General features: G+C 60.0%; 52 protein-coding genes and 1 pseudogene (2 of these 53 running past the window's edge). 30 read left to right on the forward strand and 23 right to left on the reverse strand.

From position 1 onward, the window contains the following. Window positions 1-320: the end of a glutathione S-transferase family protein gene (locus tag AB6803_RS08380; RefSeq protein WP_371108444.1), read on the forward strand. 670 nt of this gene lie to the left of the window's left edge; the window shows 320 of its 990 coding nt (coding positions 671-990); its start codon lies beyond the left edge, outside the window; the stop codon is at window positions 318-320. Window positions 321-628: 308 nt separating this feature from the next. Here AB6803_RS08380 and AB6803_RS08385 read toward each other — a convergent pair whose 3' ends face one another. Then, window positions 629-1,120, reverse strand: a complete 492-nt coding sequence (locus AB6803_RS08385; protein ID WP_371108445.1) for an NUDIX domain-containing protein — start codon at window positions 1,118-1,120, stop codon at window positions 629-631. Between the two features lie 68 nt (window positions 1,121-1,188). Here AB6803_RS08385 and AB6803_RS08390 point away from each other — a divergent pair, with 68 nt between their 5' ends. The 5 genes from AB6803_RS08390 (at window position 1,189) to AB6803_RS08410 (ending at window position 4,650) form a co-directional block, all read left to right on the forward strand. Continuing rightward, on the forward strand, window positions 1,189-2,106 hold the full coding sequence (locus AB6803_RS08390) for a metallophosphoesterase (protein WP_371108446.1): 918 nt from the start codon (window positions 1,189-1,191) through the stop codon (window positions 2,104-2,106). Between the two features lie 95 nt (window positions 2,107-2,201). Further along, the gene (locus AB6803_RS08395) at window positions 2,202-2,768 is read left to right on the forward strand and encodes a tetratricopeptide repeat protein (protein ID WP_371108447.1); all 567 of its coding nucleotides are present in this window, start codon (window positions 2,202-2,204) and stop codon (window positions 2,766-2,768) included. A gap of 212 nt (window positions 2,769-2,980) precedes the next feature. Continuing rightward, complete coding sequence (locus AB6803_RS08400; protein ID WP_371108448.1) at window positions 2,981-3,496, forward strand: RNA polymerase sigma factor; 516 nt, start codon at window positions 2,981-2,983, stop codon at window positions 3,494-3,496. A gap of 20 nt (window positions 3,497-3,516) precedes the next feature. Continuing rightward, window positions 3,517-4,335 (forward strand): anti-sigma factor, encoded by an 819-nt coding sequence (locus AB6803_RS08405; RefSeq protein ID WP_371108449.1) that lies wholly within the window; start codon window positions 3,517-3,519, stop codon window positions 4,333-4,335. Window positions 4,336-4,446: 111 nt separating this feature from the next. Beyond that, window positions 4,447-4,650 carry a hypothetical protein gene (locus tag AB6803_RS08410; RefSeq protein WP_371108450.1) on the forward strand — a complete coding sequence of 68 codons (204 nt, stop codon included), beginning with the start codon at window positions 4,447-4,449 and terminating at the stop codon, window positions 4,648-4,650. 50 nt (window positions 4,651-4,700) lie between these two features. Here the strand turns inward: AB6803_RS08410 and AB6803_RS08415 are convergent, their stop codons facing one another. Further along, entirely contained in the window at window positions 4,701-5,105 is a 405-nt protein-coding gene (locus AB6803_RS08415) for a hypothetical protein (protein ID WP_371108451.1), read from the reverse strand. A gap of 363 nt (window positions 5,106-5,468) precedes the next feature. Here AB6803_RS08415 and AB6803_RS08420 point away from each other — a divergent pair, with 363 nt between their 5' ends. Then, on the forward strand, window positions 5,469-7,316 hold the full coding sequence (locus AB6803_RS08420; RefSeq protein WP_371108452.1) for an ABC transporter ATP-binding protein: 1,848 nt from the start codon (window positions 5,469-5,471) through the stop codon (window positions 7,314-7,316). 69 nt (window positions 7,317-7,385) lie between these two features. On the opposite strand, the gene leuA is transcribed toward AB6803_RS08420, so the two are convergent. Together leuA and AB6803_RS08430 are read right to left on the reverse strand one after the other, a co-directional pair. Further along, window positions 7,386-9,098, reverse strand: a complete 1,713-nt coding sequence (gene leuA / locus AB6803_RS08425) for a 2-isopropylmalate synthase (RefSeq protein WP_371108453.1) — start codon at window positions 9,096-9,098, stop codon at window positions 7,386-7,388. A 329-nt stretch (window positions 9,099-9,427) separates the two neighbouring features. Beyond that, a complete protein-coding gene (locus AB6803_RS08430) occupies window positions 9,428-10,612 on the reverse strand; it encodes a benzoate/H(+) symporter BenE family transporter (protein WP_371108999.1) in 1,185 nt (394 codons plus the stop codon). A gap of 258 nt (window positions 10,613-10,870) precedes the next feature. Here AB6803_RS08430 and AB6803_RS08435 point away from each other — a divergent pair, with 258 nt between their 5' ends. The 3 genes from AB6803_RS08435 to AB6803_RS08445 are packed head-to-tail and all read left to right on the forward strand — an operon-like array spanning window position 10,871 to window position 13,015. Beyond that, window positions 10,871-11,656 carry a DeoR/GlpR family DNA-binding transcription regulator gene (locus AB6803_RS08435; RefSeq protein ID WP_371108454.1) on the forward strand — a complete coding sequence of 262 codons (786 nt, stop codon included), beginning with the start codon at window positions 10,871-10,873 and terminating at the stop codon, window positions 11,654-11,656. A gap of 22 nt (window positions 11,657-11,678) precedes the next feature. Beyond that, window positions 11,679-12,863 carry an MFS transporter gene (locus tag AB6803_RS08440; protein WP_371108455.1) on the forward strand — a complete coding sequence of 395 codons (1,185 nt, stop codon included), beginning with the start codon at window positions 11,679-11,681 and terminating at the stop codon, window positions 12,861-12,863. Window positions 12,864-12,868: 5 nt separating this feature from the next. Continuing rightward, a complete protein-coding gene (locus tag AB6803_RS08445; RefSeq protein WP_371108456.1) occupies window positions 12,869-13,015 on the forward strand; it encodes a hypothetical protein in 147 nt (48 codons plus the stop codon). Window positions 13,016-13,235: 220 nt separating this feature from the next. On the opposite strand, the gene AB6803_RS08450 is transcribed toward AB6803_RS08445, so the two are convergent. Further along, window positions 13,236-13,823, reverse strand: coding sequence for an ATP-dependent Clp protease proteolytic subunit (locus AB6803_RS08450; protein WP_371108457.1), 588 nt, complete (start codon window positions 13,821-13,823; stop codon window positions 13,236-13,238). 234 nt (window positions 13,824-14,057) lie between these two features. Between AB6803_RS08450 and AB6803_RS08455 the strand changes: the two genes are divergently transcribed. Then, window positions 14,058-14,855 (forward strand): DUF2076 domain-containing protein, encoded by a 798-nt coding sequence (locus AB6803_RS08455; RefSeq protein ID WP_371108458.1) that lies wholly within the window; start codon window positions 14,058-14,060, stop codon window positions 14,853-14,855. Between the two features lie 62 nt (window positions 14,856-14,917). Here the strand turns inward: AB6803_RS08455 and queF are convergent, their stop codons facing one another. Beyond that, window positions 14,918-15,382, reverse strand: a complete 465-nt coding sequence (queF, locus tag AB6803_RS08460) for a preQ(1) synthase (protein ID WP_007692459.1) — start codon at window positions 15,380-15,382, stop codon at window positions 14,918-14,920. 1 nt (window position 15,383) lies between these two features. Beyond that, complete coding sequence (gene emfA / locus AB6803_RS08465; RefSeq protein WP_371108459.1) at window positions 15,384-16,298, reverse strand: CDF family cation efflux transporter EmfA; 915 nt, start codon at window positions 16,296-16,298, stop codon at window positions 15,384-15,386. 323 nt (window positions 16,299-16,621) lie between these two features. Between emfA and bluB the strand changes: the two genes are divergently transcribed. Further along, the gene (gene bluB / locus AB6803_RS08470; protein WP_371108460.1) at window positions 16,622-17,368 is read left to right on the forward strand and encodes a 5,6-dimethylbenzimidazole synthase; all 747 of its coding nucleotides are present in this window, start codon (window positions 16,622-16,624) and stop codon (window positions 17,366-17,368) included. A gap of 40 nt (window positions 17,369-17,408) precedes the next feature. Here the strand turns inward: bluB and AB6803_RS08475 are convergent, their stop codons facing one another. The 4 genes from AB6803_RS08475 to AB6803_RS08490 form a co-directional block, all read right to left on the reverse strand. Next, a complete protein-coding gene (locus AB6803_RS08475; protein ID WP_371108461.1) occupies window positions 17,409-18,044 on the reverse strand; it encodes a glyoxalase superfamily protein in 636 nt (211 codons plus the stop codon). A 277-nt stretch (window positions 18,045-18,321) separates the two neighbouring features. Continuing rightward, complete coding sequence (locus tag AB6803_RS08480; RefSeq protein WP_371108462.1) at window positions 18,322-20,511, reverse strand: anthranilate synthase; 2,190 nt, start codon at window positions 20,509-20,511, stop codon at window positions 18,322-18,324. A gap of 254 nt (window positions 20,512-20,765) precedes the next feature. Further along, complete coding sequence (locus AB6803_RS08485; RefSeq protein WP_371108463.1) at window positions 20,766-22,289, reverse strand: ABC-F family ATP-binding cassette domain-containing protein; 1,524 nt, start codon at window positions 22,287-22,289, stop codon at window positions 20,766-20,768. A 410-nt stretch (window positions 22,290-22,699) separates the two neighbouring features. Further along, window positions 22,700-24,922 (reverse strand): TonB-dependent hemoglobin/transferrin/lactoferrin family receptor, encoded by a 2,223-nt coding sequence (locus AB6803_RS08490; RefSeq protein WP_371108464.1) that lies wholly within the window; start codon window positions 24,920-24,922, stop codon window positions 22,700-22,702. A 279-nt stretch (window positions 24,923-25,201) separates the two neighbouring features. Here AB6803_RS08490 and AB6803_RS08495 point away from each other — a divergent pair, with 279 nt between their 5' ends. Continuing rightward, window positions 25,202-25,981, forward strand: a complete 780-nt coding sequence (locus AB6803_RS08495) for an extensin family protein (protein ID WP_371108465.1) — start codon at window positions 25,202-25,204, stop codon at window positions 25,979-25,981. Between the two features lie 44 nt (window positions 25,982-26,025). On the opposite strand, the gene AB6803_RS08500 is transcribed toward AB6803_RS08495, so the two are convergent. Continuing rightward, window positions 26,026-27,705 (reverse strand): formate--tetrahydrofolate ligase, encoded by a 1,680-nt coding sequence (locus tag AB6803_RS08500; RefSeq protein ID WP_371108466.1) that lies wholly within the window; start codon window positions 27,703-27,705, stop codon window positions 26,026-26,028. Between the two features lie 168 nt (window positions 27,706-27,873). Between AB6803_RS08500 and AB6803_RS08505 the strand changes: the two genes are divergently transcribed. Next, a complete protein-coding gene (locus tag AB6803_RS08505; RefSeq protein WP_371108467.1) occupies window positions 27,874-28,386 on the forward strand; it encodes a TIGR00645 family protein in 513 nt (170 codons plus the stop codon). A gap of 15 nt (window positions 28,387-28,401) precedes the next feature. On the opposite strand, the gene AB6803_RS08510 is transcribed toward AB6803_RS08505, so the two are convergent. After that, window positions 28,402-29,349 (reverse strand): hypothetical protein, encoded by a 948-nt coding sequence (locus AB6803_RS08510; RefSeq protein WP_371108468.1) that lies wholly within the window; start codon window positions 29,347-29,349, stop codon window positions 28,402-28,404. Between the two features lie 446 nt (window positions 29,350-29,795). Here AB6803_RS08510 and AB6803_RS08515 point away from each other — a divergent pair, with 446 nt between their 5' ends. Beyond that, on the forward strand, window positions 29,796-30,527 hold the full coding sequence (locus AB6803_RS08515; RefSeq protein WP_371108469.1) for a LuxR C-terminal-related transcriptional regulator: 732 nt from the start codon (window positions 29,796-29,798) through the stop codon (window positions 30,525-30,527). Window positions 30,528-30,622: 95 nt separating this feature from the next. On the opposite strand, the gene AB6803_RS08520 is transcribed toward AB6803_RS08515, so the two are convergent. From AB6803_RS08520 to AB6803_RS08540, 5 genes are all read right to left on the reverse strand, one after another. Continuing rightward, entirely contained in the window at window positions 30,623-31,762 is a 1,140-nt protein-coding gene (locus AB6803_RS08520) for a DUF2333 family protein (RefSeq protein WP_371108470.1), read from the reverse strand. Window positions 31,763-31,888: 126 nt separating this feature from the next. After that, complete coding sequence (locus tag AB6803_RS08525; protein ID WP_371108471.1) at window positions 31,889-32,935, reverse strand: hypothetical protein; 1,047 nt, start codon at window positions 32,933-32,935, stop codon at window positions 31,889-31,891. A gap of 117 nt (window positions 32,936-33,052) precedes the next feature. Then, complete coding sequence (locus tag AB6803_RS08530) at window positions 33,053-33,442, reverse strand: VOC family protein (RefSeq protein ID WP_371108472.1); 390 nt, start codon at window positions 33,440-33,442, stop codon at window positions 33,053-33,055. A 63-nt stretch (window positions 33,443-33,505) separates the two neighbouring features. After that, window positions 33,506-33,892 (reverse strand): cytochrome c family protein, encoded by a 387-nt coding sequence (locus AB6803_RS08535; RefSeq protein ID WP_371108473.1) that lies wholly within the window; start codon window positions 33,890-33,892, stop codon window positions 33,506-33,508. A gap of 96 nt (window positions 33,893-33,988) precedes the next feature. Further along, entirely contained in the window at window positions 33,989-34,570 is a 582-nt protein-coding gene (locus AB6803_RS08540) for a thymidine kinase (RefSeq protein WP_371108474.1), read from the reverse strand. 235 nt (window positions 34,571-34,805) lie between these two features. On the opposite strand from AB6803_RS08540, the gene AB6803_RS08545 reads away from it, so the two are divergent. The 7 genes and pseudogenes from AB6803_RS08545 to ade all read left to right on the forward strand — a co-directional run bounded on the left by AB6803_RS08545 (window position 34,806) and on the right by ade (window position 42,624). Beyond that, window positions 34,806-35,762, forward strand: coding sequence for a choline ABC transporter substrate-binding protein (locus tag AB6803_RS08545; protein WP_371108475.1), 957 nt, complete (start codon window positions 34,806-34,808; stop codon window positions 35,760-35,762). Between the two features lie 180 nt (window positions 35,763-35,942). Continuing rightward, complete coding sequence (gene choW / locus AB6803_RS08550) at window positions 35,943-36,788, forward strand: choline ABC transporter permease subunit (RefSeq protein WP_371108476.1); 846 nt, start codon at window positions 35,943-35,945, stop codon at window positions 36,786-36,788. Next, on the forward strand, window positions 36,785-37,834 hold the full coding sequence (gene choV / locus AB6803_RS08555) for a choline ABC transporter ATP-binding protein (RefSeq protein ID WP_371108477.1): 1,050 nt from the start codon (window positions 36,785-36,787) through the stop codon (window positions 37,832-37,834). Before choW ends, choV begins: the two co-directional genes overlap by 4 nt. Window positions 37,835-37,873: 39 nt before the next feature. Further along, window positions 37,874-38,431, forward strand: a pseudogene (locus AB6803_RS08560) (HugZ family protein); the annotation flags it as partial. A 306-nt stretch (window positions 38,432-38,737) separates the two neighbouring features. Then, window positions 38,738-39,055 carry an ArsR/SmtB family transcription factor gene (locus AB6803_RS08565; RefSeq protein ID WP_371108478.1) on the forward strand — a complete coding sequence of 106 codons (318 nt, stop codon included), beginning with the start codon at window positions 38,738-38,740 and terminating at the stop codon, window positions 39,053-39,055. 446 nt (window positions 39,056-39,501) lie between these two features. Beyond that, the gene (locus tag AB6803_RS08570; RefSeq protein ID WP_371108479.1) at window positions 39,502-40,830 is read left to right on the forward strand and encodes an aspartate aminotransferase family protein; all 1,329 of its coding nucleotides are present in this window, start codon (window positions 39,502-39,504) and stop codon (window positions 40,828-40,830) included. Between the two features lie 96 nt (window positions 40,831-40,926). Beyond that, a complete protein-coding gene (ade, locus tag AB6803_RS08575; protein ID WP_371108480.1) occupies window positions 40,927-42,624 on the forward strand; it encodes an adenine deaminase in 1,698 nt (565 codons plus the stop codon). Between the two features lie 28 nt (window positions 42,625-42,652). Here ade and AB6803_RS08580 read toward each other — a convergent pair whose 3' ends face one another. Continuing rightward, on the reverse strand, window positions 42,653-43,546 hold the full coding sequence (locus AB6803_RS08580; RefSeq protein ID WP_371108481.1) for a hypothetical protein: 894 nt from the start codon (window positions 43,544-43,546) through the stop codon (window positions 42,653-42,655). A 238-nt stretch (window positions 43,547-43,784) separates the two neighbouring features. Further along, window positions 43,785-45,431: an alpha-glucosidase family protein gene (locus tag AB6803_RS08585; protein ID WP_371108482.1), complete on the reverse strand. Its 1,647-nt coding sequence runs from the start codon at window positions 45,429-45,431 to the stop codon at window positions 43,785-43,787. Between the two features lie 297 nt (window positions 45,432-45,728). Between AB6803_RS08585 and AB6803_RS08590 the strand changes: the two genes are divergently transcribed. The 8 genes from AB6803_RS08590 to AB6803_RS08625 all read left to right on the forward strand — a co-directional run bounded on the left by AB6803_RS08590 (window position 45,729) and on the right by AB6803_RS08625 (window position 54,116). Beyond that, on the forward strand, window positions 45,729-47,309 hold the full coding sequence (locus AB6803_RS08590) for a peptide ABC transporter substrate-binding protein (protein WP_371108483.1): 1,581 nt from the start codon (window positions 45,729-45,731) through the stop codon (window positions 47,307-47,309). Between the two features lie 48 nt (window positions 47,310-47,357). Beyond that, complete coding sequence (locus AB6803_RS08595) at window positions 47,358-48,281, forward strand: ABC transporter permease subunit (protein ID WP_007692419.1); 924 nt, start codon at window positions 47,358-47,360, stop codon at window positions 48,279-48,281. Next, a complete protein-coding gene (locus AB6803_RS08600) occupies window positions 48,278-49,195 on the forward strand; it encodes an ABC transporter permease (protein WP_371108484.1) in 918 nt (305 codons plus the stop codon). Before AB6803_RS08595 ends, AB6803_RS08600 begins: the two co-directional genes overlap by 4 nt. A 1-nt stretch (window position 49,196) precedes the next feature. Further along, complete coding sequence (locus AB6803_RS08605; protein ID WP_371108485.1) at window positions 49,197-50,192, forward strand: ABC transporter ATP-binding protein; 996 nt, start codon at window positions 49,197-49,199, stop codon at window positions 50,190-50,192. Continuing rightward, window positions 50,185-51,171: an ABC transporter ATP-binding protein gene (locus AB6803_RS08610; RefSeq protein ID WP_371108486.1), complete on the forward strand. Its 987-nt coding sequence runs from the start codon at window positions 50,185-50,187 to the stop codon at window positions 51,169-51,171. Before AB6803_RS08605 ends, AB6803_RS08610 begins: the two co-directional genes overlap by 8 nt. A gap of 94 nt (window positions 51,172-51,265) precedes the next feature. Then, window positions 51,266-52,183 (forward strand): sugar kinase, encoded by a 918-nt coding sequence (locus tag AB6803_RS08615; RefSeq protein WP_371108487.1) that lies wholly within the window; start codon window positions 51,266-51,268, stop codon window positions 52,181-52,183. Window positions 52,184-52,306: 123 nt separating this feature from the next. Beyond that, on the forward strand, window positions 52,307-53,413 hold the full coding sequence (locus AB6803_RS08620; protein ID WP_371108488.1) for a glycosyltransferase family 4 protein: 1,107 nt from the start codon (window positions 52,307-52,309) through the stop codon (window positions 53,411-53,413). 262 nt (window positions 53,414-53,675) lie between these two features. Further along, complete coding sequence (locus AB6803_RS08625; RefSeq protein WP_371108489.1) at window positions 53,676-54,116, forward strand: MarR family winged helix-turn-helix transcriptional regulator; 441 nt, start codon at window positions 53,676-53,678, stop codon at window positions 54,114-54,116. 12 nt (window positions 54,117-54,128) lie between these two features. On the opposite strand, the gene der is transcribed toward AB6803_RS08625, so the two are convergent. The 3 genes from der to AB6803_RS08640 form a co-directional block, all read right to left on the reverse strand. Then, window positions 54,129-55,556 (reverse strand): ribosome biogenesis GTPase Der, encoded by a 1,428-nt coding sequence (gene der / locus AB6803_RS08630; protein WP_371108490.1) that lies wholly within the window; start codon window positions 55,554-55,556, stop codon window positions 54,129-54,131. Between the two features lie 15 nt (window positions 55,557-55,571). After that, on the reverse strand, window positions 55,572-56,255 hold the full coding sequence (locus AB6803_RS08635) for a tetratricopeptide repeat protein (RefSeq protein ID WP_371108491.1): 684 nt from the start codon (window positions 56,253-56,255) through the stop codon (window positions 55,572-55,574). A gap of 213 nt (window positions 56,256-56,468) precedes the next feature. Next, a protein-coding gene (locus tag AB6803_RS08640; RefSeq protein ID WP_371108492.1) for an NnrU family protein crosses the window boundary here: on the reverse strand, window positions 56,469-56,705 show its 3' portion. The gene runs 345 nt beyond the window's last position; the window shows 237 of its 582 coding nt (coding positions 346-582); its start codon lies beyond the right edge, outside the window — the gene reads right to left on this strand; it ends in the stop codon at window positions 56,469-56,471.

Raw genomic sequence — 56,705 nt, forward strand, 5'->3', positions numbered from 1 at the left:
AGGCAAACCGCTATCTCCTGGGCGACCGGCTGACCGAGGCCGACTGGCGGCTCTTCACCACGCTCGTCCGCTTCGACGCCGTCTATGTCGGCCATTTCAAATGCAACATCCGCCGCATCGAGGATTATCGCAACCTATCTGGATATCTGCGAGATCTCTATCAGGTCCCCGGTGTCGCCGAAACGACCAACCTTACGCATATCAAGGACCACTATTACCGCAGCCACCGAGCGATCAATCCGACTGGTATCGTCCCCGTCGGTCCCGATCTGGATTTTGACCGCCCGCATGGGCGCGATGGATTGGCGAAGGCGGCTTGATGCGGGGTCAATCTCGCCCCTTGCAGGCGAGAAAGCAAAATCAGCATTTAGCTTCAGCTAAGTGCTAGATTTTGCAAGAGAGGGGGTAGGCAGGGACGCACTGAATCCTGAACTGCTTCGCTCAAGAACGTGACCCCTGCTCTTGCAATTTCAATGGCTTAGAAATTGCGCTGAGCTTTGAGAATGTAGAGCCTCCGGTTTCGCAATTTCTAAACCAGTGAAATTGCTTTCTCGCCCGCCAAGGGCGAGATAGGGTCCGCATTTGCCGCCCATTTGGCTTCCCACGTCGAACTCCCGCACGAAAGCCGTCACCAATAATTCGACGGCGCCTCGCCACCTTCTAGCTCCTTCAGCCGCCGATACGTCGCCTTGGTCGTCCCCATCGGCAGGGCATCGAGCGGAAAGAAGCCGCTTTCGACGATCTCCATATCCGGCTTGCGCGGCGCGGTCTGTTCCACTTGCACGCGGAAGAAGACGACGTGGTCGCGCTTGCTGGTGCGGTTGTTGAGATAGACGTGGAAGAGTTGCGGCCGGCCCGATATCACCAGATTGCCCTCTTCCCGCAATTCCTTTGCCAGCGCCTGCTCCACCGTCTCATGACGCTCGACGCCGCCGCCGGGCATGTGCCAGCCTGCGATGTAGGAATGCCGCACCAGGAAGATCCGCCCTTCGTGATCGAAGCACGCCGCCCGCACGCCCATGGTCATGCTGCGGGTGAGCGCGAAATAGCTGTGGAGCATCCAGCCAAGCAACCGTGCTCGCCAGTTGCGGGATTCGTCGGGAGCAGCGCCGTCGCTCATGCCGCAACCCCGCCGATGCGATCGGCCAGCGGCAAATGGATGTATTTGTTTTGACAATGGACTGAGTTATGTCTCAACCCATGTTCAAACTCGCGCATATTTCCGACGTTCATCTGGGTCCCTTGCCCCGGCTTTCGATCAGAGAACTCGCCTCCAAACGCATTACCGGATTTGTGAACTGGCACCGAAACCGGCGCAAGCATCTTTTCGGCGGCACCCTCGATCTTCTTCTGGACGATATCAGGGCAAAGCAGGCCGACCATCTCGCCGTAACCGGCGATCTCGTCAATCTCGGCAGCGGCATCGAGATCCGCACCGCCGCCGAATGGCTGAAGACCGTTGGCGACCCCGCCTTCACCTCTGTCGTTCCTGGCAACCACGATGCCTATGTGCCCGGCGCCTACGAGAAGGCCATGCGTGCCTGGTATCCCTATGTTCAGGGAGATCTTGCCCCGCCGGAGTGGCCGGAAGACCGGCATATTTTCCCCTATCTTCGCATCCGCGACCGCGTCGCCCTGATCGGCTGCTCGACGGCGGTCGCTACGCCTCCCTTTGCCGCCAGCGGCTTCTATTCCGCCCGGCAGGCGCGCGAGACGGTGAACATGCTGCGCGCCGCCGGCGAGGCTGGCCTTTTTCGCGTGCTGATGATCCATCACCCGCCGATCCGTGGCGCCACCAGCTTCTACAAGCGCATGATCGGCATCCGCCGCTTTGCCGCCGTGATCTCCACCGGCGGCGCCGAGCTGGTCCTGCACGGCCATACCCATCTGAACACGCTGCATTGGTTGAATGGCCCGACCGGCCCGGTGCCCGTCGTCGGGATCGCGTCCGCTTCGCAAGGCCCCGGCGGGTTGAAGCCGGCCGCCGCCTATAATCTCTTCACCATCGCCGGCCATCCGGGCGCGTGGGAGCTCAAGGCCGAACGCTTCAGCCTCAATGCCCATGGCGATGGCGTGGAGACCCAGGGCGTCGACGTCCTGGCGTGATAAAGGTGGTATTTTATGAAAGCGAAGCTATCGTTTCGGTAGCGTTTTCGAATATCCGGAGCTACAATCCACCCAGGTGATTTCGGGAGGATGATATGGGCTTTCGCGTCGCGACGAAGAATTCCGCCATGACGGCGCTTGCCGCTGTGTTTCTGCTCGGCACCAGCCTGCAAACCTTCGCCGCCGGCTCGGAGAGCGACGAGACCGCGCCGCCGCCGAAGACCAAGACGACCACCCAATGCAAGGACGGCGAAGTCTGGGACAAGGACAAGAAGAAGTGCGTGAAACCGCAGAAAAGCGGCTTCAACGACGACAAGCTTTTCCAGGCCGCGCGCGAGTTCGCCTATGCCGGCCAATATGACAACGCCATCACCGTCCTGAAGCTCGCCAGGAACCAGGACGACCCCCGCATTCTCAACTATCTCGGTTATTCCAACCGCAAGGCCGGCCGCATGGAACTCGGCATGAGCTATTACCGCAAGGCCCTGCAGCGCGACGAAAACTACATCCTCGCGCGCTCCTACATGGGCCAGGCCTTGCTTGAGCAAGGAGACGTTCAGGCGGCCCGCGTGCAGCTTGTCGAAATCCGCGACCGCGGCGGCGAAAACAGCTGGGCCTATCGCTCGCTACGGCAGTCACTGAAGGGTCAGATCAGCTATTGAGGCGGGTGCGGGCATCGCCTGCCTCAAGATCCTGTGAAACCGTTAAGAGGAAGGACTCAACCGCTTTTTGAAGACTTGCGAAACGGCAGGAAAATGGTTCATACCAATACAGAACGATCCTTCAGCTCGCACAGCTTTTTGGCGGAGAAAAGCTGTCTCATGCCGCAAGGCGTTCGCAGCGCGATAAACGTCAACGTCTCCTTGGAAAGACAATGCCGACGCCGGTAGCAGCCATCGATATCAGACGCGATCTGGTCGGCCTTCTCCCGAAGCTCCGGCGTTTTGCCGTGACATTGACCGGCGACCTCAGTGAGGCGGATGAGCTCGTGCAAAGCATCTGTCAGCGCGGCATTGCCAAATTCCATCTCTGGAACAATGACGGCCGGCTGGAAAGCTGGCTCTACACCATGGCCCGCCACCAATGGGTCGACGAAGCACGGCGCCACCGGCTGCGCCCTGCCACCAAAGGCAGCGCGCTGGAGCAAGGCGAACTGGCAGCGCCCGGCATACATACCAATCCGGTCGAAGCAAGCGAAGCGCACCAGATGGTCACATCTTTGCCTGAAGGATTGGCTAGCGTCTTCCTGCTCGTCGATATCGAAGGGCATAGTTACAAGCAGACGGCCGATATTCTCGGCATCCCCCTGTCGACGGTGACCTCGCGGCTTTCCAGCGCCCGCCTTCATCTTGCCGCCCAGGGACACAGCCGCTCGCCGCGAAGGTTTTAGCATTGCAGGACATGAAGAAAATGCCGCTCGAAGCTCGTCTGTCCGCCTTTATGGACGGCGAGACGAGCCGTGAGGAAAAGGAAGAGCTGGAGCGGCTCATTGCCTCCGATCCGGAAGCGCGCAGGATCTTCAACGAACTGCGACACGGTTCCGATGTCGGCCGCAAGGCTTTCGAGGAAGTGCTGAAGGAACCCGTGCCGCTGGCGCTGGTGCGCTCCATCAAGAGCGCTCAAGCCCCGAAGGTGCGCGAGCCCGCTCCCAAGTTTTCCCGGCCATCTCTGAAATTTGCCCCGACCGGCCGTCAAGCGCTCGCCGCCGCCCTCATCCTGTTCGTCGTCGGCGGAGGCATCGGCTATCTCCTGGGCATCCTGCCGACAGGCGCGCCCGCCCCTACCCCGCCCGCGACCGCGCAGAACCGCACCTGGCTGGACGACATCGCCGCCTACCACCGCATATATTCGCGTCAGCCGCGCCATATGGTCGAAGTACAGGCAACCGAGGCCGACGAGATCACCAGATGGCTAACGGGCACCGTCGGCGTGAAATTCAATCTGCCGGATCTTGCCGCCGACGGGCTCGTCTTCCAGGGCGCGCGCATGTTCATCGCCGATGGCAAGCCGGCCGGCCAATTGATCTACAAGAACCTCGACGGCGACGTCATTGCCATCTGTTTCACGAAAGAGGACAGCGTCCCCGACAACGGCAATCTCGACGAGACGATCAAGGACGATGTGAGCATCGTATCCTGGCATCGCAACGGCACCGCCTATGCCGTCGTCGGCCCCTCCTCCGACGCGATGCTCGACGAGATCGCCAATCGGGTCGCGACGGAAATTTAAGCTCACCGCTGATCGAGGTCCTGCTTGCGGCTTCGGCCCGGCGGGAGGATACTGTTCTTCCATCAATCCTGCCCGGAGGCATCGCCCGACGGGCGCCCCTGGAGATCGATCATGTCCGACATCCTGCTGACTATCCCGGAGATTGACGAACGCATCGCCGCCATCAGGGAAAACCTGCGCGAGTTGATCGAGCAAGCCGCCGCCTATTCCGGCGCTGCGGACGAAGAGCGGGCATCGGAGCGTATAGCTGACCAGGAAGAAGAGCTCGAACGCCTGACCAAGCGTCGCGACGAGCTTTCCAAAACGCAATCCTGAGCACGGAGAGACGGGAGGAGCGGATGATCCTTCCCGTCTCTTTTGCTAGATCAGCGGGACGGCGCGGGCGAAACCGTCGTCGCGATTTCATCGCCTGAAAAGATGATGAAGGCGAACAGCAGCACACCGACGAATGTGACAATCGCCGCGGCCGCCACGACCGGCTCCAATGCCATATTCCCGAGCAGCATGAAATAGAGCGACGGCACCATCACCGCGACGCCCGCCGTGTAGATGTAATATTGGATCATCGCCAGCCGCCTTTCCGCCTTTCGCGGGTTCAGCGCATGATAACCGCCGAATATCGCCATGGTCACCCAGCCGAGAAGGTTCGCATGCGCATGGGCGCCAATGACGCTGTGATCCTCGGTGATCGCCATTTTGAGACCCATCCCGATTCCGACGATCAGGAATATAATCGCCGTCCTGAAGTATAAATTGGCAATGCGCGGCATGATTCCCCCCGTGAGTTTGTTGGATCCCAAAAATATCACATGAACGTATTTCCGAAAATACTGATTTTAAGATCACCATCAGGGTGTTTTCTTTAAAAATTTTGATCTTTACATACACTTCCGAGTTAACGAACAGTACTGACGTCAGCACGGGATGAGAGCGCCCGCGTCGATGGCACGAGCCAGAAAACCCTACTGACATCGCCGCCATCATGCGCTATACAACCACCAAGCGACTTTCAGAGGAGAGTACTTTGATGAGAACCCACGGCATAGGAAACCACCGCTGAAAAGCAGTGCCGTGAAAGGCTGCTTCTTCAGCCCATCCATCAAATTGCCATCTCTCGCCCCTGGAGGGCACTCATGTTTCGTCGCTTCGAAAAGCTCGTCGATCCATTCCAGTACTATGACGACCTGACCCCGCCGCCGGATGCCTGGCGGTATCTCAAAAGCAATCTGCATCCCTTCCGCTTCGTCATGACCATGAGCCTTGCGCTCACCGTCATCGGCGCGGCGATCGAGGTCTGGCTGATCGGCTATACCAGCCGGCTTGTGGATATTCTCGCCGGCGCCCGGCCGGATCAGCTCTGGGCGTCCCACGGCACCGGCCTGCTCGCCGCTGCCGCGCTCGTCCTCATCGGGCGGCCGATTGCCGGTTATCTCCGGGAAAGCCTCGACGACATCGCATTCCGGCCGAATGCCGAGACACTGGTCCGCTGGCGAGCCCATCGCCATGTACTCAGGCAATCCGTCGGCTGGTTCCGTCAGGACTTTTCGGGTCGCATCGCCGCCCAGGTGCGCGATATCGGCAACTCCGCCACCGGAGCGGCCTATGCCGTGCTGCATACGCTATCCTTCGTCATCATCTATGTCGCCGGCTCGCTTTGGCTGATGGCCTCGATCGATCTGCGTCTCATCTGGCCGCTGCTCATCTGGGTCGTCTGCTATCTGGGCTTGATGGCATTCGTCATCCCCAAGCTGCGCAAGGCATCCGAGAAATTCCAGGGCGCCTATGCTTCCCTGACCGGCATGCTCGTCGATACCTATGCCAATATCGACATCATCAAGCTCTTCGCCAACGCGGCCGAGGAAGACCGTGAAGGACGGGAGCGTTTCGCTGCCGCCCGCGAGACCTTCGTGCGGGTCCAGAAGCTCGAGGTCATGGTCAATTCCAGCATGCTGTTCCTCGGCAGCTTTCTGATCGTCGGGCTGGTCGGCTATGCCGTCATCCTGTGGCAGAGCGGCAGCGCACCGCTTGGCCTCATCGCCGCTTCCCTCGCCTTGAGCTTCCGCATCACCGGCATGGCCGAATGGATGCTCGACGCCGTATCGTCGCTATTCGCCCATCTCGGCGCGATGCGGCAATCGCTACTGACCGTGGCGCAACCGCTCACCATTGCGGATGAGCCCGATGCGGGCGAACTTGTCGTCAACAGCGGTGCGATCGCTTTCCGAGACGTGACGCACCACTACGGCAAGGGCAATGGCGGCCTGAACGGCATTTCGCTGCGAATAGCGTCAGGCGAAAAGGTCGGCCTCGTCGGCCGTTCCGGGACGGGTAAATCAACACTCGTCAATCTGCTGCTGCGGTTCTTCGATCCGGAAGCTGGCTCCATCGAAATCGACGGACAGGATATCCGTGATGTCACCCAGGAGAGCCTGCGCCGGCAGATCGCCATGGTGAGCCAGGATGCCGCCCTGCTCCACCGCTCCATTCGAGACAACATCGCCCATGGAGACCCGCGCTTTTCGGAGAGCGCGATTGCAGCGGCACTCGACAAGGCGGCCGCGAGCGGATTCGTCACCACCCTGCGAGACCACGAAGGCCGCACCGGCTACGATGCCCATGTCGGCGAGCGCGGCGTCCAGCTTTCGGGCGGCCAGAGGCAGCGCATCGCGCTTGCCCGCGCCATCCTGAAGGACGCACCGATCCTCGTGCTCGACGAGGCGACGTCCGCTCTGGATTCGGAGGTTGAGGCCGTGATCCAGGATACGCTCTATCGTGTCATGGAGGGCAAGACGGTGATCGCCATCGCTCATCGCCTGTCGACCATCGCCCGCATGGACCGCATCGTCGTTCTCGATGAAGGGCGGATCGTCGAAAATGGCACGCATGGCGAACTGCTTGCCCGAAACGGCATTTACGCCGCTCTCTGGGCACGCCAGTCCGGCGGCTTCATCGGCGACGACGATCCTGCTTTGGCTGAATAGGCGGAAACAAAAAATCCCCTCGATCATCTCGAGGGGATTTTGTCTTCATCAGACTTTAGAGGCTCAAATTCAGCCCTTCTTCGCCTTGATATCGAGCACGCGGTTCGCCGCCGAGACGATCGCCTCGAGGGAAGCGGCGACGATATTGGTGTTGATGCCGGCACCGAAGAGGTTGCCACCCGGATAGGAGGTCTCGACATAGGAGATCGCCGCAGCGTTCGAGCCGTGGTGCAGCGAATGCTCGGAATAGTCCTCGACCGTCATCTGAATGCCGAGATAGATCGAGAGAGCATTGATGAAGCCGTCAATCGGACCGTTGCCACGGCCTTCGATGCGCTTCACTTCGCCATTGTCGGTGATCTCGGCTGCAACGATGCGCAGGCCCTTATGTTCCGGGTCGGCAAAAGTGTGGTGATCGACGAAACGGATGCGGGCACCCGGCTGGTCCACATAGCGCTCGATGAAGTGCTCATAGATCCGCTTCGCCGGCAGTTCCTTGCCTTCTTCATCGGTGATGCGCTGGATCTCCTCGCGATATTCCACCTGCAGGTTGCGCGGCAGGTTGAGGCCGTAATCCTGCTGCATGATGTAGGCGATGCCGCCCTTGCCCGACTGCGAGTTGATGCGGATGATCGCCTCGTAGGAACGGCCGACGTCCTGCGGATCGATCGGCAGATAAGGCACTTCCCAGACCGGATGGTTGGCGACCTTCGCCGCCTTCATGCCCTTGTTGATCGCATCCTGGTGCGAGCCGGAAAAGGCGGTATAGACCAGTTCACCGACGTAAGGATGACGCTCGCCGATCGCCATTTGGTTGGAATATTCGAAGACGTCCTTCATGCGCTCGATGTTGGAGCAATCCAGCTCGGGATCGACGCCTTGCGTGAACATGTTCAGCGCCATGGTGACGACATCGACATTGCCGGTGCGCTCGCCATTGCCGAACAGCGTGCCTTCGACGCGGTCGGCGCCGGCCAGCAGAGCCAGCTCGGCGGCAGCGATGCCGGTGCCGCGGTCATTATGCGGATGCAGCGAAATCAGCAGGTTTTCGCGATTGTCGAGATTGCGGCACATCCATTCGATCTGGTCGGCATAGATGTTCGGCGTCGCCATTTCGACGGTGGACGGCAGGTTGATGATCAGCTTGTTGTCCGGCGTCGGCTTCACCACCTCGATGACGGCGTTGCAGATTTCCAGCGCCACATCCAGCTCGGTGCCGGTAAAGCTTTCCGGCGAATATTCGAACCGGTAGCCACCGCCGGCCTTGGCCGCCATGTCGGTGATCATCTTGGCCGCATCGACGGCGATCTGCTTGATACCTTGCACATCCTTGGCGAACACCACGCGGCGCTGCAATTCGCTGGTGGAATTGTAGAAATGCACGATCGGCTTGTTGGCGCCTTCCAGAGCCTCGAAAGTGCGGGTGATCAGCTCGGGCCGGCACTGCACCAGCACCTGCAACGACACATCGTCAGGCACATTGCCCTGCTCGATGCACCAGCGGGCGAAATCAAAATCGGTCTGCGAGGCCGAGGGGAAACCGATTTCGATTTCCTTGAAGCCCATGTCCAGCAACAGCTGGAACATGCGGGCCTTGCGGTCGTGACCCATCGGGTCGACCAGCGCCTGGTTGCCGTCGCGCAAATCCACGGAACACCAGATCGGCGCCTTGGTGATGACCTTGGAGGGCCAGGTTCGGTCGGGAATGTTGATCTGCGGATAGGCACGGTATTTTACCGCTGCTTCGGGCATGCCTTTGGGGGAATGGCTGTTCGCGTCCATGGTCTCGTCTCTTCCTTTCCCGTCATTTGCCCCGCGTATTAACCGATCACAGGCGGCTTGGCGATGACAAATGCGGACCCGCTAGGGGTATGCTGTCGATTTTGGGGATATGTCTCGAGGAGCGATGGCCTGGCGGGCTTTACGGCCGCCGAGCGCTCCTCAAAGGACCCGGCAACCGCGCGTAAGGCCGAGAAGAAGAAGCGAAGTGAGGGCGCGCGTATTGTCACGCAGGGCAATGCGCCCACGTACAATCTGCTCGGAAATCTTTGCGCCAGTCGTCTTCATGACCGCGCTTATAACCGCGCGGTGCAGAGGAAGCAACCCCCTGCTTATCTTTTCAGCATCTGCACCAAATGCGAGAGCGCTATCATCAACAAGCCGGCAATCAGGCCCCAGAAGGCCCCGGAAATCCCTGCGAAGGACACGCCGGATGCCGTAACGAGGAAGGTGACCGCCGCCGCCTCGCGCGATTCTACCCTTTGAAAAGCGTTCATGGCAGAGTTGGATAGAGCGCCGATCAGAGCCAGACCGGCGACCGCCTCGATCAGGACGGGCGGCGCCAAGGTCACGAAGGCGATGACGGCGCTCGCAAGCAATCCGAGGACGATATAGACGACGCCCGCAATGATCGCCGCCCAATAACGCCGCTTGGGATCGGCATGCGCGTCCTGCCCGGCGCACATGGCAGCGGTGACGGCGGCAAGATTGACGGCATTACCGCCGAAGGGCGCACTCAGCAGCGAAAACAGGCCGGTGATGGCAAAGAGCGGACCGGGCTTCGGATCATAGTGATGCACCTTCAGCACCGCGATCCCCGGAATATTCTGCGACGCCATGGTGACGATGAACAGCGGCAGCGCAATGGAGACAAGCCCGGCGAGCGTGAAGACCGGCTTAACCAGTTCGACGCTTGGCAGCAGCGAATGCTCCAGCGACATCAGCGCTCCATCCGGTATATTCACTCCGAACGTCAGCACCAGCGCAAAGGCGACCACGGCCGCCGGCACCGCCCAGAGCCGCTTGACCGCGCCGACCACGATCCAGGCAAGGACGATGGGCAGGCCGAGCAACGGATTGAAGGCGATCGCGTTGACCGGCGCAAAGCAGAGCCCGATCAGCACACCGGCCAGCATGGCATTCGCCAGCGGCGCCGGAATAGCCGCCACAGCACGCCCAAGCGGCCGGAACAGGCCGGCAATCACGATCAGCACCGCGCAGACCAAAAACGCGCCCACAGCCACCGGAAAACCACCCTCGATCGCCCCCGTACTGGCCAGCAACGCCGCCCCCGGCGTCGACCAGGCAATGCTGATCGGCATCTTCGTAACGCCACTGACCACAATGGCGCAAATACCCATCGAAACCGACAGCGCCATCAGCCCGGACGCCGCCTGCGCATCCGTCGCCCCGACCGCCTGCAGCCCATGCACGATGACGGCAAAGGAACTGGCAAAGCCGACAAAGGCGATGAGACAGCCCATGAACAGGCTTTGAAGGGAGAAATCTTTGAACATGGCGGCGGCAGGAGACTCGTGGATGCGGGGGAAACGCATGGAGCATTACAAGCCTGGGGCGTGCAAGCATTGTTTTGAGAAGAACGACCCGACAACGATAGCATCCTGCAGCCGTCACGACACTCCATCCCCATGGCAGGCATGGAGATGGAGCGCAATGCGGCTCTCAGCGCCTGACTATGCAAGTCGATATCCTTCACCAAAACATGCATAAACACGCAGATTGACTCTCTTTATTATACACGTTAATGCATGGTTATGAACATTTCACTCCCCATATCCCGCAGGGATGTCATAGAAGCGCGGCTCGCGGAGGGCCGGCAGATCATTGCGGCTTCGCTCGCCGCCGAGTTCAACGTCTCCGAGGACGCCGTGCGCCGGGATTTGCGGGCGCTTGCCGCCGAGGGCAAATGCCGGCGCGTTTATGGTGGCGCGCTCCCTCTCCTCACGCCCTCGCAGCCCATCTCCGCGCGGATCGGGCAAGCATCCGATCGAAAAAGAGCGTTGGCGCAAGCAGCCGCGAACATGATCGAGCCGGGCGAGTTCGTGTTTCTCGACAGCGGCAGCACGAACCTTGCGATGGCGGACTTGCTGCCGAAAAACAGCAAACTGACTGTCGCCACGAATTCCATCGACATAGCGTCTGTCCTCATGAACCGAGGCGACTTCGAGCTCATCATGATCGGAGGCGCGGTCAACGCCATCGTCGGAGGCAGCGTCGACGCGACAGCGGTGGCAGCCATCGAGAACATGAATATCGATCGCTGCTTCGTCGGTGCCTGCGCGATTTCGGCGACAAACGGCATCAGTGTGCATGAACATGCGGATGCCATTTTCAAACGGACGCTCATCAAACGCAGTGCGGCGCGGATCGCCATAGCAACGTCGGAAAAGTTTCACGAGCGCGCATCGCATCGCATCGGCGGTGCGGCCGATATCGATTGGCTGATTGTCGAAGACGATCTGCCAGATGACGATGAAGAAGCTGCTGTCCGCGCCGGTTTCGTTCTCGTCAAGCCGAACGACATCACCACATCATCCTGATCTCGAAAGACTGGGAATCATCATGCAATCCGCTGATCGGCCGGAAACTCGGCTGGCAACACGACTGGCCTTTTTAATCGCGGGATTTGGTCTCGCCTGCTGGGCTCCTCTCGTCCCCTTCGCCAAGGCCCGGCTCGGAGTCGATGACGGTGTGCTCGGCATATTGCTGCTTTGCCTGGGCCTCGGCTCGGTCGCCGCGATGCTTGCCACCGGCATGTTGAGCGCGCGCTACGGCAGTAAACCGATCATCATTGCCGGCGGCATGGGGCTCGCGTTCACCTTACCGATCCTCACGATCGCCAGCACACCGTTCACGCTGGGTCTCACCCTCGCCGTGTTTGGCGCATCGCTCGGATCGCTTGACGTTGCGATGAATATCCACGCGGTCGAGGTGGAAAAAGGCGCAAATCGGCCTCTGATGTCCGGCTTTCACGCGCTTTTCAGCATTGGTGGCTTTATCGGCTCGCTGCTGGTCACGCTATTGCTGTCTGTTCACGCAGGCCCTCTGGTCGCAACGCTGCTGTCTTCCGCCCTGATGGTCGTCGCCCTGGTCATCGCATGGCCCCGGTTGCTCAGGACGGTTCCGTCGGAAGATGCGCCGCTCTTTGCCATTCCCCGCAGCTTCGTTCTCCTGCTTGCCGTCCTCGCCGCGATCACCTTCCTCGTCGAAGGCGCCATTCTTGACTGGAGCGCCCTGCTCCTTACCACGCAGGGCCGGGTCGAGGCGAGCCATGGCGGCCTCGGCTATATGCTGTTTGCAATTGCCATGACGATAGGACGCCTGGCCGGCGATGCCATCACGGCCAAACTCGGAGACAGGGCGATCATGCTATGGGGCGGGCTCGTCGCGGTGGCCGGTTTCGTCGTTCTCCTGCTGAGCCCGATCGCGATCCTTGCCATGAGCGGCTTTCTGCTGATCGGGCTTGGCGCCTCCAACATCGTACCGGTGCTCTTCCGCAAGGGAGGGACGCAGACCGTCATGCCGGCAGGGCTGGCCGTCGCCGCAATCACCATGTGCGGATATGCGGGCGTGCTGATCGGGCCTGCCAGTGTGGGCTTTGTGGCAAACCATATCGGCTTGCCCGGCTCCTTCTGGATGCTCGCCATCCTGCTTTGCGCTGCACCTCTCTGCGCCGGCATCGTCACCCGCACCCAGGGTCAGGAGGAGGAAAATGCGCATCGCTCATACCGCTCTGTGGACACGTGATATCGATGCTGCTGCGGCGTTCTGGCGACGCACTGGCCGAGCGTTGCAAGGCGGATGGCTGCCTGAAATCCGGCCTCCGACTCACCGGCGACGGTTTCTATGAGGCGGTTATTGCCATGCCGGACGGAACCCCGATCGAGATCACCACGTAGAAAGCCTTGCAAGCTGCGACATTGGTCATCCGAATTTTTCGAATTCGCCGCCCTCGGAAACGTTGCACCCTCCAAAACGGCGAAAGCTGGCGACGGATCCTTCCGTCGCCAGCACGTTCCTCTGGCCGAAACGGCTTAATTCCATCCTCTCCCAAAACAAAAACGCCCCCGCCTGCTTTCCAGCAAACGAGGGCGCTTCGTCTAACCAAAACCCGCTAGATCAAATATCTGCCTGCGAGGTCACGATCCGCGAAACCAGGCCATAAGCCTTGGCTTCTTCGGCGGACAGCCAGTAATCGCGATCCGTGTCCTTGGCGATCTTTTCGATCGGCTGGCCGGTGGCTTCCGAGAAGATCCGGTTCAGACGCTCGTTCATCTTGATGATCTCGCGTGCCTGGATCTCGATATCGGAGGCCATGCCGCGCGTACCGCCGGACGGTTGATGCAGCAGGAAGCGCGTGTTCGGCAGGCAAATACGACGCTCCTTGGGAACCGAAACGTAAATCAGCGCGCCAGCGGAAGCGACCCAGCCGGTGCCGATGATCCAGACCTTCGGCTTGATGAATTTGATCATATCGTGAATGGAATCGCCGGATTCGACGTGGCCGCCGGGCGAGTTCACGTAGATGCGGATATCGTCATCGCTGGCGGAAGAAAGCGCGACGAGCTGCGAGCAGACCTTCTGAGCCAATTCCTGCGTGATGCCGCCGTAAATGAAGATCGAGCGCGACTTGAAAAGATTCGCCTCCGCGTCCTTGCCCAACGGCGCTTCGTTCTTCTTGTCTTCCTGTTCGTCTTCGTCGTTCATTCGCAAGTCTCCAGCATGATGCGTCGTTCACCGCACATAGTGCGACTCAATGCGTAAAACAATGCTGGAAAAAGACAAGGCGCGAATAGTCGGTGAAAGCATGGCGTTATGGTTGCGGGTTACCGAAATGTAACTTGCCGCGGCTTTGAAAAACCGAAATTGCATCCTACGTCAGGTCAGCGCGAAAGGAATCGCGCCCCGAATTTGCAGCAACAGATTGCCAAGGAGGCCATCATGTCGCCTGAAGAACGTCAATTGCTCGCGTCTCTCTTCGATCGCGTTCGCTCCGCCGCCGGCACCCAGCGCGATGCAGACGCTGAAACATTCATCAATCAGTCGGTTCACGACCAACCCTATGCCCCCTATTTCCTGGCGCAGGCCGTCATTATGCAGGAACAGGGCATGAAGGCTGCGGCCGACCGTATCCAGCAGCTTGAAGCCCGCGTGCACGAACTGGAGCAGCAGGGCGCCGACAACCATCAGCAAGGCCAAAGCGGCGGCTTCCTCGGCGGCCTCGGCTCGCTCTTCGGCGGTGGCCAGCAGCAACAGCGCGGTCCAGCCCCTCAGGCCGGCTATCCGCAACAGCAAGGTCGTCCCTATGACGATTACGCGCGGAATGCCCAGCCGCAGCCCGGCCCATGGAGCGGCCAGCCGCAACCGTCCGGCCCCTGGAGCCAACAGGCCGCACCAGCCTCGGCTGGCGGCGGCTTCCTGCGCGGAGCCCTTGGCACGGCAGCCGGCGTCGCCGGCGGCGTGATGCTGGCCGAATCGCTCTCAAGCCTCTTCAGCCCCCATCTCGGTGGTTCCGCTGCCGGCGGTCTTGGCGGCCTCTTTGGCGGCGCTGGCACTGGCACCGCTGCCGGCATTGCCGGACAGCCGGCCCAGGAAACGGTCATCAACAACTATTACGGCAACGACGATCAGAATGATCAGAGCGCGGCCGATTACGCCCAAGATGCTGCCCAGGACGCTCAGGACGACGCCAATGACGATTCGTTCGACAATAGCGGCGACGACAGCTCATTTGCTTGAGGCCAATCGTCTTTGACCCATAAGAAAAGGCCGCCTCCCTCGGGATAGCGGCCTTTTTCAATTCAACCGCGCCCGCGATAGGGCTGCACGCCCTGATCGGGCAGCCACACGCCCTCCGGCGGCTTACCCGTCTGCCAGAAAACGTCGATCGGAATGCCGCCGCGCGGATACCAATAAGCGCCGATACGCAGCCACTTCGGCTCCAGCAGTTCCACCAGTCGCTTGGCGATGTAGATCGAGCAGTCCTCGTGGAAAGCGCCGTGGTTGCGGAAGGAATGCAGGAAGAGCTTCAGCGACTTCGATTCCACCAGCCATTCGTTCGGCACGTAGTCGATGACGATATGGGCAAAATCGGGCTGGCCGGTCATCGGGCAGAGCGAGGTGAATTCCGGCGCGGTAAAGCGCACGACATAATCCGTGCCGGCGTGGCCGGCCGGCACCTTCTCGAGAACGGCCACCTCGGGGTTCGCGGCCGTTTCGGTCTGGTTGCCGAGCATCGACAGGCCGGAAACATCGGTCTTGGGCATATCAGGTCTCCTTGATCACTTTGACGCGGATGCCGTGGGCCTTTTCGCCCTCGGGTTCCACATGAATGGTTATTTCCGCGCCCGCATGGATTGCCCGTATGGCGTCTTCAAGGCGGTCGCAGATACGATGTGCGTCACGCACCGGCATGGCGGCGGGCACGACAAGGTGGAAATCGACGAAGGTGACGGCCCCTGCCCGGCGCGTCTTCAGATCGTGCACGCCGAGCGACCCATCCGCATGCGTCGCGATCGCCTCCTTGATCACAGTCTCCTCCTCCGGCAGAACGGCCTTGTCCATCAGTCCGTCGATGGACGTGGAGATGACCCTCCAGCCCTGATAGAGAATGTTGATCGCGACGAGAATGGCAAGTACGGGGTCGAAGATCGGATAGCCGGTGCCAAGCGCCAGCAGCAGGCCAATGAGCACGCCGACCGAGGTGTAGACATCCGACATGATGTGCTGCCCGTCCGCTGTCAGCGCCGGAGAGCGATGCTCCCGGCCGGCGCGGATCAGCGTCAGCGCCCAGAAGGCGTTGATGACGCCGGCAACGAGGTTGATGGCAAGGCCGAGGACAGGCGCCTGCATCGGCTGCGGATTGCCGAGATGTCCTACCGCCTCCTGCACGATCATCAGCGCCGCGACGACGATCATCACGCCCTCAGTGACGGCGGAAAGATATTCCGCCTTGTGGTGGCCGAAGGGATGGTCGTGATCGGCTGGCTTCTGCGCATAGCGGATGACGAAGAAGGCGATGAAGGCGGCAACGACATTGACGAGAGATTCAAGGCCGTCCGACAGCAGCGCGACGGAGCCCGTCACCCACCAGGCGGCCATCTTCAGCCCCATGACGCCGAGAGATAGCGGAATGCCCCAGAAGGCCAGTCGCCGTATCGTCTGGTTGCCCTGCTCGTTCATGCGTATCTCCAATGCGGATGCGGCCCATGCATATGCGAATGAATTGCAAAAACAGCGCCATTGAAATGCAAAACCGCCCGCGCGAAAATCGCGCAGGCGGCTCATTGGGGGCTCATATGGTGCAGAACGCGCCATTTGTCAAAGGATGACCTGTGCCTCGCACACCACAATTTATCCCCAATACACCGGTTAAACGGGGCCAAGGTGCCAAACCGCTCGCGGGCTCGCCAGTGAAAATCATGCTGGTAGTTTCCCGCGTGATCGCGCACTAAGCTATATATTAGCCCAACACATCGCCGCCCTCGGTAAAACCATGGTTGAACATGCCCGCTCTTGATGATCGCACCGATCCGAACACCCTTCCTCCGGCCACCGACGCGTTGCCAAAGGAGTTGGATCATCTGATTGCGGCATGCGCCTTTTCGGAAGCCGAACGCGCCGCAGTTTATCACGCCATCGAAACCCGCCGCGATGTGCGCGACCAGTTCCGCTCAGATCCCCTCCCCGAAGACCTCGTCCGCCGCCTGCTCGAGGCGGCCCATCATGCGCCTTCCGTGGGCTTCATGCAGCCGTGGAATTTCATCATGATCAGGCAGGCCGAGACGCGGGAACGCGTCTGGCAGGCGTTCAGCCAGGCGAATGAGGAAGCCTGCCTGATGTTCGAGGGGGATCGCCGCGCGCAATATCAGCGGCTGAAGCTCGAAGGCATCCGCAAGGCGCCGCTCAGCATCTGTATTACCTGCGATACCCAGCGCGGCGGTCCTGTCGTGCTCGGGCGCACGCATAATCCCGCAACGGACGTCTATTCGACAGTCTGCGCCGTTCAGAATCTATGGCTGGCGGCCCGCGCCGAAGGCGTTGGCGTCGGCTGGGTCAGCATCTTCCATGAGGACGCCATCAAGACGATCCTCAACATACCGGAGCATGTCAAAATCGTCGCCTGGCTCTGCGTCGGCTATGTCGACGAACTCTACGATATGCCCGAACTTGCCGTGAAGGGCTGGCGCGATCGCCTGCCGCTCGACAAGCTTGTCTTCGAGGAAGGCTGGCAGGACTGCGAGGACATGTAAGGGGCCGCCGCTCTCCGGCAACCCCAAACGGCTTCAAGCGTCACGATCTGAACGCGACAAACGAGATCACGTTGCCATCCGGATCGCGCACATGAAAGTCGGTGCCACCCCATGCCTGCTTGGTTAGCGGCTGTGCGAACTCCACGCCCCTGGCCTTGAACTCCTCAAACAATCCCTGGACATTCGAAACCTCGATCGAAGCCAGAATGAGCGACGTCTCCTTGGCCGCAGCCGCTGCAAAATAGGGCTCGTAGACGAGCCGCAAGTGAATCCAGATGCCGTCCCGCGACACTGCTCCATAGAACGGCGGTGCGCCATGCAGGAATTCTGCCACGAAACCCAGCCTGTCCCTGAAGAAGGCCGCGCTGGCCGTCACATCGCGAACGAAAAGGATCGGCACGACGCTCTTGAAAGCCGGCGGTTCGGCTGATGCGGCTGGCGTCTTCGGCGCATCCACTGCCGCGGCCTTCAGCTCGGCCCAATTTTTGTGGCCTGCTTCGACCGCAACAATCTCTTGGGCCAGCGCCAGCGGGAATTTCATCGCCAGGATCTCACGATCCGTCAACGCGCTGAAACGGTCGAGCACTCGAACTCTTCCACCAATCGAATAGTCACGATCACGGTGCCAGCGCATCAGCAGCTTGGCTTGTTTGCGATAGGTATCGAGGGTTGGCATGGACAGACTCCTGCTGAGGTTATCAGCGGGCGGGCCTAGCCCTTTCGGCCTCAATGCCGATGTGCCCCACAGGAACGCGAAAAGATTAATTTACAACCCAAGGCAAGTCAAACCGCCCTAAGGCATGGCTATGTGCGCAAGACTTACAGCAAGATACTCATCACTATCATCAATGAGGTGGCGAGTTGTTGGCTCTGCTAAGACAAAACAACCCCATGCACCTTTTCAGAATGCATGGGGGTGCGTGTCCAAATTTCGAGGCTGACGGCTCTTGGCGTCAAGCAGCCTTGGTTTTCGCCCGGCGCGCCAGATGTGCCACCACATTCTCGATCATCCGCATGCCGGCGTCGCCGCCGAGCGTCATGATCGATTCCGGGTGGAACTGCACCGCCGCAATCGGCTCCTTGACATGCTCGATGCCCATAATCGTGCCGTCCTCGCTTTCCGCCGTGATCATGAAATCACGCGGCAGGGTCGAGGGATCGGCGAAGATCGAGTGATAGCGGCCAACGGTGACTTCCCGGCCGAGGCCGGAGAAAACAAGACCCGGCTCCAACACGCGGATGCGCGACGGCTTGCCGTGCATCGGCAGCGCCAGATGGCGAAGCTCGCCGCCATAGGCTTCGGCCAGCGCCTGCAGTCCCAGGCAGACGCCGAAGATCGGCAGATTGCGCGCCCTCGCCTTCTTGATGGTCGCCTTGCAGTCGAAATCCCTAGGATTGCCAGGACCGGGCGACAGCACCACCAGATCCGGATCCAGCCGGTCGAAGACCTCTTCCGGCACCGGCGTACGCACAGTCGAAACCGTGGCGCCCGTCTGGCGGAAATAATTCGCCAGCGTGTGCACGAAGCTGTCTTCGTGGTCGATCAACAGGATCTTCACCCCCTTACCGACGGAAGCGACGTCGCGCTGCTGCTTGCCGGAATTGCCGGTCTTGGCATCACGGATGGCGGATAGCATGGCGGAGGCCTTCAGTTCGGTTTCAGCTTCTTCTTCCTCGGGGTTCGAGTCGTTGAGCAACGTCGCGCCGGCACGCACCTCGGCGATACCGTCCTTGATACGCACGGTGCGCAGCGTCAGGCCGGTATTCATGTCGCCGTTGAAGCCGACCATGCCGATAGCACCACCATACCACGCACGCGGGCTCTTCTCATGGCTCTCGATGAAGCGCATGGCCCAGAGCTTCGGTGCGCCGGTGACGGTGACGGCCCAGGCATGGCTGAGGAAGCCGTCGAAGGCGTCCATGTCGTCGCGCAGGCGGCCTTCGATATGGTCGACCGTGTGGATAAGGCGCGAATACATCTCGATCTGCCGGCGGCCGATGACCTTGACCGAGCCTGGCTCGCAGACGCGGCTCTTGTCGTTGCGGTCGACGTCGGAGCACATGGTCAGCTCGGACTCATCCTTCTTGGAATTCAGGAGCTTCAGAATCTGCTCGCTGTCGGCGATCGGATCGTCACCGCGCTTGATCGTGCCGGAGATCGGGCAGGTCTCGATGCGGCGGCCGGAGACGCGCACGAACATCTCAGGCGAAGCGCCGACCAGATATTCCTGATTGCCGAGATTGATGAAGAAGGAATAGGGCGACGGATTGATCGCCTTCAGCCGCTTGGAAATATCCGACGGCTTGCTGTCGCAGCGCTCCATGAACTTCTGGCCGGGCACGACTTCGAAAAGATCGCCCTTGCGGAAGCTTTCCTTCGCCTTCGTCACCAGTTCCGCATATTCGCCGGGACGATGATCGCTCTTCGGCGGAATGGCGTCTGTATGGTGGAACGGCTCTGGAGCGATATCGCCGGCCTTGCCCTCGGTCGAAACGCCGCCCTTGGCGAAATCGTAGCGATCGATCCACGCCTTGGCGGAATAGTTGTCGACCACCAGGATTTCATCCGGCAGGTAAAGCACCATGTCGCGCTGGTCATCCGGACGCTTGAGCTTCAGGTTGATGGCGTCGAACTGGAAGGCCAGATCGTAGCCGAAAGCACCGTAAAAGCCGATGCTGGCATCGGCCTGCGAATAGAAGAGATCAGTCACGGCGCGCAGCACGGTAAACACCGTCGGCATCTTCGAGCGTTCTTCCTCGGTAAAGACGCGGTCCGGCGTCTTCACCGTCAGGTCGAGGCGGCGCGGCGTCGAGGCGCCGAGCGTCACTTCGGAAACCGTCTTCAGCTTCTCGGCGATGAAACCGAGAATGACCTCGCCACGCTCGTTATAGGCTTCGATCCAGACTTCGCGCCCATTGCAGGACAGGCCGAGCGGCGGATCGACGACGGCGGTATCCCAACGGGTATAGCGGCCGGGATATTCGTAGTTCGATGAAAACACCGCGCCGCGGCGCTCGTCGAGCTTGTCGATATAGGACGAAACCGCATCCGCATAAGGCGTAGGCCTACGTTGCCGGGTGACGGTGATCCCGCCCTTGGTCTCGTAGATTTCCGCACCATCATCCCGAAGGATCGTTACCATTGTTCCTCACTCCGTTATCAGGCCCGGATGACAGACGGCCAATATAACAAAAAAGCCGCCTCGAAATCTCGGGCGGCTCACTCGTCGTCTTTGAACACGATTGGTCGAGGCCGCCTTAGCGAGCCCACCACCAAACTGCAATGTTGTTCAAGGACGTGTTCATGGTGCGAATTGTTAGCGTGAGATGACGTGATGCGCAAGCTGCAATCTCAGAGAACGGGCAGAAACGATATTCGCCTCTGCCCGCGCTCCTTTTAGTCCCGCCGTCCGGCTTCCGCAAAAAACGCCTCCGGCCCTTCCACCTCGATCAGCCGCTTCCGATCGATCAGCCAGAAACGGTTGCCGATGTTGCGGACGAAGCTGCGGTCGTGGGAGACGAGGAGGCAGCTCGCCTCCTGCGCCATCAGTTCTCCCTCCAGCGCCTCCTGCCCGTCGATGTCGAGATGGTTGGTCGGCTCGTCGAGCAGGTAGAAGTTAGGGTTGGTGAGCCGCAGCACCAGCATCGCCAGCCGGGCCTTCTGCCCGCCCGACAGCCTGCCGATGGCGCGGCCCTGCATGTCGATGCCCATGCCAGCACCAGCAAGCAGCGTACGAGCCCGTTGCTCACCAAGCTCGAACAGCCGCGTGATCACGCCAAGCGGCGTATCACCCTGACCGAGATTAGAGAGGGCCTGATCGCTATAGCCGAGCACCAGCGATGGTGTCGCCCTGACTGCCCCCAACGTGGCCTGATCGGCAATGGCCTTGTGGATCATCTCGACAAGCCGGGTCTTGCCGGCACCGTTGGCTCCAAGCAGGACGATACGGTCACCCTGGCAAATCCAGTGCTTGCCGGTCCTGAACAGCGGTGTGCCATCAGGCGTCTCGACCGAGGCGTCGTCAAGCGTCACCAGTATCTTCGCCTGAGTGCCGCGATTGCTAAGCTTGATCGCGCCCGCCGAACGCTCCAGATAGCCCGGTCGAGCCGCCTCTTCCAATCGTTCGGCCCGCGCCTTCAGCTGCTTCGTCTTCACCGTCAGCAGGTCGCTGCCGGAATTGATGCCGAGATTGTTGAGCTTTGCCGCCTGCTTGCGCAGTTGCTGCGCTACCTTCATGTCTTTCTGGAAACGCCGCTCATCCGAGGCATCCGCCTCATCCAGCGCCGCCCGCGCCCTACCGTAGGGCAAGGCATAGCTCTGCGATTGCTCCTGGCGCAAGAACAGGGTGCGGTTGGTCACGGCATCGAGAAAGGCACGGTCATGGCTGGCGATCAGCACCGGCACATCACGCGGCAGAGCGTTCAGCCAATCTTCCAGCAGGGCGATCTTGGCGAGATCGAGATGGTTGGTCGGCTCGTCCAAGAGCAGCACATCAGGCTCGGTCACCCAGACGCGGGCAAGCATCGCCAGCCGCTGCCAGCCACCGCTGAGCTGAGAGAGCGCCCTCTGCCGCAGCACCTCCGGCACGTCGAGTGAATCAAGCGTGACATCAACGCGCCAACCCTCGCTCTCGGCCTGCTCGGCCGGCAGAGCACGAAGAACCGCATCATAGAAGGATACATTCCCGAGATCGGCGGGCACATTCTGTTCGACATAACCGACCGTGAGGCCGCGCGAACGGGTGATATCCCCCACCGTCGGCTCCAGCCTGCCGGCAATGCAATTGAGCAGCGTCGACTTGCCCCGCCCGTTGGCTGCAACGATGCCGATGCGGTCGCCTGCCGTGACGGTGAAATTGAGATTGGAGATCAGCGGCACACCCAGGGTGATGCCGAAATTGCGGAGATTGATCAGAGTCATGGTCTTCTTCCGGTCTGACCCGAACAAGACATCGGCGTCGATCAGAGACGCCTTGTCGCCACGCAAGCGGATGTTGTTCGGTAAATCATCATGACGCAGCCGCACGAACGTAAAGCTCGGCACTGCGATACCCACAAGGGCAGACCAGAAGGAAATGAGTGAGTGACAGCCTCTGATCAGCCCTGCAAACGCATTTGCAGGGCCTGAGTCGGACCGAACTGGCGAATATGCCAGACTATCTTAGTCATACGGTCCTCCTCTCTCTTTCTCTCAAAGTGTTAAAAACTACGTGTTTCCAATAACACCGAACATTGCGATTTTCAATTACGCAGCCTTCCGATGCCGAGCTCAAAGAACAAAAAAGGCGATGCCGAAGCACCGCCCAAGTTTGCCGCGTGGATAAAGACCGCTTAGAATTTCTGCGTCAGCGTCAGCTTGAAGGTCCGGCCTGGCTCGGAATAATAGGCCGAGGGCTGCGTAAGACCCGTGGAAGCGACGTTGATCGCGTCGTAGTAGGTCTTGTTGAAGATGTTGTAGACACCGGCGCGCAGCGACAAGCCCTTCACCTGTTCCGGCTCCCACCAGCCTGTCAGATCGAAGATGCCGTAGCCTGGGGCGCGGAAGTTGTCGCTATCCTTCTTCGGCTCGCTGGTCGCCGTGATGAAGGTCAGGTCGGTTCCCCAGACATCCGCCGCATATCCCACAGTAAAGGCCGCCTTGGCGGGTGCGACGGAGTCGATCCATTCGCCGCTGTCGGAGTCCTTGCCGTTAACATAGGCAAGGGAGCCCTTGATGTGGATGCCGTTGTCGAACTTCTTGTGCGCATTGACCTCGATACCGAACATACGGACATTGGCGCGGTTGAAGTATTCGGTGATCCCCAGCGGATAGGTGCCGGTCGGATCGCGGGACACTTCCGTGTCGATGAAGTTCTTGTATTTGTTATAGAACGCTCCGATGTGGCCGCCGAAATCATCGTCACCGAGGTTGGTGCCGATTTCGATGCCGTTGCTGGTCTCCGGCTTCAGATCGGGATTGCCGTAATTTACATAACCGCCGGGCACGCCGTAGTTCACGTAAAGCTCGCTGACGTTCGGAGCGCGGAAGGCCATGGCCCATTGCGCATAAAACTCGACATTGTCCTGTGGCTGGTATGCCGCGCGCAGCTTCGGCGAGAACCGGCTGTCGGACTGGCCGGACGGCAGGCCGCTATAGTTGGCGCTGCCGCGATAGGCATCCGTGTTCTTCGGCGCATAATCATACCAGTCGAAGCGCAAGCCGGGTGTCAGCGAGAAGCCACTGGAACCGATCTCGATCTTGTCGTCGATAAAAGCGCCGACGCGCTTGCTGTCGACATTGGGCATATCAGACTGATTGGTGTGCAGAAACGAGCAAGAGAAAGCCCAGCGGGCGGGACCGCAAGCGTCCACACCTGCAGAGTACTGATGCACCTTGCCGAAAGCGGTGTCGAGACCGAAGGTGACCTTGTGATGCAGGCTGCCGGTATCGAAGGACTTCGAGGCGTTGCCGTTGAAGCCGATGGTGCGGTCTTCCATTTCGTTGCTGCGCGAGTAGTCGCCAATGACAGAGGTGTAGCGATAGCCGTTGAGGCCTTCTTCACGCAGCACATTTTGCCAATAGAAGACTGCATTGGCCGTATCGAGGAGGGAATCGGCGCTTTCAGCTTCGTACTTGTAGTCGAGAGAAACTCGGTTGCGTTCGGTATTGTCGCTCGTATCGTAATTACCAGGCCGAAGGTTCCCGGTCAGGCTCTGAGAGTGCATTGCATCGATGTCTTTATCTTTATTGTAGTGCTCCGCCGTGATGCCGAAGGTGCCGATGTCGGTATACTGGCGGATCTTGAAGAGACCGCTTCTCTGATTGTAATCGGCTGGATCTGCCTTGGTGCGCTTGGTCGAATAGCCGCCGACGTCGCCGTTGTTTTCAAGCTCATGACCATGGGTGTAACCACCCTCGAAAAGAACGGCAGTATTGTCGATGCGCTTGGCAACCGCCGCCGATCCACCGACACTCCGGTCATCGCCGTTATAGCCGAACTTGAAGACGCCGCCCCAAGTGGAACCGGGGGTTATCAAGTCTTCCGGCTCCAACGTGCGCAGTACGAAGGCGCCGCCGAGAGCGCCCGAACCGGCGCGGCTGGAGTCGGCGCCGCGTACGACATCGACACTCGAAAGCGAGTTGAAATCGAAGCTGTTGACGCCTCCGTCCGCTCCACGGGCGACATCGAGCATGTAGGGGATCTCGATGCCGTCGACCGTGGTCAATACACGGTCATCGCCAAGGCCGCGAATGTTGATGCCGCCGGTGGTACGGTTATAGCCGACGCCAACCTCGGTGCTACGGCCGAGATCCTCGATACGTGTGATCTGCTTGTCGTCGATCTCTTGCGCCGTCGTCTCGGTGGTCGTCGGTGAGTCGGCAAGCACATCCTTTGCCGCCTTGCCCTTGACGACGATCGGCTTCAGAGCCGTGACGCGGTCGCCTTTCGGTGCCGCATCGTCTGTGGCCGTATCATTCTGCGTTGCAGTCTGCGCATAAGACGCCGTGCAAAGCCCAAGGGCCAGAAGCGCGGTGCATGCCAAGAGAACCGAGCGGGATCGCCGGACAACCATAACCATTCCTTTCGAATTGCTTTTTACCGGGCTGGCTGGTTGCTGCTTCTAGGGCTTGCAAGGGGCTGGCTAGGCTCATTCTGCTAACAAAGCGGAAAAACTCCGCCTTCTTTCTGCCGCATTAAAAAACATGAGTATTATTGTCAATATATCCACTCAAGATAATTATGAATAAAATTCTCATGTTTAAAAGTGGATCGGTAGAGTTGCTGAATTGCAACGAAATCACCGCGTCGAGCGTTTCCACCATGCCATCGTTAGAAACAGGTGAAATACTTGATGCTATTCCGGATCATCTCCGCCACGACCGCCATCATCGTGCTGACCGCAGCATCCCTCCCCCAAACCGGCCCGCTGCCACAGCAAAAACCCGATCGCGAGCAAGTCCAACCTTCCGCCGAGCCACCCACGCCCATGGACAAACCGGCGGTTCCCGAGACCCAGCCAACCGCCGGGGAAATGCAAGGGCCTCCCAAGCCCCCGCTGACCATCGCGGCGGAATCGGAGGACGAGCATAAGGCCTGCCTAGCGCAACTGACCGCCATCGGTGCCACCTTCAAGGACATCCCTCGCATCGATGACGGCAATGGGTGCGGCATCGACAAACCGATCGCCCTCACCGAGCCCCTGCCCGGTATCCAGATGAAGCCGGAAGGCACGATGCGCTGCGAGACCGCCCTGGCGCTCGCCCATTGGATGAAGGAAAGCGTGATACCGTCCGCCGCCACGCTGAAGGACAATGGCCGGATCGTCACGGTCAACCAGGCCTCGACCTATATCTGCCGCCTGCGCAACAACGCCACCACCGGCAAGATCTCGGAACACGCGCGCGGCAATGCCGTCGATATCGCCGGCTTCACCTTCGAGAACGGCAAGACCATCGGCATCGAACCGCGCCGCGAGGACCCGACGCTGACCGGCGCGTTCCAGCGCACCGCCAGCGCCTCCGCCTGCCTCTATTTCTCAACCGTCCTCGACCCGGATAGCGATGCCGCTCACGAGACGCATTTTCATCTGGATGTATTGAAGAGGAAAGGCGAGTTCCGATACTGCCATTAAGAGCAGTCACCTCGGCGCATGCCCAGTTCCACCGGAATCAGAACTTAAAACAATCCCTCGATATAGCCCTGATCATTGAGGAAAATCCGTTCTGCCGCCGGCGCTTTCGGCAGGCCGGGCATTGTCATGATCTCGCCGGTGATGACGACGACGAAGCCGGCGCCGGCCGAGAGGCGCACTTCGCGGACCTGTACGATATGCCCCTCCGGGGCGCCACGAACATTCGGATCGGTCGAAAAGGAATATTGCGTCTTCGCCATACAGACCGGCAAATGGCCATAGCCCTGGTCTTCCCAGGAACGCAGCTGGTCGCGCACCGCCTTGTCGGCGGTCACCTCGCCGGCATGGTAGATCTTCGACGCGACGATCTCGATCTTTTCCAGCAGCGGCAGATTGTCGGGATAAAGCGGCTGGAATTTCGCCTGGCCAGATTCGGCAAGCTCCACCACCTTGTAGGCCAGCTCCTCGATCCCCGCCGAGCCCTCCGCCCAATGGCGGCAGAGGATGGCTTCGGCGCCGAGCCGCGCAACATAATTCTTCACCGCCTCGATCTCGGCATCGGTATCCGAGACGAAGTGATTGATGGCAACGACGACGGGTACGCCGAACTTGCGGACATTGGCGAGGTGTCGGCCGAGATTGGCGCAGCCTTTCACCAGTGCCTCTACATTCTCTTGGCCGAGATCGTCCTTCTTGACGCCGCCATTCATCTTCAGCGCCCGCACGGTGGCGACGATGACCGCCGCATCCGGCGCAAGTCCGGCCTTGCGGCACTTAATGTCAAAGAATTTCTCCGCGCCGAGATCGGCGCCGAATCCCGCTTCGGTGACGACATAGTCGGCAAGCTTCAGCGCCGTGCGCGTGGCGATAACCGAATTGCAGCCATGGGCGATGTTGGCGAAGGGGCCGCCATGGACCAGCGCCGGATTGTTCTCCAGCGTCTGCACCAGGTTCGGCTGCATTGCATCCTTCAGCAGCACCGCCATCGCGCCGTCAGCCTTGAGATCGCGGGCATAGACCGGCGTGCGGTCGCGGCGATAGCCGATGATGATGTCGCCGAGCCGTTTTTCGAGATCCTTCAGGTCCGAAGCCAAACAGAGGATCGCCATGACCTCGGAGGCGACGGTGATGTCAAAGCCGCCCTCGCGCGGATAGCCGTTGGCCACGCCCCCGAGCGAGGCGACGATATCGCGCAGTGCGCGGTCGTTCATGTCCATGGCGCGCCGCCAGGTGATGCGGCGGACATCGATGTTTTCTTCGTTGCCCCAATAGATGTGATTGTCGATCAGCGCCGCCAGCAGATTATGGGCCGAGGTGACGGCATGGAAATCGCCGGTGAAATGCAGGTTGATATCTTCCATCGGAATGACCTGCGCATAGCCGCCGCCGGCGGCCCCGCCCTTGACGCCGAAGCAGGGACCGAGGGACGCCTCGCGCACGCAGACGATCGCCTTCTTGCCAATACGGTTCAGCCCGTCGCCAAGGCCGACGGTCGTGGTCGTCTTGCCCTCGCCCGCCGGCGTCGGATTGATGGCGGTGACAAGGATCAGCTTGCCATCCGGCTTGCCTTTCAATGCGGCAATGAATTGGGCACCGATCTTCGCCTTGTCATGCCCGTAAGGCGCGAGATCTTCGGCCGGAATGCCGAGTTTCGCACCGATCTCGATGATCGGCAGCTTCTTCGCGGCGCGCGCGATTTCTATGTCGGATTTTACCGTTGCCATGATAACCGGTCCCGCCCTGGACATGAGGTATTCACACAATCGGGATAACCCAATAAATATCCACTGTGAATAGCTGCGAATTGTCGTCCGCCGTGAAACTACCCCGACTTGCCGCGAGGCGGTCGCCCACCTATTGTCCCGCGCTGGACGAGCGAAAAAGGAAAAGACATGAAGTCCCTGGAATTACTGGTCGAGCGCATCATTCTCTCCAGCCGCTGGATTCTGGTCGTCTTCTATCTCGGCCTCGCGGCCTCGCTGGCGGTCTATGCCGTTTCGTTCGGCTACAAATTCTACAAGGTGACCATCAACGTCTTCCAATACGAAGAGTCCGACATGATTCTCGCGATCCTCGGTCTCATTGACGCTGCCCTCGTGGCAAGCCTGATCGTCATGGTGATGATTTCCGGTTACGAGAATTTCGTCAGCCGCTTCGATGAAGGCGAAGGCGAGGTCTCCTTCCTCGGTAAGCTCGATTCAGGCAGCCTGAAGATCAAGGTCGCCTCCTCTATCGTAGCGATCTCCTCGATCCACCTGCTGCAGATTTTCCTCAATGCCACCCAGTACGACAATAGCAAGCTGATGTGGTTCACGATCATCCACCTGGCCTTTGTCGTCTCGGCAGTCCTGCTCGGCTATCTCGAAAAGATCATGGCGAAAGTTAAGGGCAGCAAGGACGTCTGAGGTCTGGGAGCGCGATTATTCGCCGATCGTTGCAGAGACAGCGCCGGCTGGCGGCGGTGTCGCGCAGTCCGCAATCGATTGCTTGTCCTTGCAGTCCCGTGCAACGACGAGCTGATCGGCGGCGGCAAGCTCCGTCGTCAACCGCAGCTTCAGCGCATCCATCTGCGTAATGAGATGGATCGAGATGGGCTGAGTGCCCAGCATCAGGTCGAAGAGCGATTCATCCACACCCATCTTCTTCAGGAAACCGGTGAGCCTTGCCCTCTGCTGCCTGCCGAGTTTGGTGGTGTCGTACTTGCCGACGAACTGACGTCCGATCTCCCGCTTGGAAAGGACCTTCCGCTTGCCATTCACCGTCTCGTATTCCGTGCGGTACTTGATGCGGACTTCGCTATAGGTCGTGGTGATCTGATGCACGCCGAGGAGTGCGAAGGGGCTCGACACCCGCTCGACGCCTCCGGCGAAAAACAGCGGGCAGGCCGAAAAACAGATGGCGCCGACCGAAAATGTCTCGCCCTTGATGGAACCATCCTTGGCGCGGGCCGCGGAACAGATAGGCTCGGCATAGGGGCAATCGCGCGAGCGCGTCCGGCCAACCGCAATCGCCAGCTTCTGCTTGCGGATCGCATAGGCCATCTCCATGGCCGCCCGGACATCGCCGCCAGGCGAACTGACGACGATCGGCAACTTCCTGCCGCCGAGGCGTTTCAGCAGCTTTTGCAGCTTACTGGGCGAATCCCCCATGATCTGCCCTTCGGCGGAAATCCAGTCCGGGCAACTATTGGCGGGCCGACAGCTGGCCATATCGCCATGAACCAGCAGGAATTCCATCGGCTGCCCTACACTGGAGCCGGCAGCCTCGGCCGAGATAAAGGAAGATACCAGAAGAAACGTGGCCGCCAGGAACCACAAGGCCTGCCGGCAACAGCATGCGACAAGCCGCGGTGAAAAACGAAAGATCATGAAATAAATGCCTGGAAGCGATTGTTATGGCAAAACCGATAGCAATCGCTTTGGGCCTTCGCAAGGCACGCTGGCATCAATGCCTGTCCATCTATGCCGACCATTTTCGCTCGGCATAGATGCCACCAGTACCGGCAAGGTTGAGATGTTACAGAAGCAACCCAAACACGCCACCGCCACAGAGGCTTACCGACAGTTTTACCCGACCATTTGCCTTTACCCGGTATTCGAGAGACGTACTTTGGCACCGGCACGAAAGAAGTAAAGAAACAACTTTTTCGTCCGTATCCGGGCCATTTTAAAAAAGTATTACAAATCAGCAATTTACAATATTAAGATATATGGAAATGAAATTATTTCTGGATATGTGGTATTTTTGCGTCTAGCATTCGCCTGAAAATCCAGTATTTGATAGCGACAACACGCTGTAGGCGCCCATTATTCACATGTCCTATTTCATCACTGCTGAGAGACAACTGTTGCTTTCCGCCGAGTTGGCCACAGCCCGGACACAGACGGCGTTTGCACAGGCTTTGGAACGGACAAGTTCCGCCTTTGGCTTCAGCCAGGTGGCCTTTATCAACGCCCCGGTTTCCGAAGACTCCATACTGACCCCGCTCGTCATCGAGGGTTCGGTCCAGCCGCAATTTTTGCGCGACTTTGATCGCCAGCAGTTGCTTCGCCGTTGCCCGATGCTGTTGCGCGTTCGGGACTCCGTCATGCCGCGCGCCTGGCACCTCCTCGAGAATGGCATCTCGCAGGACATGGAGCTGCCGCGCGAACTGCATGCCCTCCTGCTCAGTCACAATTGTCCGATGGGGATTGTAATCCCTATCAATTCTTCCGATGGGCAGCGCCTCGTCTTCTGGTTCATGGGCAACCGCAGCAGCCTTGGCCAGAGTGAGCTCAATGAGCTGAACATGATCGTGCTGCAGGCGCTCGACACCTATAATTGCCTCAAGCGCAATGACGGCTCCGTGCCGCACATGCTTTCGGCCCGTGAGCTGGAAGTCGTCCGCTGGACCGCGCAGGGCAAGACCTCGGTCGAAATCGGCCAGATCCTTTCCCTCTCCGACCACACGGTCAACGCCTACATGATGAATGCGATCAAGAAGCTCGATTGCGTCAATCGCACCCAGCTCGTCGCAAAGGCTATCCGGCTGAAATTGATCAGCTAGTCCTTTTGACAACTCCCCGGAATTTCAAGCTCTCCGGCCTTGCATGTCGCGGTAAAATTTCGGCGACCGTTGCAAGCAACGATCGCCCTGCCATCTTAGCGACCGCCGAGGACGGAGCGCATTTCCACCAGGTTCGAGCGCACACGCAGGATATAGAAGCCCATCGTCGCCAGATGGCTCGGCATGATCCAGCCGTCCTCGCGCCCGTTCGAGATAATGAACGGCTGGATGCGTAGCGCCGCCTCCAGCTGCTTCATGGTGCCGCCCCAGAGCGTGCCGAGATTACGCTCGGCGATGACCTGCTGGAAATCGGCCTCGATGGCGCTCAGAATGCCGTAATAGCCATAGAGCTGCCCATAGGCGAACCAGAAACGGTCATCGGCGCGCGTGTCGAACCAGCCGTAATTATACTTCTCGGATCGCTCCGCGAGGATGTCCGACGTGCTGCCGAGATCATTGGCGACACGATCGATGAATTGCAGGAGGTTGTCGGCGCGGCCGTCGAAGACTGCGTTGCAGGTACCGAGATCGGTATTGAACTTGCGCAGGCTGGTAATCGCCGCGCGATAGTAGCTCGGCGTCGGCGTCTTCGGACCGAAGGGGCGCATGCCGAAATACCAGCTCGCCTCGTCGAACTGCAAATTGCCGCGAGCGCTTTGCAGGTCGCCGTTAATGCCGGACGTACCGCGCACGCGCCCAAGCGTGTCGACCAATTCCACCGCGGTGCGCCGCACCGCCTGGTTCACGCCACGCTGGAAGGCCGCCTTGTTGTCGAGAAACGGCGTGTCGTCCCAGCTCATGCCGAAAAATCCGAGCTTGAAGAGCAGCATCGAAGAGATCCAGGCGTTCTGGTTGACATTGAAATCGATAAGATCGGCGGTGACATCGACGGTCCCAGACGTCTGACAGGCTTTCGGCGCAGTCGCTGCGATCTGCTGCCCGCTCGCTGCCGGCAACTCCTGTCCGGCCCCGACCTTGCGGTCCTCGAACCTGTAGACGCTGGGATAATTGGCGTCAAAGCCGCTCCAGACCTGCGTCTGCCAAACGAAGTAGATATAGAGCACCGCCATCAGCGTCACGAAGGCGGCAACCGGCAGCTTGATCAGCCAATTGCGCCGCTGATACCAGCCGTGAGCGGCCATGAAAGGCCAGACGATCCCGACGACGAGAAGCCCGAGGCCCCGCGCGATGGCGGCGCCGATCCGCTTGAAGAACGCAGTAATCGAATCAAGCATGGACGTCTCCTCTAAAGAGCCGCAGTCCTTCGGATACGCAAAGGATGCAAGGACACTTTGAAACCGCGCAACATATTCACGCCCATGCAGATATGTGTTTCCGCAGGAGACGGCAACCGGCTGATATCATTTTTCAATCGTAGACGATAACGAGGTCTCAGGCTCAGGCCCGACCGGCTCCTCGCCTTCAGCCACCGGCGCAGCCGATGGAGCTGGTTCCAGCCGCCGCCTGAAGACCTTGTCGGCATGCTCCTTGCGCGTTGCAAGATCATGACCGGCGAGCACATTCGCCTCGAAGGCCGCAATTAAAGTGGCGACCGGAGCCGGCCTTTCAACGTCAGGCAACGGCGGCACGGCTTCCGATATCACCGCCTTCAGCAAGGCGATCCGCTGCTCGGTGTCGACGGCAAGCTTACCCGCCATCGCATTGATGGCGGCGATCTGCACATTCAGAACGCGCGCCACCTCCTCATGGATATCGATGAGCCGCTGCAGCACCGCCCGCCCAGGCTGCAAAGCGTGTTCCCGCGCGCGAAGATCACTCTGCTCGGCGAATAGCCGCTGATAGTCCGTTTCCAATTCGGATTGCGCATCCATATTGCGGGCGGATGAAGCATCGGCTCGCCGATCCAGGATTCGCGGAGCCAGATCATCGGCCTGGCGCTGCACCTCCTCGATCTCGTAATCGGCGCGTTGCCGCCGCTCGATGAGCCGCGCCAGATGCGCCTCGCAATGGCGAAAGGCCTGAACCAACAGCGGCCAAGCCTCCTTGAACAACGCGTCAAGCGACGCCGACACCGCCAGCGCCGCCTCCAGTTCCGCCGCGATCGCCGCCGGCTTGACATGCCCTTGGCCGATCCTGCGCCCGAACCAGCTTGACGTTTCGGCCCCGGCCTTCTCGTCAAACAGTCGCCGATGCTGCAAGTCCGCGGCCGCAGTCACCGCATCGAGGTCCTTGACCAGCGACAATCCCGAGGTTTTCCAACGCTCGAGCAGCTCAAGCGTCTCGCGCAACTGCGCCTCTTCCACCGGAAAATTAACGGCCTCAAGACGGGTGTCGCCCCTGGCGTGGCCGGCCAGTACGGTGTTTGCCGCATCCAAGCCCTTGATCGCATCTTCGAACGTCACGCGCGTCTTGTCGAGTTCGCCATCGAAGGAATGAGCCTTGACCATGCAAGCGTCTCTCAATTGCCATTGGTGGCGAGACTAGCCGCTTATAGGCGCAAAGAGAATGACTGGACGCATATTGCCTGCCGGCTTCGGCCGTCGGGCGACACATGTGTTCCGACGTCAATTGTCCTTGGATACATCACTCAGCGGTTCACCGATCTCTATCGCGTGCCCATCGGGATCATAAAAGCGAAAGACCCTCTGCCCCCATTCCTGTTTTTCGACGGGGTGTATCAATTCCGCATGCGGTGCGATGTTTGCGAAAGCAGCGTCGACATCCTCATGTTCGAAATACAGAAGCAAGTTTCTTTGCCCGTAAGCCTCCACAGGGTCGGCATTCTGCCGCCAGATCGTCTTTTCAAGCGACCTTCCCTCATGGATCGCAAAGCCAGTTTCGAAAAGGACAAAATTTCCGAAGTCTTCCATGATCTTCAGGCCGAGCCGCTTGCTATAGAATTCCTTCGAATGGTCTATATCGCGAACAAACGGAATGGGATTCACAAAGCGCATCGCTTCTCACCGACAGAGTTTGAGAAAATAAGTTCACAAATGCTCGACAGAGACTCTCAGCCTTTATTGTGCAACAGCCGGGCTCTTCAGATAAGCAATGAGATTGTCGAGATCCTTGTCGCTCTTCAAACCCGGAAACGTCATCTTCGTGCCCTTGACCAGGAATTGCGGGCTGGGCAGATATTTCCTGAGCAGCGCCTCGTCCCAGACCTTGCCGTCCGCGCCGAATGCTTTCATCGCCGTCGAATAATTATAGTCCGGCACGGTGGCGACGGGACGACCCACCACGCCCATCAGCGATGGCCCGACATGGTTCTCATGCGCAGTTGCGGTGTGGCAGACGGCACATTTCTTGAAGACCGCCGCGCCGGCGACCGCGTCGCCATCGGCAAAGGCGGCCGAGCTCGATAGAAGAACGCTGGCCGCAGCCACAAGACAGAGCGATTTCATTGTTCCTCCCGACGCGGGATCCTGAGACGATCCCGTTGCCGCGACCATAGAGACTTTTGCGGTCTCTTGCCGGATGACGCAATACCGCGGGCGGCCCTATTCCTCCGCCATCGCCTCTTCCCAGTGACGACGGCAGAGCGAAACATATTTGTCGCTGCCGCCGATCTCGATCTGCGCGCCTTCGCGCGCCACCTTGCCGGCCGAATCCAGGCGCACCACCATCGTCGCCTTGCGCCCGCAATGGCAGATCGTCCGAACTTCCCGCAACTCGTCGGCAATGGTCAACAGCTCCTGCGAGCCCGGAAATAACTTGCCATGAAAATCCGTGCGTAGCCCGTAGGTCATGACAGGCAGATCAAGGCGATCGACGACATGGGCAAGCTGCCAGACCTGTTCATGCGACAGGAATTGCGCCTCATCGACGAAGACGCAGGCCAGAGGCTCATCGGCATGCATTTTATCGACCAAGGCATAGAGATCGTCGGCGGCATCGAACGGTATGGCATCCATCGTCAGACCAATACGCGACGCAATTTTGCCGCGACCGGCGCGATCGTCCAACGCAGCGATAAAGGCCGCGGTACGCATGCCGCGCTCCTGATAATTGTAAGCGGCCTGCAGCAACATGGTCGACTTGCCGGCATTCATCGTCGAATAATGGAAATAGAGCTTGGCCATGACGTTCTCCTTGATCGTTTCATGAGTGCTCCGTCACACGAAGGAAAGACGCATTTGGCGAAAACCACAGGATTTACCGTGGATTCACGCAATACGGGATCAGCCAGGTGACACTCGACCGGAAAAATACGGGGCGTCGCAATCAGCCCCTCCAAACCGGCGCAAATACGCGGAGATCGCTTGTAAATCTCGGTTATTGGTGGTTGCTTGGGAACGTTAGACTGGGAGTCACGTAATGATAAAAATGACACTTACCGCACTTGCCTTCGCTTCAACCCTTTCCGCGCTCACGCTGGGCGCAACCGCAGCCTCCGCCGCCGAACCGGCGAGCTGTAGCACCGTACACTTCGCCGATGTTGGCTGGACGGATATTACCTCCACCACGGCGACGGCCTCGATCCTCCTGAAGGCTCTCGGCTACGACACCGACGTCAAGGTACTCGCCGTGCCGGTGACCTATCAATCCTTGAAAAACAAGGACATCGACGTCTTCCTCGGCAACTGGATGCCCTCCATGGCCGAGAACATCAAGCCTTTCGCTGAAGACAAGTCGGTCGAAACCGTCGGTGCCAACCTGGAAGGCGCCAAGTACACGCTGGCGACCAACGCAAAGGGCGCCGAGCTCGGTATCAAGGACTTCAAGGATATCGCCGCCCACAAGGACGACTTGGACGGCAAGATCTATGGCATCGAGCCGGGCAATGACGGCAACCGCCTGATCATCGACATGGTCGACAAAAACACCTTCGGCCTCAAGGGCTTCGAAGTGGTCGAATCCTCCGAGCAGGGCATGCTTGCCCAGGTTTCCCGCGCCGACAAGGAAGGCAAGCCGATCATCTTCCTCGGCTGGGCCCCGCATCCGATGAACAGCAATTATAAGATGACCTATCTCTCCGGCGGCGACGACGTCTTCGGACCGAACTACGGCGGCGCGACGGTTTACACCAACGTCCGTGCCGGTTATCTGCATGAATGCCCGAATGTCGGCACCTTCGTCAAAAATCTCGTCTTCTCGTTGCCGATGGAAAACGAGATCATGGGCAAGATCCTGAACGACAGCAAGGAACCGGAAGTGGCTGCAACGGAATGGCTGAAGGCCAATCCGACGGCAATCACCCCCTGGCTCGCCGGCGTCACCACCAAGGATGGCGGTGACGGGCTTGCGGCAGTCAAGGCCAAGCTTGGCCTGTAACATCGAGGGGATAAGGGGCGGCTCAACCGCCCCTTTCTCTTCATGGACAGACTGCTTCCCTCCTATAGCGCCGAGCATCGGGTAGCGACCCATGTGGCGCCATAGGCCGTTATTCTCCGGCGGCCGTATCCGGAACGACCCAAGACGTCCGGAAACGCCGCCCCAAGAGTGGGCAAAGACGTGAACTGGTTAACCGATTATCGCATCCCCATCGGCCCCTGGGCCAAAGCCGTCGTCGACTGGCTGACGACCAATTTCATATGGTTTTTCGACGGCCTTTCCTTCGTCGCTTCGCACGGGATCAAAGGGCTGCTGTTCCTCTTGCAGGCGCCGCATCCCCTGATCGTCATCGTCGTTATCGCGGCCATCGCCTATTGGATGCGCCGGAGTGTCGCGGTCACCGCGCTCACCTTCATCGGCCTGCTCGTCACCGTCAACCAGGGCTATTGGAAGGAGACGACGGAAACGCTTGCCCTGGTGTTGGCTTCCACTTTCGTCTGTATGCTCGTCGGCGTCCCCCTCGGTATCGCCGCCGCTCGCCGCCCGTGGCTCTACGCCATCATGCGGCCGATCCTCGATCTGATGCAGACCATCCCGACCTTCGTCTATCTGGTGCCGGCGATGATCCTGCTCGGCCTTGGCATGGTGCCGGGCCTGATCGCCACCGTCGTCTTCGCCATTCCCGCATCGATCCGTATGACCCGCCTCGGCATCATCTCGACGCCACCCTCCCTCGTTGAAGCGGCCGAGGCCTTCGGCGCGACGCCGCAACAGGTGCTGCGTAAGGTCGAAGTACCCTTCGCCATGCCGCAGATCATGGCGGGCCTGACACAGACAATCATGCTGTCGCTCTCGATGGTGTCCATCGCCGCCCTCGTCGGCGCGCCTGGCCTCGGCGTGCCGGTGCTGCGCGCACTGAACAGCGTCAATGTCGCCAAGAGCTTCGACTCCGGCTCCTGCATCGTCATTCTCGCAATCATTCTCGACCGCATGTTCCGTGCACCCGGCGAAGGAGACCGCTCATGACCACTGCCGTCGCCTTCAATAATGTCAGCATCATCTTCGGCGACCGTCCCGAGGCCGCCCTCAAGCTTGCGGACGAAGGAAAAACCCGCGACGAGATCGGCAAGTCCACTGGCATGGTGCTCGGTGTCGCCAATGCCTCGCTTGAGATCGAGGAAGGCGAAATCCTCGTACTCATGGGCCTGTCCGGCTCCGGCAAGTCGACGCTGCTGCGCGCCGTCAATGGTCTCGCCCCGGTCGTGCGCGGCAATGTCGTCGTCAACACCAAGACCGGGCCGGTCAATCCCTATGACTGTAGTCCCAAGACGCTGCGCGACCTGCGCATGCACACCGTCTCCATGGTGTTCCAACAGTTCGCGCTGCTCCCCTGGCGCACCGTTGCCGACAATGTCGGCTTCGGCCTGGAGCTTGCCGGCGTGCCGGAGCCTGAGCGCAAGAAACGTGTCGATGAACAGCTGGAACTCGTCAACCTGACGCAATGGGCCAGCCGCCGCGTCAATGAGCTCTCCGGCGGCATGCAGCAGCGTGTCGGCCTCGCCCGCGCCTTTGCCACCGGCGCGCCGATCCTGCTCATGGACGAGCCATTCTCGGCGCTTGACCCGTTGATCCGCACCCGCCTGCAGGACGAGCTTCTGGAATTCCAGCGCCGCCTGAAGCGGACGATCCTCTTCGTCAGCCACGATCTCGACGAAGCCTTCCGCATCGGCAACCGCATCGCCATCATGGAGAGCGGCCACATCATCCAGTGCGGCACGCCACAGGAAATCGTCAGGAACCCCGCTGACCAGTATGTCGCCGACTTCGTGCAGCACATGAACCCCATCAGCATGCTGACGGCGCGCGATGTCATGCAGCAGGGCCTCAGCCATTCCGCCAATAGCGGCTCGGTCATCGCCACGACGACGGCCTCGACGCCGCTCGTCGACATCCTCGACGCGCTGACGCGCCAACCGGGCAACATCGGCGTCGTTGACAACGGCGTGATTATCGGGACGATTTCCGCCCAGGATGTCGTGGCTGGCCTCACCAGTCACCGGCGAAAGGAGTAGTCCGCCCGGACTGCTCTTTTATCCTGCGGGAGAGAAACGATGAGCGACAAGCCGTCCGTGCTGCGGGAAACCGACGACAAAGCGCGCGAGCAGGCGCGTATGCTGCTGCGCTCGGCCCGTTACGCGGCACTTGGCGTCATCGACCCCGAGACCGGCTTTCCCTCCGTCAGCCGCGTGCTGACCGGCACCGATATCGACGGCGTGCCGGTCATCCTCGTCTCCGGCCTTTCGGCCCATACCAAGGCGTTGTCGAAGGATCCCCGCGCCTCGGTTCTCTTCGGCGAGCCCGGCAAGGGCGACCCCCTCGCCCACCCGCGCCTCAGCGTTCAATGCAGCGCCGAACGTATCGATCGCGGGGATCCGCTGCATGAACGCATCCGTTCACGCTTTCTTGGCCACCATCCCAAGGCGAAGCTCTATGTCGATTTTCCGGATTTCGGCTTCTTCCGCCTTGTCCCGCTTACCGCCAGCCTCAATGGCGGCTTCGGCAAAGCCTATGTTTTGCCAGGCACCGACCTGATGATTCTTTCGGCGGCTAACGAGATGCTCGCGAAAGAGGCAGATGCGACAGTGCGAGAATTAGTAGCCCGCCGCCCAAAGTAGCCTTGGTCATCACGGGTGGGTCAGAGGGGAAAAATGAGTGGGTGGTAGCGGATTTACGGCCTGGATATGGCGGAAATCGACCTAATTTAGAGAAATGCGACACTCAAGTAGAAATACGTCCCACCCATATGGGCGGGGAGCCTCTTTATAAGATACATATCTAAAATAGCATACTCGATACCTTAAATTTAGGTATATACAATCTTTCACCCAACTTGGTATTATTAGCTATCGGGTTAGCTCCCCGGTTTGGAAATTTCGCAATTTCTGATGTACGCTCCGCATTAGGAAGATCAAGAGATGAAAACAAGAGATTTGGCTGACCACTCCAACGTGGCAGCAGCACTACTATCCGCAATGGCGAATCCCAAGCGCCTGATGATTCTTTGCAGTTTGGTCAAGGGTGAAGTCCCGGTCGGCGTATTGGCCAACCAAGTGGGACTTAGCCAATCTGCGCTTTCCCAGCACCTTTCGAAGCTCCGTGCCCAGAAGCTGGTAAAGACTCGCCGCGATGCTCAAACCATTTACTACTCCAGCACTTCGGAGTCGGTCATTCGGGTCCTGGAAACGCTGGAAGACATTTATTGTGAACCGGAAAAAAGTAGAACGGCTGCTTAAGAGCCAAAACAGGCTCTAGGACTGCCGGTGAGATTCTCAGGGGGACGGTACATTTCCATCCTTGAGATCAAGCTGTTTTCATGACCACACATATATATCTGATTTGGCTGGCAAATTTCCGAATTTGCCAGCTTTTTCGTGTTAAGCCCCCATATTGCATACGCGCGATACGCTTCTCGGCCCCGTCGCGTTCGCCAGCAGCTTCTTTCCGCGATTGGTACGATCTGATCTGATTTGCGCTTCGCAAACAAGACGAGACGAGACAGAACAGGACTAAAAACGAAACTCCCATATTTTACTCTTTATTCGGACAACTACCCTGTCTTCGCACGTCAGCTTCACCTTGACGCCAAGGGGGTCGCTGATAATTTGACCAGAGAGTAAAATAACCAAGCGACGCTACGCCGCGATCGGGAAATGGCCCCCGAATGGCCATGGAGAACAACATGTCCGACCGTCTGAACGCCGCCCCCAACGATCTCAGCGCCTTCTGGATGCCGTTTACGGCCAATCGCCAGTTCAAGAAGGAACCGCGCCTCTTCGTCGGCGCCAAGGACATGTATTACACCACCCATGATGGGCGGCAGGTTCTGGATGGAACGGCGGGGCTGTGGTGTGTGAATGCCGGACATTGCCGCCCGAAGATCACCGAAGCTATCAGCCGGCAGGCAGGCGAGCTCGACTATGCGCCGGCATTCCAGCTCGGCCATCCCAAAGCCTTCGAACTGGCCAACCGGCTGGTGGATATCGCGCCCGAGGGCATGAACCATGTCCTCTATACCAATTCCGGCTCTGAATCCGTCGAGACCGCACTAAAGGTGGCGCTTGCCTATCATCGTGTGAAAGGCAACGGCTCCCGCTTCCGCCTGATCGGCCGCGAGCGCGGCTATCACGGCGTCAATTTCGGTGGCATTTCCGTCGGCGGCATCGTCACCAACCGCAAGATGTTCGGCACGCTGCTGACCGGCGTCGACCACATGCCCCACACCCATGTTCCCGGCAAGAACGCCTTCACCCGCGGCGAGCCTGAGCATGGCGGCGATATCGCCTCCGAACTGGAGCGCATCGTCACGCTGCACGACGCCTCCACTATCGCCGCCGTCATTGTCGAGCCGGTCGCCGGCTCCACCGGCGTGCTGATTCCGCCGAAAGGTTACCTGCAGAAGCTGCGCGAAATCTGCACCAAGCACGGCATCCTGCTGATTTTCGACGAGGTCATCACCGGCTTCGGCCGCCTCGGCACGCCCTTCGCCGCCCAATATTATGACGTCACCCCCGACATCATCACCACGGCCAAGGGCCTAACCAACGGCGTCATCCCGATGGGCGCGGTCTTCGTCACCTCGGAAATCCATGACGCCTTCATGCAAGGACCCGAGCACATGATCGAGTTCTTCCATGGCTATACCTATTCCGGCAACCCGATCGCCGCAGCCGCGGCACTTGCCACGCTCGACACCTACAAGGACGAAGGCCTGCTCACCCGCGCCGCCGAGCTTTCGGACTATTGGGCCGACGCACTCCATTCCCTGAAGGACTGCCCCAACGTCATCGACATCCGAAACACCGGTCTGATCGGTGCCATCGAACTCGCCCCCATCGCCGGAGAGCCCACCAAGCGCGCCTTCACCGCATTCCTGAAAGCCTATGAAAAGGGCCTGCTGATCCGCACCACCGGCGACATCATCGCCCTCTCCCCTCCGCTGATCATCGAAAAACACCACATCGACGAACTCTTCGGAAAGCTCCGGGAGATCTTGCAGAATAATATCTGAAGCTTAGTCTTCAAGAAATCGGCGCCCCTCATATCCCCATTGTTGCAAATGCAGAATGGTCGGATATGAGGGGCGAACTTTATGCGAGGGATGAATATGTCGGAAAAACTCGAACGCTATATCGACCAGGGCGTCGGCCGGGAGCCGGCGGATATCGTGCTCAAAGGCGGGCGGTTCTTTGATCTGGTGACGGGCGAACTCGTCGCTTCCGACATCGCCATTTGCGGCGACCGGATCGTCGGCACCTGCGGCGATTATCAGGGCCGCGAGGAGATCGACATTTCCGGCCGGATCGTCGTCCCCGGTTTTATCGACACGCACCTGCATATCGAATCCTCGCTGGTGACGCCGCATGAGTTCGACCGTTGCGTCCTGCCCTATGGCGTGACGACCGTCATCTGCGATCCGCATGAGATCGCTAATGTCCTCGGCACGGAGGGCATCCAGTATTTCCTGGACAGCGCGCTCGAGACCATCATGGATATCCGCGTTCAGCTCTCCTCCTGCGTGCCGGCGACGCATCTGGAGACTTCCGGCGCCGATCTGCCCATCGAGAAGCTGCTGCCCTTCCGAGACCATCCCAAGGTCATCGGCCTTGCCGAGTTCATGAACTTCCCGGGCGTCGTCTATAAAGACCCCATCTGCATGGCCAAGCTCGACGCCTTCCAGGATGGCCATATCGACGGTCACGCGCCGCTGCTGCGCGGCAACAATCTCAACGGCTATCTCTCCGCCGGCATCCGCACCGAGCATGAATCGACCACCGCCGAAGAGGCCCTCGAAAAGATCCGCAAGGGCATGCACATTCTCGTCCGCGAAGGCTCGGTCTCCAAGGACCTGCATGCGCTGATGCCGATCCTGACCGAGCGCCTGTCGCCCTATCTGGCGCTGTGCACCGACGACCGAAATCCGCTCGACATCGCCGAGCAGGGCCATCTCGATTATATGATCCGCACCGCGATTGCCCATGGCGTCGAGCCGCTGGCGATCTATCGCGCCGCCTCGATCTCCGCCGCTCGCGCCTTCGGCCTGCGCGATCGCGGCCTGGTGGCGCCCGGCTGGCGCGCCGATCTGGTCATCATCGACAGCCTGGAGAGCTGCAAGGCAGAGACGGTGTTCTCAGCGGGCCGTCGTGTCACGACAGAGCTATTCGCCACCCGCAAGCCGGTCACCCCCGTCGGCCTCGACAGCGTGCGGGCGCGTCCGATCAATGCCGCCGATTTCGGTGTGCCGGTCGCAGAGGGCGAAAGCTCGGTCATCGGCGTCATCCCCGGCAAGATTATTACCGAACACCGCCGCTACCGCCTGCCTCTCAAAGGCAACCAGACCGACCTCGACCTCGGCAACGACATCATCAAGGTCGCCGTCATCGAGCGCCACGGCAAGAACGGCAACCATGCCAATGGTTTCGTTCAGGGCTTCGGCCTGAAGAAGGGTGCGATCGCCTCGACCGTCGGCCATGACAGCCACAATATCTGCGTCGTCGGCGTCAACGAGGACGACATGGCCCACGCCGCCAACCGCCTCAGCGAAATTAACGGCGGCTTCGTCGTCGTCGAAAATGGCGTCGTCACCGGCGAAATCGCTCTGCCCGTTGCCGGCCTGATGAGTCTGGAGCCCTATGAAAGCGTGCGCGACACGCTGCATCATCTGCGCCAGGCAGCCTATGCCCTCGGCGCGACGCTGGAAGAACCCTTCCTCCAGCTCGCCTTCCTGCCGCTGCCGGTCATCCCGCATCTGAAGATCTCGGACCGGGGTCTTGTGGATGTCGACAAATTCATGCTGATCGGCTGATCAATCGACCGGAGAGCTGCAACCGATATCAGGGCAGCTTTATTTCGAGCGTGATCATGTAATTGCTGTAATTCGGCACTGCCGGCGGATTGTCGAATGAATAGGAGGTCATCCGCGGCGGCGCCGATGGCGGCTTCACGTCCGGTCTCCAGGAGGCCTTGATCGTTATCTTGTCAGTAGCACGATAAGAGAAATCAACCTGGCGATCCTTGTTCGCTCCATCTCTGGAGCGTTTACCTGCCAAAGACCATTTGTCCCAGGAAGCGTCCAGACTCTCGATGGTCTGGGTGCCTTTGCGCTCATAGCCGCCGGCCAGCGAAGCGCTGCCGTCTTTGGCAGCCAGCGTATAAGCCTGACCTCGAACCTTGCCGTCAAAATCCGTCGTCACCGTCGCGCCGGCTTCCAGCGAGCGTTTACTGCCGTCGGCCAGGCGTGCATGGACGTCAAAAATGATCGTCTTGTTGCCGACATAGACGCCGCCGCTCGGATTAAGTCCATTCGTCCTGAAGCCGATGTCGCTTTTGGCCTTCGTGTCGAGAACGATGGGGCGTTCGGTCGTCGGAAAATACTTTCCGAGCAAATCCTGCTGCGGCTTGGTAGGGGCGACCGGCTTGCCCAGCGGATCGAATGCACCCATGACGGTGCAGCGACGGCCGCTGACCCAGCTGTTGACGGCAAAGATGACAGATCCATCGTTCACGATCCCGGCGACACCCTGATGCAGGCTGTTCTGGAGATTGTAGCGGCCGCAGCAGGAGAGCGAGTTATCGCTCGCCGCGTCAAAAGAACGACCGGAAAAAACCACGCCCGACGCCCTGTCACCGCCCAGAATCGGGCAACTGGAGAGCGGTATCAGATGGAAGCGATCCAAATCGGTTTGCGGCGTTTGGCCCACTGGCCTGGTAAGCGGTGCTAATCCCATATTTGACCTGCCATTTTTCAAGCTGTTGACGAAGGATGAAAATGGACATTCCTTGAATGTCCTACCGGTGATTGGGTCAATTGCAATACTGATGCGATCTGCGCGTGTCTTGGTGCACAAATTAGGGAGGCAGATTCATTTGTCCAGCCGGAAAAGTTTCCGCCAGCTAAAGTAGCGCTGAAATTTACAAGCAGAAACTTCGCGCTCACAGCGCGACGTCAAACGCCTGCGCGCTTGATCACTCTAACTTGCCGCAAAACACATCCAGCGCGGCCAGCTTTATCGCGTCGTTGTCATTGCCCGCCCCAAAACCCGGCATCGGTACAGCCCTCGCCACCGTCATCCCATCCGGCAGGGCGACCTTTGCGGGCTTGCGCGAGAGATTGAAGATGAAAAGCAGCGTCTCATCGCCCTTCCTGCGCGTGAAGGCGAGTACGTCTTCCTTGGTGTCGAGAAAGGTCATCTCGCCATCGAGCAGTGCCGGATGCTGCTTCCGGAAGGCCAGTGTCTGGCGATAGTGGTGCAGCACGGATTGCGGATCCGCCTCCTGCTTGTCGACGGCAAGTGCTGCGTGCTGATAGGGCACTGGCAGCCAGGATTTCTCCGCCGTGGTGAAGCCGGCATGCGCGCGGCTCGCCTCCCAGGGCATCGGCGTGCGGCACCCGTCGCGCCCCTTGAAGGCCGGCCAGAAGCGGATGCCATAGGGATCCCGCAGGTCCTCGAAGGCCAGTTCCGCCTCCGGCAGGCCAAGCTCCTCGCCCTGATAGAGGCAGATCGAGCCGCGCAGGGTCGACAGCAGCGAAATCGCCAGTTTGGCAACACGCGGCTGCTCTTCCGCCGTCAGCGCAAAGCGGCTGACATGACGCTGCACATCGTGGTTGGAAAAGGCCCAGCAGACCCAGCCGTCGGCGACATTGGCCTGGAAATCACCGACGCAGCGGCGGAAATGCGCCGGCGTGAAATCCGGCCCGAGCAGATCGAAGGTGTAGCACATATGCAGCTTATCGCCGCCGCTGGTATAGGCGGCCACCGTCTGCAGCGAGCGGGCGCCGTCGCCGACTTCGCCGACGGTCGCGCGGCCTTCATATTGATCGAGCAGCGCGCGGAACCGCTTGAGGAAGCCGATATTCTCCGGCTGCGTCTTGTCGTAGAGATGGTTCTGCATGCCATAGGGATTGCTCTCCGGCGCATCGAGACCGCCAATGGCCGTCAAAGCCGGTGGGTTGTCCCTCAGCTCCTTATCGCAGAAATAGTAATTGACCGTATCCAACCGGAAGCCATCGACGCCACGATCGAGCCAGAACCTGACCGTGGCGAGCAAGGCATCCTGGACTTCGCTATTGTGGAAATTCAGGTCCGGCTGCGAGGTCAGGAAGTTATGCTGGTAATATTGCCGGCGCACGCCGTCCCATTCCCAGCCCGGCCCGCCGAAGATCGACAGCCAGTTGTTCGGCGCCGTGCCGTCCGGCTTCGGATCGGCCCAGACATACCAGTCCGCCTTGGGATTGTCGCGGCTTGCCCGGCTCTCGACGAACCAGGGATGGCGGTCCGAGGTGTGCGAGATGACCTGATCGATAATGACCTTGAGACCGAGCGCATGCGCCGATGTCATCATCTCGTCGAAATCGGCGAGCGTCCCGAAGATCGGATCGACGTCGCAATAATCGGCGACGTCATAGCCCATGTCCGCCATCGGCGAGGTGAAGAACGGCGCCAGCCAGATGGCGTCGACACCGAGCGAGGCGATATGCGGCAAGCGGCGGGTGATGCCCTTGATATCGCCGAGCCCGTTGGCGTCGGTATCCTGAAACGATCGCGGATAGACCTGATAGATTACCGCGCCACGCCACCAATCGGCTGCCGCCACCTTGCTCGCTGATGTCATCAACAATCCGCCTCGATTTCATAAGGGTTCTTTCAAGTCGCACACTAAGCCAGAGGCGGCAAGCCGCCAATCGGAGAAGCTGTCACTCGAATTAAACGCGGAGGTTTTATGAGGCTGATTTCGCAAAACTCTCAAGGGTAGAAACTTCTCCGCCGCCAGTGACGATTTGTCAGGGGGGCTTGAAAGCGACGTCGCATCAGATAACTTGCGACATTGACCTGCACGTCCAGGTCATCTGCGGAACTAAAATAACCTTGAAAAAACAAGGTCCGTAACTCCAGAAAGGTGGGGATATACATGGCTTATTTCACCCGAAAATTCATCGCGTCGGCGTTCGTCGGCACCTTATTGAGCATTTCTGCACATGCGGCGACCCTCAATATCCACAACGGTGGCGACCCCACGTCGCTCGACCCACAGAAGATTTCCGGCGACTGGGAAAACCGCATCGACGGCGATATTTTCGAAGGCTTGGTGACCGAAGATCCCAAGGACAACCCCATTCCTGGGCAGGCTGCAAGCTGGACCATTTCCCCGGACCAGAAAGTCTATACCTTCAAGCTGCGTGACGGTATCAAATGGTCGGACGGCACACCGGTGACCGCCAGCGACTTCGTCTTCTCCTTCCAGCGCCTGATGGATCCCAAGACCGCCGCGCAATATGCTTACCTGCAATATACGATCCTGAACGCGGAAAAGATCAACAAGGGCGAGATCAAGGATCTCAGCCAGCTCGGCGTCAAGGCGATCGATGACAAGACTCTGGAAATCACGCTTGAAAACCCCACCCCCTACTTCCTCAACGCATTGATGCACTACACCGCCTATCCGGTGCCGAAGCATGTCGTGGAAGCCAAGGGCGACGAGTGGGTCAAGATCGGCAACATCGTCACCAACGGCCCCTACAAGCCCACGGAATGGGTGCCTGGTTCGCATGTCAGCATGGTCAAGAGCGACCAGTATTACGGCGCCAAGGACATCAAGATCGACAACGTCAACTACTATACGCTGGAAGATCAGGCTGCGGCGCTGAAGCGCTACCGCGCCGGCGAATTCGATATTCTGACCTCCTTCCCCGCCGACCAGTATGAGTGGATCCAGAAGAACCTTCCTGGTCAGGCACATGTCGTTCCGTTCCTCGGTACCTATTACTACGTCCTGAACTCCACCAAGCCGCCCTTCAACGACAAGCGCGTCCGCCAGGCCCTCTCCATGGCCGTCAACCGCGAAGTTATCGGCCCGAAGATCCTCGGTACCGGCGAACTGCCGTCCTATTCCTGGGTTCCGCCAGGCACTGCCAATTACGGCGAACCGGCCTATGTCAGCTGGAAGGACGAGCCCTATAAGCAGAAGGTCGAAGAGGCCAAGAAACTGCTCAAGGAAGCAGGCTTCGGCCCCGACCATCCGCTGAAGGCGCAGCTGCGCTACAACACCAACGACAACCACAAGCGTATCGCCGTGGCGATCGCCGCCATGTGGAAGCCGCTCGGCGTCGAAATCGAGCTCTACAACACCGAAACCAAGGTGCATTACGACGAGATGCAGCGCGGCGAAGTGCAGATCGGCCGTGCCGGCTGGCTCGCCGACTACAACGACCCGATCAACTTCCTCAACCTGCTGTCGACCGGCGTCGAGATGAACTACGGCCGCTGGAGCAATAAGGATTACGATGCGCTGATCAAGCAGGGCAACGAAGAGATCGATCTGAAGAAGCGCGCCGAGATCTACAAGAAAGCCGAACAGCTGGCGCTCGACGACAGCGCGGCGATCCCGATCTACTATTATGTTTCGCAGAATATTGTTGCACCGAAGGTCGAGGGCTTCGTGGACAATATTCAGGACATTCACCGTACCCGCTGGCTGTCCATCAAACAATAATAGGAAAAGGCCCTGCCCGCTCTTGCCGGGCGGGGCCTCAACGCACCCATGTTCCGTTACGCTCTCCGTCGTCTGCTGTCGACAATCCCCGTCTTGTGGATTGCCGTGACAGTGTGCTTTTTCATTTTGCGCCTCGCTCCTGGCGGCCCTTTCGATGGCGAACGGCCATTGCCGCCGGAAGTCAAAGCCAACCTCGCGGCCCACTACAATCTCGATAAGCCGCTGGTCGAGCAATATCTGATCTATGTCGGCGATGTGCTGAAGGGCGACCTTGGCCCCTCCTTCGCCAACCAGGATTTCACTGTCACCCAGCAAATCATGTCCGGCTTTCCCTACACGCTGACCATCGGCGGCGCGGCCTTCGTGCTCGCCACGGTCATCGGCGTTTTCGTCGGCTGTCTTGGGGCGCTGTATCAGAACCGCAGCGCCGATTACTGGCTGGGCGGAGGCCTACTTCTCGGCCTCGTCATGCCGAGCTTCCTGATTGCCCCGATCCTTCAGCTCATCTTCGGCAACACGCTTGGCTGGCTGCCGGTCGGCGGCTGGGGCGACGGCTCGATCCGGTTCCTGGTCCTGCCCATCATCGTTCTGACCCTGCCACACGCGGCGCGCATCTCACGCCTGATGCGCGGCTCGATGATCGAGGTAATGGGCCAGAACTTCATCCGCACAGCCAAGGCCAAGGGCATCGGCCCGCGGCTGACAGTGATGCGTCACGCACTGAAGCCGGCGATGATGCCCGTCGTTTCCTATCTCGGGCCGGCGGCAAGCTATCTGCTCACCGGTTCGCTGGTGGTGGAAAGCATCTTCGGCCTTCCCGGCATCGGCCGCTACTTCGTCGGTGCGGCGCTCAATCGCGATTACGGCATGGTCCTCGGCACGGTCATTTTCTACATGGTCCTGATCGTGGTCCTCAACCTCATCGTTGATATCGCCTACGCCTGGCTCGACCCGAAAGTGAGAATGCGATGATCCTCAATTCCGCCAAACGAGAACTACTGGAAGCGGAGTTGCTTGCAGCCGAGGGGCTCGCGCCGAAAGGACGTTCCCTCTCGGGCGATGCGATGCGCCGCCTGCTGCGCAACAAGGCGGCAGCACTTTCCCTTGTTGTGCTGGCACTGCTGGTGCTCATCGCCATCGTCGGCCCGAGCTTGCTTCCCTTCAACTACGAGGATCCGGATTGGACCTCCTTCCGCGGCGCACCGGACTTTGCCGCCGGCCATTACTTTGGCACTGACGGTAACGGCCGTGATCTTCTAGCGCGCACGCTCTACGGCACGCGTGTTTCACTGACCGTCGCGCTCGTCGCCACCCTGGTCTCGGTCGTCATCGGCGTGCTCTACGGCGCCGTCTCGGGCTATTTCGGCGGCCGTGTCGACGCCATCATGATGCGCTTCGTCGATATCATGTACGCGCTGCCCTACGTGCTCTTCGTCATCCTGCTGATGGTGATCTTCGGCCGCAACGTCTACCTGCTGTTCGCGGCGATCGGCGCGCTTGAATGGCTGACCATGGCCCGCATCGTGCGCGGCCAGACGCTGTCCATTAAACAGCGGGAATTCATCGAGGCGGCGCGGGCCTCCGGCCAGCGTCCGTTCAAGATCATCCTCAAGCATATCGTTCCGAACCTCGTCGGGCCGGTCGTCATCTATGCAACGCTCACCATTCCCGAGATCATCGCCACGGAAAGCTTCCTGTCCTATCTCGGCTTCGGTGTGCAGGAACCCTTGACCTCGCTCGGCACATTGATCGCCGAGGGGTCGGCCGGCATGGAGACCACGCCCTGGTTGCTGTTCTTCCCCGCCGGCTTCCTCGTTGCCCTGCTGATGAGCTTGCTCTTCATCGGCGATGGCCTGCGCGACGCTTTCGATCCGAAGGATCGCTGACATGACAGAAACACTTCTCGAACTCAAAGACTACTCTATCACCTTCCGCACGCCGGAGGGTGAAGTTGCCGCCGTCTCAAAAATGAACCTGAAGATCGGCCGTGGCGAACGCATTGCCATCGTTGGCGAATCCGGCTCCGGCAAGAGCCAGACCTTCCTCGGCCTGATGGGCCTGCTCGCCAAGAACGGCCGTACCAGCGGCCAGGCGCTGCTGGACGGCAAGGATATCCTGAAACTGAAGCCGCGCGAACTCGATCACGTGCGCGGCAAGGATGTGGCGATGGTCTTCCAGGACCCGATGACGGCCCTCAATCCATCGCTGCGTATCTCCCGACAACTGACGGAGCAGCTGGAGGTCCATGGTGGGCTGTCCGCGCGCGCTGCCTCGACGGCCGCACTGGACATGCTGAAGCGTGTCGGCATTCCCGACCCCTCGCGCCGCTTCAACCTCTATCCGCATGAGCTCTCCGGCGGCATGCGCCAGCGCATCGTCATCGCCATGGCGCTGCTGACCAAGCCAAAGCTCTTGATCGCCGACGAGCCGACCACCGCGCTCGACGTCACCATCCAGGCCCAGATCCTCGATCTCTTCAACGAGCTGACGGCGGAGATGAACACGGCGCTGGTGATGATCACCCATGATCTCGGCGTCGTCGCCGGCCTCGCCGACCGTGTCGCCGTCATGTATGCCGGTCGCATTGTCGAGGAAGCACCGGTCGAGGAGCTGTTCGAAAATCCGGCTCATCCCTATACGGCGGCGCTGCATGCCTCCATCCCCCGGCCGGACCAGGACGTCGACGATCTCGCCGTCATTCCCGGCCGTCCGCCGAACCTGATGCACCTGCCGCGCGGCTGTGCCTTCTCGCCGCGTTGCGCCCATGTACAGGACGACTGTCTTGATGCGGCGCCACCGCTCAATCAGCTGGCATCACAGCGTTGCGCCGCCTGTTTCCATCCCCTTTCGGCTAATCAGGAACGGAGCCTCGTCCATGGCTGAGCAAACGCTTCTGAAGGTCGAGCACCTGACCACCGAATTCGAGCTTCCCTCGAAATCTCTCTTCAAACCGCCCTTGATCCTGACGGCCGTCAACGACGTCAGTTTCGAGCTGAAGACCGGGCGCACGCTCGGCATCGTCGGCGAATCCGGCTGCGGCAAGTCCACGCTCGGCCGGTCCATCCTGCGGCTGATCAAGGCGCAGAAGGGCCGCATCATGTGGCAGGGCGGCAACCTCCTGGATCTGTCCGAAGAGGAAATGCGTGCCGCCCGTCGCGACATGCAGATCATCTTCCAGGATCCGATCGCCTCGCTCGACCCGCGCATGACCGTCGGCGACATCATCGCGGAGCCGCTGACCGTCTTCGAGCCGAAGCTCACGAGAGCACAGCGTCAGGACCGCGTCCGTGAGATCATGGCGGCGGTCGGCCTGGTGCCGGAGATGATCAATCGCTATCCGCATGAGTTCTCCGGCGGACAGGCACAACGCATCGGCATTGCCCGCGCCGTCATCACACGGCCGAAACTGATCGTCTGCGACGAGCCGGTCTCGGCCCTCGATGTCTCGATCCAGGGCCAGGTAATAACGCTTCTGCGCAAGCTGCGCAAAGAGTTCGGCCTGACGCTGATCTTCATCAGCCACGACCTCTCCGTCGTGCGTCTGATCTCGGACGACGTGCTGGTGCTCTACCTCGGCAAGGTCGTGGAAGCAGGTTCTGCCGCTACCGTCTTCGACCATCCGGCACATCCCTACACGCAGGCGCTGTTCTCGGCGGCACCGATCCCCGATCCGAAACTGGCGCGCGGTCGCGAGCGCATCCGCCTGCAGGGCGATCCGCCCTCGCTGCTCTATCCGCCGCCCGGCTGCGTCTTCTCGCCGCGCTGCTGGAAGGCGACGGATATCTGTCGGACGAAGGCGCCGCCGACCGAGCAGGTGCGCCCCGGCCAGACCGCGGCGTGCTATCATATGGACTTGCCATAAGGCTGCAAAAGTGGACGGCGGAGCCCGCCGTCCACCTTGCCCAAGCGGCCCCATGCGGGTATGCAGCAAGCAGGCAAACTGCGGGAGGCAAGTCTTGGGCGGGCGTTTTCTATCGATCGGCGAATGCATGGTGGAGCTGTCGCAGGCCAAGGACGGTCACCTGCGCAAGGGCTTTGCCGGCGATACGTTCAACACCGCCTGGTATGCCCGCGCCTGCCTGCCACAGGATTGGTCAGTCGAATATTTCACCGCGCTCGGCGATGACGCCATGTCCGACGAGATGCTCGCTTTCATGACTGCACATGGCATCGGCACAGCCAATATCCGCCGCCTTCGCGGCAAGACGCCTGGCCTCTACATGATCAACTTGAAGGACGGCGAACGCTCGTTCAGCTATTGGCGCGACAGCTCCGCCGCCCGCCAGCTCGCCGCCGACGGCGACCAGTTGCGTACCGCGATCGAAGCCTCCGACGTCCTCTATTTCTCAGGCATCACCCTGGCGATCCTCCCGCATGAGGATGCCGAGACGCTGCTCGCCGAGCTCCGCCGCGCCAAGGCCATCGGCAAGCTGGTGGCCTTCGACCCCAATATCCGCCCTCGCCTCTGGTCGAGCCTCGACGCCATGCACACCCTGATCGGCGAAGGCGCTCGCGCCTCGACGCTGGTCATGCCGAGCTTCGACGATGAAGCGGCGCATTTCGGCGACGACTCGATTGCCGGCACCATCCGTCGCTATCGGCAACACGGCGCCAATATGGTCGTCGTCAAGAACGGTCCCGAAGGCGCGACCATCGGCACCGACGTTGGCGAGACGCTGGTTCCGGCGGTGAAAGTCGCCAAGGTTGTCGATACCACCAGCGCCGGCGACAGTTTCAACGGCGCGTTCCTCGCCCATTATCTGGAGCATGACGATCCCGTCGCCGCCGCTTGTTTCGCCGCAGAGATCGCCGCGAAGGTGATCCAGGAACATGGCGCCCTGGTGCCTCCGGAAAAGCTCCAGCTGGCCGGCTAAGCGCTGTAATATTTCCATCATGGACAACCCGCACAATAGAACAGGCGCGGGAATCACCTTTGTTGCACCGCATTTGGTTGTACCGGCACCATGAGGGTGCGGTGCGGATGGAACGTTTTGGACATGTTGCAACGTTTGTCGGACATCGATCACGAGATATGGGATCAGGCTGCAACTCCGGTCGCAGTGCCCGAACGCTTGCTCATCGTCAGCGATGCCTGGCATCCGCAGGTGAACGGTGTCGTCCGCTCGATCGAAAACACCAATCGCGAACTGGCGCGCATGGGCATTGAGGTGACCATGATCACGCCGGAAGGCTTCCGCAACATTCCCTGCCCGACCTATCCGGAAATACGCCTGTCGATCGCAAGCTACCGCAAGGTTGCCGCCAGGATCGAAGCAACCCGGCCGACCTATGTGCATATCGCCACGGAAGGTCCGCTGGGACTGACGGCCAGGCGCTGGTGCCTGAAGAACGGCATGCCGTTTTCGACGAGCTACCACACCCGCTTCCCTGAATATGTCGCCGCCCGGCTGCCGATCCCGCAGAGCTGGCTCTATGCCTTCGTCAAATGGTTCCACAATGCCGGCTTCGGCTGCATGGTCGCAACACCGAGCCTTGCCTACGAGCTCAAGCAGAAGGGTATCTCCAATCTGCTGCCCTGGAGCCGTGGCATCGATTCCACACTGTTTCGCCCACAGCCGCTGGAGGACAATCCCTTCGGCCTGCCCCGCCCGATCTTCATGACCGTCGGGCGCGTCGCGTTGGAAAAGAACCTGCCGGCTTTCCTCGATCTCGACTTGCCGGGCTCAAAGGTCGTCGTCGGCGACGGCCCGGCGCGCGCCGAACTGGAGAAACTCTATCCGAAAGTGCATTTCCTCGGCTCGAAGTTCGGTGAGGCCCTTGCGCACGCCTATTCGCAGGCCGACGTCTTCGTCTTCCCGTCGAAGACCGACACATTTGGCAATGCCATCCTCGAAGCGCTGGCAAGCGGAGTCCCCGTCGCCGCCTACCCCGTCACCGGCCCCGCCGACATTCTCAGTGGCGATGAAACCGCTGGCGTCGTCAACGACGATCTGGGAGAAGCCTGCCGCGCCGCACTCTCCTCCTCCCGCGAGGCCGCTCGCGCGCTGGCGCTCAACTATTCCTGGGAAGCCGCCACGACGCAATTCATCGGCAACGTCCGCGTCGCCAACCATCGCGGCCGAACGTTGGTTCGCAAACACTAGGTTCCTGCTATTCGCTATCGACCGGCGGCCATTGTTGCGCGCCGTGCAGGACACGGATCAGCTCGATATTGTCCTCGACCCGATTAGACGATGAGGAACGAAGTCCGCGTCACGATCAGCTCCCGCGTGCCCGGCAAACGGCGCTCGCGAAATTCAGCAACCATTTTTCAGGAAATCGGGAACCATGCATGGCAGTCGTGCATTTTTATGATTACGATTGTTTATCGCACGACTTAAATAGGCTCCCTACGGAGTGTTAGAGATGACCGACGACCTATTGAAATTGGATAACTTCATATGCTTCGCCCTCTATTCGGCGAACCATGCGATGAACCGGCTGTACAAACCGATGCTTGACGAGCTGAACCTCACCTACCCGCAATATCTCGTCATGGTGACGCTGTGGGAAGAGGATGGCCAGACGGTCGGCGGCATCGGTGAGAAGCTGTTTCTCGAATCAAGTACTCTGACGCCGCTGCTGAAGCGTCTCGAAGCCGCGGGCTTCATCCAGCGAACTCGCAGCAAGGAAGACGAACGGCAGGTGCTGATCCGCCTGACGAGCGAAGGAACGGCGCTGAAGACCAAAGCCGCCACCATTCCCCCTTGCATCCTGGATGCGTCAAACACGACCGCAGCCGAGCTGACGCGGTTGAAGGCGGAAATCGTCACGCTGCGCGAAGCGCTGAATAAGAGCGCGGCCTGATCCTTCAGGCCGTCACCGCTTCTTCTTGGTCTCGTAGGGATTTTCCGACGTGCGGAAATGGATGCGGATCGGCACGCCCGGCATGGCGAAATCCGCGCGCAGGCCGTTGATGAGGTAACGCACGTAGGATTCCGGCAGAGAATCCGAGCGCGTGCAGGAAATCATGAAGGCCGGCGGACGTGCCTTGACCTGTGTCATGTATTTCAACTTGATGCGCCGTCCGGAAACGGCCGGTGGCGGGTGCTGAACCTGCTGCGTTTCCAGCCAGCGATTGAGCTTGGCGGTGGCGATGCGCTTGTTCCAGACCTTATCGGTGTCGACGATCGCCTGCATCAGCCGATCCAGGCCGTCACCCGTCTGGCCGGCGATCGGCACGGCGCGGATGCCGCGCGCCTGCGGCAGCAGCCGATCGGTCTTTTCGCGAAGGTCCGCAAGCACGGCCTGGCGATCCTCGATCATGTCCCACTTGTTGAAGGCGATCACGGCGGCGCGACCTTCGCGGATAACCAGATCGACGATCTGCAGATCCTGCTTCTCGAAGGGAATGGTGGCATCGAAAATGATGACCACGGTCTCGGCAAAACGGATGGCGCGCAGCGTATCGGCGACGGAGAGCTTTTCCAGCTTCTCGGTTACCCTGGCCTTGCGGCGCATACCGGCGGTATCGAACATCTTTACGGTGCGGCCACGCCAGGTCCAGTCGACCGAAATGGAATCGCGCGTGATGCCGGCTTCCGGGCCGGTCAGCAGCCTGTCTTCGCCGAGAAAGCGATTGATCAGCGTCGACTTGCCGGCATTCGGGCGGCCGACGATGGCGACGCGCAGCGGCCGGGTCTCATCATAGGCAGGCTCTTCGTCGATCTCCTCGCCGTCTTCGCCGACGGCGGAACGCGGAATGCTGACATTCGTCTCCGCTTCCTCATCCCTGGGCGGAAAAGCCTGATCATGACCGATCGCCTCGACGATCGCGTCGCGCAGATCCATCATTCCCTGGCCATGTTCGGCCGAGATCGGGCAAGGGTCGCCGAGACCGAGCGTATAGGCATCGTAAAAGCCGCTGTCGGAGCCGCGCGCTTCAGATTTGTTGGCAACCAGCACGACGGGGCGACCGCGCTTGCGCAGCATTTCCGCCAGCGTCTTGTCGACATGGGTCAAGCCCATCTTGGCATCGACCACGAACAGCGTCAGGTCGGCCTCATCGATCGCCAGCTCGGTCTGGGCGCGCATGCGGCCTTCGAGCGTCTCTTCGTCCGCTTCTTCGAGACCGGCGGTATCGACGATGCGGAAGCGGAGATCGATAAGCTTGGCCTCGCCGGGACGACGGTCCCGCGTGACGCCCGGCGTGTCATCGACAAGCGCCAGCTTCTTGCCAACCAGGCGGTTGAAAAGTGTGGACTTGCCGACATTCGGGCGACCGACGATCGCAACCGTGAAACTCATTTAATGATTTACCCTTCAGCCGTTTGCAGCCGGAGCCTTGCCGGATGCGGTGATGAGGTCGAGCAGCATTTGGGCGCGATTGCCGACATTGCGCGGGCTCTGGGGATCGTCGACGATCGCCTGGAACCACTGCCGCGCCTTGGCGAAATCGCCTGCCTTGTAAGCGGAAAGGCCCAATACGTCGCGTGCCGAATGCCGGAACGTGTTGGCGGGCACCGCCAGTTCCTGCGCCTCGGCCGCGACCTGATCATAGGTACCGGTATCGACCAGCAGATAGGCGGCGCGCAGCCGAGCCGCATCCCGGATAACCGTCGGAAGACCCGTTTCCTTGCCGATCGCCGAGAAAGCGGCCACGGCACCGGCGGTATCGCCCTTCTGTGCCTGCAGCGTGGCGGCGCGCATGCGCGCCAACAGCGGATAGGAACCGCTGCCATCCTTCTCGATGGCGGCAAGGGCTGCCAGCGCCTCGTCCGTCTTGTTCTGATCGGCCAGAGTCAGTGCGGAAATGAACTGATCGCCGCTGTTGCCTGCCTGCTGACCAGACCAGTAGCGGTAGCCGCTATAGGCGGCGGTGCCGACAACGATAAGCACGGCAGCGCCGATGATAACCCGGCCAAAACGGCGCCATACGAACCGCAATTGGTCCGAACGCAGTTCCTCGTTCACCTCGCGGATGAAGCTGTCGTCATTGAATGCCATTCTCGTCTCCGGCCCAGGCCAAATTATTCCAAAGAGCTTATGGGTTAGAGCATGATGCCGAAAAGTGTGAGCGGTTTTCGGACGACATCATGCTCTATTCTCATGATGCTAGAGCGGATTCAGATTTTAGGTCTATTCGACCTAAAATCATCCGCTCTACTGGCGCCTTCTATCCCATTTTACGGCCGTTGTAAGGGGGAATGGCAGAAATCGTCACATAACGAGCGGCGAAACCCCGATAATCCACGCATGCAGCTTCCAAATGATCAATCCCCAGGCAACGACACCGATGACGACCGCATACAGATCGTATTTGGCCGACACGAACGGGCGCAGCACGATTTCGCCGGTGCGCTCGCGCTTCTTCAGCGAAATCCGGAGAATGACACCCCAGGCGAGGAAGGCGGCAAACAGCAGCATCGCGGCACCATCGCCATTGGACAGCAGATG

The sequence above is a fragment of the Rhizobium sp. RCC_161_2 genome (assembly GCF_041355235.1).
GTDB lineage: Bacteria > Pseudomonadota > Alphaproteobacteria > Rhizobiales > Rhizobiaceae > Rhizobium.

What these genes read in the sequence shown, in the direction of transcription:
- AB6803_RS08385 (WP_371108445.1), bottom strand. Translation starts at nt 1,120, where the DNA reads ATGAGCGACGGCGCTGCTCCCGACGAATCCCGCAACTGGCGAGCACGG.
- AB6803_RS08390 (WP_371108446.1), top strand. Translation starts at nt 1,189, where the DNA reads ATGTCTCAACCCATGTTCAAACTCGCGCATATTTCCGACGTTCATCTG.
- AB6803_RS08395 (WP_371108447.1), top strand. Translation starts at nt 2,202, where the DNA reads ATGGGCTTTCGCGTCGCGACGAAGAATTCCGCCATGACGGCGCTTGCC.
- AB6803_RS08400 (WP_371108448.1), top strand. Translation starts at nt 2,981, where the DNA reads ATGCCGACGCCGGTAGCAGCCATCGATATCAGACGCGATCTGGTCGGC.
- AB6803_RS08405 (WP_371108449.1), top strand. Translation starts at nt 3,517, where the DNA reads ATGCCGCTCGAAGCTCGTCTGTCCGCCTTTATGGACGGCGAGACGAGC.
- AB6803_RS08410 (WP_371108450.1), top strand. Translation starts at nt 4,447, where the DNA reads ATGTCCGACATCCTGCTGACTATCCCGGAGATTGACGAACGCATCGCC.
- AB6803_RS08415 (WP_371108451.1), bottom strand. Translation starts at nt 5,105, where the DNA reads ATGCCGCGCATTGCCAATTTATACTTCAGGACGGCGATTATATTCCTG.
- AB6803_RS08420 (WP_371108452.1), top strand. Translation starts at nt 5,469, where the DNA reads ATGTTTCGTCGCTTCGAAAAGCTCGTCGATCCATTCCAGTACTATGAC.
- leuA (WP_371108453.1), bottom strand. Translation starts at nt 9,098, where the DNA reads ATGGACGCGAACAGCCATTCCCCCAAAGGCATGCCCGAAGCAGCGGTA.
- AB6803_RS08430 (WP_371108999.1), bottom strand. Translation starts at nt 10,612, where the DNA reads ATGTTCAAAGATTTCTCCCTTCAAAGCCTGTTCATGGGCTGTCTCATC.
- AB6803_RS08435 (WP_371108454.1), top strand. Translation starts at nt 10,871, where the DNA reads ATGAACATTTCACTCCCCATATCCCGCAGGGATGTCATAGAAGCGCGG.
- AB6803_RS08440 (WP_371108455.1), top strand. Translation starts at nt 11,679, where the DNA reads ATGCAATCCGCTGATCGGCCGGAAACTCGGCTGGCAACACGACTGGCC.
- AB6803_RS08445 (WP_371108456.1), top strand. Translation starts at nt 12,869, where the DNA reads ATGCTGCTGCGGCGTTCTGGCGACGCACTGGCCGAGCGTTGCAAGGCG.
- AB6803_RS08450 (WP_371108457.1), bottom strand. Translation starts at nt 13,823, where the DNA reads ATGAACGACGAAGACGAACAGGAAGACAAGAAGAACGAAGCGCCGTTG.
- AB6803_RS08455 (WP_371108458.1), top strand. Translation starts at nt 14,058, where the DNA reads ATGTCGCCTGAAGAACGTCAATTGCTCGCGTCTCTCTTCGATCGCGTT.
- queF (WP_007692459.1), bottom strand. Translation starts at nt 15,382, where the DNA reads ATGCCCAAGACCGATGTTTCCGGCCTGTCGATGCTCGGCAACCAGACC.
- emfA (WP_371108459.1), bottom strand. Translation starts at nt 16,298, where the DNA reads ATGAACGAGCAGGGCAACCAGACGATACGGCGACTGGCCTTCTGGGGC.
- bluB (WP_371108460.1), top strand. Translation starts at nt 16,622, where the DNA reads ATGCCCGCTCTTGATGATCGCACCGATCCGAACACCCTTCCTCCGGCC.
- AB6803_RS08475 (WP_371108461.1), bottom strand. Translation starts at nt 18,044, where the DNA reads ATGCCAACCCTCGATACCTATCGCAAACAAGCCAAGCTGCTGATGCGC.
- AB6803_RS08480 (WP_371108462.1), bottom strand. Translation starts at nt 20,511, where the DNA reads ATGGTAACGATCCTTCGGGATGATGGTGCGGAAATCTACGAGACCAAG.
- AB6803_RS08485 (WP_371108463.1), bottom strand. Translation starts at nt 22,289, where the DNA reads ATGACTCTGATCAATCTCCGCAATTTCGGCATCACCCTGGGTGTGCCG.
- AB6803_RS08490 (WP_371108464.1), bottom strand. Translation starts at nt 24,922, where the DNA reads ATGGTTGTCCGGCGATCCCGCTCGGTTCTCTTGGCATGCACCGCGCTT.
- AB6803_RS08495 (WP_371108465.1), top strand. Translation starts at nt 25,202, where the DNA reads ATGCTATTCCGGATCATCTCCGCCACGACCGCCATCATCGTGCTGACC.
- AB6803_RS08500 (WP_371108466.1), bottom strand. Translation starts at nt 27,705, where the DNA reads ATGGCAACGGTAAAATCCGACATAGAAATCGCGCGCGCCGCGAAGAAG.
- AB6803_RS08505 (WP_371108467.1), top strand. Translation starts at nt 27,874, where the DNA reads ATGAAGTCCCTGGAATTACTGGTCGAGCGCATCATTCTCTCCAGCCGC.
- AB6803_RS08510 (WP_371108468.1), bottom strand. Translation starts at nt 29,349, where the DNA reads ATGATCTTTCGTTTTTCACCGCGGCTTGTCGCATGCTGTTGCCGGCAG.
- AB6803_RS08515 (WP_371108469.1), top strand. Translation starts at nt 29,796, where the DNA reads ATGTCCTATTTCATCACTGCTGAGAGACAACTGTTGCTTTCCGCCGAG.
- AB6803_RS08520 (WP_371108470.1), bottom strand. Translation starts at nt 31,762, where the DNA reads ATGCTTGATTCGATTACTGCGTTCTTCAAGCGGATCGGCGCCGCCATC.
- AB6803_RS08525 (WP_371108471.1), bottom strand. Translation starts at nt 32,935, where the DNA reads ATGGTCAAGGCTCATTCCTTCGATGGCGAACTCGACAAGACGCGCGTG.
- AB6803_RS08530 (WP_371108472.1), bottom strand. Translation starts at nt 33,442, where the DNA reads ATGCGCTTTGTGAATCCCATTCCGTTTGTTCGCGATATAGACCATTCG.
- AB6803_RS08535 (WP_371108473.1), bottom strand. Translation starts at nt 33,892, where the DNA reads ATGAAATCGCTCTGTCTTGTGGCTGCGGCCAGCGTTCTTCTATCGAGC.
- AB6803_RS08540 (WP_371108474.1), bottom strand. Translation starts at nt 34,570, where the DNA reads ATGGCCAAGCTCTATTTCCATTATTCGACGATGAATGCCGGCAAGTCG.
- AB6803_RS08545 (WP_371108475.1), top strand. Translation starts at nt 34,806, where the DNA reads ATGATAAAAATGACACTTACCGCACTTGCCTTCGCTTCAACCCTTTCC.
- choV (WP_371108477.1), top strand. Translation starts at nt 36,785, where the DNA reads ATGACCACTGCCGTCGCCTTCAATAATGTCAGCATCATCTTCGGCGAC.
- AB6803_RS08565 (WP_371108478.1), top strand. Translation starts at nt 38,738, where the DNA reads ATGAAAACAAGAGATTTGGCTGACCACTCCAACGTGGCAGCAGCACTA.
- AB6803_RS08570 (WP_371108479.1), top strand. Translation starts at nt 39,502, where the DNA reads ATGTCCGACCGTCTGAACGCCGCCCCCAACGATCTCAGCGCCTTCTGG.
- ade (WP_371108480.1), top strand. Translation starts at nt 40,927, where the DNA reads ATGTCGGAAAAACTCGAACGCTATATCGACCAGGGCGTCGGCCGGGAG.
- AB6803_RS08580 (WP_371108481.1), bottom strand. Translation starts at nt 43,546, where the DNA reads ATGGGATTAGCACCGCTTACCAGGCCAGTGGGCCAAACGCCGCAAACC.
- AB6803_RS08585 (WP_371108482.1), bottom strand. Translation starts at nt 45,431, where the DNA reads ATGACATCAGCGAGCAAGGTGGCGGCAGCCGATTGGTGGCGTGGCGCG.
- AB6803_RS08590 (WP_371108483.1), top strand. Translation starts at nt 45,729, where the DNA reads ATGGCTTATTTCACCCGAAAATTCATCGCGTCGGCGTTCGTCGGCACC.
- AB6803_RS08595 (WP_007692419.1), top strand. Translation starts at nt 47,358, where the DNA reads ATGTTCCGTTACGCTCTCCGTCGTCTGCTGTCGACAATCCCCGTCTTG.
- AB6803_RS08600 (WP_371108484.1), top strand. Translation starts at nt 48,278, where the DNA reads ATGATCCTCAATTCCGCCAAACGAGAACTACTGGAAGCGGAGTTGCTT.
- AB6803_RS08605 (WP_371108485.1), top strand. Translation starts at nt 49,197, where the DNA reads ATGACAGAAACACTTCTCGAACTCAAAGACTACTCTATCACCTTCCGC.
- AB6803_RS08610 (WP_371108486.1), top strand. Translation starts at nt 50,185, where the DNA reads ATGGCTGAGCAAACGCTTCTGAAGGTCGAGCACCTGACCACCGAATTC.
- AB6803_RS08620 (WP_371108488.1), top strand. Translation starts at nt 52,307, where the DNA reads ATGTTGCAACGTTTGTCGGACATCGATCACGAGATATGGGATCAGGCT.
- AB6803_RS08625 (WP_371108489.1), top strand. Translation starts at nt 53,676, where the DNA reads ATGACCGACGACCTATTGAAATTGGATAACTTCATATGCTTCGCCCTC.
- der (WP_371108490.1), bottom strand. Translation starts at nt 55,556, where the DNA reads ATGAGTTTCACGGTTGCGATCGTCGGTCGCCCGAATGTCGGCAAGTCC.
- AB6803_RS08635 (WP_371108491.1), bottom strand. Translation starts at nt 56,255, where the DNA reads ATGGCATTCAATGACGACAGCTTCATCCGCGAGGTGAACGAGGAACTG.